This window comes from Chryseobacterium sp. C39-AII1, from assembly GCF_039672645.1.
Taxonomy (GTDB): domain Bacteria; phylum Bacteroidota; class Bacteroidia; order Flavobacteriales; family Weeksellaceae; genus Chryseobacterium.
The window spans coordinates 1-41447 of record NZ_JBDFPQ010000023.1 but is presented as its reverse complement, the minus strand read 5'-3'; the positions used below and the strand labels follow the sequence as shown (position 1 = coordinate 41447).

At 33.7% G+C, this 41447-nt stretch carries 49 protein-coding genes and 1 tRNA gene; 35 read left to right on the top strand and 15 right to left on the bottom strand.

All coding sequences use genetic code 11. From position 1 onward, the window contains the following. Positions 1-268: 268 nt before the first annotated feature. The 5 genes from bglX to ABEG63_RS20375 all read right to left on the bottom strand — a co-directional run bounded on the left by bglX (position 269) and on the right by ABEG63_RS20375 (position 6744). Complete coding sequence (gene bglX, locus ABEG63_RS20395; RefSeq protein WP_346587219.1) at positions 269-2563, bottom strand: beta-glucosidase BglX; 2295 nt, start codon at positions 2561-2563, stop codon at positions 269-271. A gap of 272 nt (positions 2564-2835) precedes the next feature. Continuing rightward, positions 2836-3321, bottom strand: a complete 486-nt coding sequence (locus ABEG63_RS20390; protein ID WP_346587217.1) for a RidA family protein — start codon at positions 3319-3321, stop codon at positions 2836-2838. A gap of 84 nt (positions 3322-3405) precedes the next feature. Further along, positions 3406-5034, bottom strand: a complete 1629-nt coding sequence (locus ABEG63_RS20385; RefSeq protein WP_346587215.1) for a DUF6377 domain-containing protein — start codon at positions 5032-5034, stop codon at positions 3406-3408. Positions 5035-5195: 161 nt separating this feature from the next. Next, positions 5196-5939, bottom strand: coding sequence for a dienelactone hydrolase family protein (locus tag ABEG63_RS20380; RefSeq protein ID WP_346587213.1), 744 nt, complete (start codon positions 5937-5939; stop codon positions 5196-5198). A gap of 373 nt (positions 5940-6312) precedes the next feature. Next, a complete protein-coding gene (locus ABEG63_RS20375; protein WP_267402775.1) occupies positions 6313-6744 on the bottom strand; it encodes a type I restriction enzyme HsdR N-terminal domain-containing protein in 432 nt (143 codons plus the stop codon). A 7-nt stretch (positions 6745-6751) separates the two neighbouring features. On the opposite strand from ABEG63_RS20375, the gene holA reads away from it, so the two are divergent. The 4 genes from holA to ABEG63_RS20355 all read left to right on the top strand — a co-directional run bounded on the left by holA (position 6752) and on the right by ABEG63_RS20355 (position 10510). Further along, on the top strand, positions 6752-7789 hold the full coding sequence (gene holA / locus ABEG63_RS20370) for a DNA polymerase III subunit delta (RefSeq protein ID WP_346587212.1): 1038 nt from the start codon (positions 6752-6754) through the stop codon (positions 7787-7789). A 184-nt stretch (positions 7790-7973) separates the two neighbouring features. After that, positions 7974-8915 carry a thioredoxin-disulfide reductase gene (trxB, locus tag ABEG63_RS20365; protein WP_267402777.1) on the top strand — a complete coding sequence of 314 codons (942 nt, stop codon included), beginning with the start codon at positions 7974-7976 and terminating at the stop codon, positions 8913-8915. A 231-nt stretch (positions 8916-9146) separates the two neighbouring features. Beyond that, positions 9147-9234: transfer RNA gene (locus ABEG63_RS20360), tRNA-Ser, on the top strand. A 304-nt stretch (positions 9235-9538) separates the two neighbouring features. Further along, entirely contained in the window at positions 9539-10510 is a 972-nt protein-coding gene (locus tag ABEG63_RS20355) for an IS1595 family transposase (protein ID WP_346587210.1), read from the top strand. Positions 10511-10538: 28 nt separating this feature from the next. On the opposite strand, the gene ABEG63_RS20350 is transcribed toward ABEG63_RS20355, so the two are convergent. The 3 genes from ABEG63_RS20350 to ABEG63_RS20340 all read right to left on the bottom strand — a co-directional run bounded on the left by ABEG63_RS20350 (position 10539) and on the right by ABEG63_RS20340 (position 13243). Continuing rightward, positions 10539-11222: a hypothetical protein gene (locus ABEG63_RS20350; RefSeq protein WP_307449421.1), complete on the bottom strand. Its 684-nt coding sequence runs from the start codon at positions 11220-11222 to the stop codon at positions 10539-10541. Between the two features lie 6 nt (positions 11223-11228). Beyond that, positions 11229-12173, bottom strand: coding sequence for a hypothetical protein (locus ABEG63_RS20345; protein ID WP_307449422.1), 945 nt, complete (start codon positions 12171-12173; stop codon positions 11229-11231). A gap of 158 nt (positions 12174-12331) precedes the next feature. Next, positions 12332-13243, bottom strand: coding sequence for a hypothetical protein (locus ABEG63_RS20340; RefSeq protein WP_346587207.1), 912 nt, complete (start codon positions 13241-13243; stop codon positions 12332-12334). Between the two features lie 410 nt (positions 13244-13653). Here ABEG63_RS20340 and ABEG63_RS20335 point away from each other — a divergent pair, with 410 nt between their 5' ends. Beyond that, complete coding sequence (locus ABEG63_RS20335) at positions 13654-13968, top strand: hypothetical protein (protein WP_346587205.1); 315 nt, start codon at positions 13654-13656, stop codon at positions 13966-13968. On the opposite strand, the gene ABEG63_RS20330 is transcribed toward ABEG63_RS20335, so the two are convergent. Next, a complete protein-coding gene (locus ABEG63_RS20330; protein WP_346587203.1) occupies positions 13946-14320 on the bottom strand; it encodes a hypothetical protein in 375 nt (124 codons plus the stop codon). The two genes, ABEG63_RS20335 and ABEG63_RS20330, sit on opposite strands and share 23 nt — an antisense overlap. A gap of 4 nt (positions 14321-14324) precedes the next feature. Further along, on the bottom strand, positions 14325-14480 hold the full coding sequence (locus ABEG63_RS20325; protein ID WP_307449429.1) for a hypothetical protein: 156 nt from the start codon (positions 14478-14480) through the stop codon (positions 14325-14327). 116 nt (positions 14481-14596) lie between these two features. Between ABEG63_RS20325 and ABEG63_RS20320 the strand changes: the two genes are divergently transcribed. After that, the gene (locus ABEG63_RS20320; protein ID WP_027379653.1) at positions 14597-14827 is read left to right on the top strand and encodes a hypothetical protein; all 231 of its coding nucleotides are present in this window, start codon (positions 14597-14599) and stop codon (positions 14825-14827) included. A gap of 60 nt (positions 14828-14887) precedes the next feature. On the opposite strand, the gene ABEG63_RS20315 is transcribed toward ABEG63_RS20320, so the two are convergent. The 3 genes from ABEG63_RS20315 to ABEG63_RS20305 form a co-directional block, all read right to left on the bottom strand. Beyond that, positions 14888-15472, bottom strand: a complete 585-nt coding sequence (locus ABEG63_RS20315; RefSeq protein WP_346587200.1) for a super-infection exclusion protein B — start codon at positions 15470-15472, stop codon at positions 14888-14890. A gap of 3 nt (positions 15473-15475) precedes the next feature. Further along, complete coding sequence (locus ABEG63_RS20310) at positions 15476-15853, bottom strand: hypothetical protein (RefSeq protein WP_346587198.1); 378 nt, start codon at positions 15851-15853, stop codon at positions 15476-15478. A 752-nt stretch (positions 15854-16605) separates the two neighbouring features. Beyond that, on the bottom strand, positions 16606-17397 hold the full coding sequence (locus tag ABEG63_RS20305; RefSeq protein ID WP_346587197.1) for a transcriptional regulator: 792 nt from the start codon (positions 17395-17397) through the stop codon (positions 16606-16608). 101 nt (positions 17398-17498) lie between these two features. Between ABEG63_RS20305 and ABEG63_RS20300 the strand changes: the two genes are divergently transcribed. From ABEG63_RS20300 to ABEG63_RS20260, 9 genes are all read left to right on the top strand, one after another. Then, on the top strand, positions 17499-17720 hold the full coding sequence (locus ABEG63_RS20300) for a hypothetical protein (RefSeq protein WP_267402779.1): 222 nt from the start codon (positions 17499-17501) through the stop codon (positions 17718-17720). Between the two features lie 170 nt (positions 17721-17890). Next, complete coding sequence (locus ABEG63_RS20295; RefSeq protein ID WP_346587194.1) at positions 17891-19945, top strand: hypothetical protein; 2055 nt, start codon at positions 17891-17893, stop codon at positions 19943-19945. 18 nt (positions 19946-19963) lie between these two features. Further along, on the top strand, positions 19964-20887 hold the full coding sequence (locus ABEG63_RS20290; RefSeq protein WP_346587192.1) for an AAA family ATPase: 924 nt from the start codon (positions 19964-19966) through the stop codon (positions 20885-20887). Beyond that, a complete protein-coding gene (locus ABEG63_RS20285; RefSeq protein ID WP_346587190.1) occupies positions 20884-21510 on the top strand; it encodes a hypothetical protein in 627 nt (208 codons plus the stop codon). The genes ABEG63_RS20290 and ABEG63_RS20285 overlap by 4 nt, the downstream gene beginning before the upstream one ends. A 2-nt stretch (positions 21511-21512) precedes the next feature. Next, positions 21513-21722: a hypothetical protein gene (locus tag ABEG63_RS20280; RefSeq protein WP_267402783.1), complete on the top strand. Its 210-nt coding sequence runs from the start codon at positions 21513-21515 to the stop codon at positions 21720-21722. A 40-nt stretch (positions 21723-21762) separates the two neighbouring features. Next, complete coding sequence (locus ABEG63_RS20275; protein ID WP_312398849.1) at positions 21763-22392, top strand: DUF3164 family protein; 630 nt, start codon at positions 21763-21765, stop codon at positions 22390-22392. Between the two features lie 2 nt (positions 22393-22394). Then, a complete protein-coding gene (locus ABEG63_RS20270; protein ID WP_346587188.1) occupies positions 22395-22724 on the top strand; it encodes a hypothetical protein in 330 nt (109 codons plus the stop codon). 24 nt (positions 22725-22748) lie between these two features. Further along, positions 22749-22967 (top strand): hypothetical protein, encoded by a 219-nt coding sequence (locus tag ABEG63_RS20265; protein ID WP_267402786.1) that lies wholly within the window; start codon positions 22749-22751, stop codon positions 22965-22967. Positions 22968-23055: 88 nt separating this feature from the next. After that, complete coding sequence (locus ABEG63_RS20260) at positions 23056-23259, top strand: hypothetical protein (RefSeq protein WP_103293146.1); 204 nt, start codon at positions 23056-23058, stop codon at positions 23257-23259. Here the strand turns inward: ABEG63_RS20260 and ABEG63_RS20255 are convergent. Further along, positions 23251-23805 carry a hypothetical protein gene (locus ABEG63_RS20255; protein ID WP_346587186.1) on the bottom strand — a complete coding sequence of 185 codons (555 nt, stop codon included), beginning with the start codon at positions 23803-23805 and terminating at the stop codon, positions 23251-23253. The genes ABEG63_RS20260 and ABEG63_RS20255 overlap by 9 nt on opposite strands. Before the next feature lie 218 nt (positions 23806-24023). On the opposite strand from ABEG63_RS20255, the gene ABEG63_RS20250 reads away from it, so the two are divergent. From ABEG63_RS20250 to ABEG63_RS20160, 19 genes are all read left to right on the top strand, one after another. Beyond that, the gene (locus tag ABEG63_RS20250; RefSeq protein WP_346587185.1) at positions 24024-24482 is read left to right on the top strand and encodes a CHAP domain-containing protein; all 459 of its coding nucleotides are present in this window, start codon (positions 24024-24026) and stop codon (positions 24480-24482) included. Between the two features lies 1 nt (position 24483). Beyond that, on the top strand, positions 24484-25005 hold the full coding sequence (locus tag ABEG63_RS20245; RefSeq protein WP_346587184.1) for a hypothetical protein: 522 nt from the start codon (positions 24484-24486) through the stop codon (positions 25003-25005). 84 nt (positions 25006-25089) lie between these two features. Beyond that, complete coding sequence (locus tag ABEG63_RS20240; protein ID WP_346587183.1) at positions 25090-26250, top strand: DUF2586 family protein; 1161 nt, start codon at positions 25090-25092, stop codon at positions 26248-26250. A gap of 8 nt (positions 26251-26258) precedes the next feature. Continuing rightward, positions 26259-26696 (top strand): hypothetical protein, encoded by a 438-nt coding sequence (locus tag ABEG63_RS20235; RefSeq protein ID WP_267402793.1) that lies wholly within the window; start codon positions 26259-26261, stop codon positions 26694-26696. 29 nt (positions 26697-26725) lie between these two features. Then, complete coding sequence (locus tag ABEG63_RS20230) at positions 26726-27133, top strand: hypothetical protein (RefSeq protein WP_312398821.1); 408 nt, start codon at positions 26726-26728, stop codon at positions 27131-27133. Further along, positions 27126-27311: a hypothetical protein gene (locus ABEG63_RS20225; protein WP_267402795.1), complete on the top strand. Its 186-nt coding sequence runs from the start codon at positions 27126-27128 to the stop codon at positions 27309-27311. Before ABEG63_RS20230 ends, ABEG63_RS20225 begins: the two co-directional genes overlap by 8 nt. Positions 27312-27314: 3 nt before the next feature. Beyond that, positions 27315-29282, top strand: coding sequence for a tape measure protein (locus tag ABEG63_RS20220; RefSeq protein ID WP_346587180.1), 1968 nt, complete (start codon positions 27315-27317; stop codon positions 29280-29282). Positions 29283-29286: 4 nt separating this feature from the next. Then, entirely contained in the window at positions 29287-29928 is a 642-nt protein-coding gene (locus tag ABEG63_RS20215; protein ID WP_267402797.1) for a DUF6046 domain-containing protein, read from the top strand. After that, positions 29909-30907: a hypothetical protein gene (locus ABEG63_RS20210; RefSeq protein WP_267402798.1), complete on the top strand. Its 999-nt coding sequence runs from the start codon at positions 29909-29911 to the stop codon at positions 30905-30907. The genes ABEG63_RS20215 and ABEG63_RS20210 overlap by 20 nt, the downstream gene beginning before the upstream one ends. After that, positions 30907-31398, top strand: a complete 492-nt coding sequence (locus ABEG63_RS20205) for a hypothetical protein (protein WP_346587178.1) — start codon at positions 30907-30909, stop codon at positions 31396-31398. Before ABEG63_RS20210 ends, ABEG63_RS20205 begins: the two co-directional genes overlap by 1 nt. Beyond that, positions 31395-31619 (top strand): hypothetical protein, encoded by a 225-nt coding sequence (locus ABEG63_RS20200; protein ID WP_312398806.1) that lies wholly within the window; start codon positions 31395-31397, stop codon positions 31617-31619. The genes ABEG63_RS20205 and ABEG63_RS20200 overlap by 4 nt, the downstream gene beginning before the upstream one ends. Before the next feature lies 1 nt (position 31620). Continuing rightward, on the top strand, positions 31621-31914 hold the full coding sequence (locus ABEG63_RS20195) for a hypothetical protein (protein WP_312398805.1): 294 nt from the start codon (positions 31621-31623) through the stop codon (positions 31912-31914). Continuing rightward, positions 31904-32203 carry a hypothetical protein gene (locus ABEG63_RS20190; RefSeq protein ID WP_267402802.1) on the top strand — a complete coding sequence of 100 codons (300 nt, stop codon included), beginning with the start codon at positions 31904-31906 and terminating at the stop codon, positions 32201-32203. The genes ABEG63_RS20195 and ABEG63_RS20190 overlap by 11 nt, the downstream gene beginning before the upstream one ends. 1 nt (position 32204) lies before the next feature. After that, positions 32205-33119, top strand: coding sequence for a nucleotidyltransferase (locus ABEG63_RS20185; protein ID WP_267402803.1), 915 nt, complete (start codon positions 32205-32207; stop codon positions 33117-33119). A gap of 2 nt (positions 33120-33121) precedes the next feature. After that, positions 33122-33667: a hypothetical protein gene (locus ABEG63_RS20180; protein ID WP_267402804.1), complete on the top strand. Its 546-nt coding sequence runs from the start codon at positions 33122-33124 to the stop codon at positions 33665-33667. A gap of 1 nt (position 33668) precedes the next feature. After that, on the top strand, positions 33669-34499 hold the full coding sequence (locus ABEG63_RS20175) for a hypothetical protein (protein WP_346587175.1): 831 nt from the start codon (positions 33669-33671) through the stop codon (positions 34497-34499). A 1-nt stretch (position 34500) separates the two neighbouring features. Further along, on the top strand, positions 34501-36519 hold the full coding sequence (locus ABEG63_RS20170) for a hypothetical protein (RefSeq protein WP_346587174.1): 2019 nt from the start codon (positions 34501-34503) through the stop codon (positions 36517-36519). A 43-nt stretch (positions 36520-36562) separates the two neighbouring features. Continuing rightward, complete coding sequence (locus ABEG63_RS20165; protein ID WP_346587172.1) at positions 36563-38809, top strand: hypothetical protein; 2247 nt, start codon at positions 36563-36565, stop codon at positions 38807-38809. 21 nt (positions 38810-38830) lie between these two features. Next, positions 38831-39172 (top strand): hypothetical protein, encoded by a 342-nt coding sequence (locus tag ABEG63_RS20160; protein WP_346587170.1) that lies wholly within the window; start codon positions 38831-38833, stop codon positions 39170-39172. Between the two features lie 134 nt (positions 39173-39306). On the opposite strand, the gene ABEG63_RS20155 is transcribed toward ABEG63_RS20160, so the two are convergent. Then, on the bottom strand, positions 39307-39813 hold the full coding sequence (locus ABEG63_RS20155; protein WP_346587169.1) for a hypothetical protein: 507 nt from the start codon (positions 39811-39813) through the stop codon (positions 39307-39309). A 113-nt stretch (positions 39814-39926) separates the two neighbouring features. On the opposite strand from ABEG63_RS20155, the gene ABEG63_RS20150 reads away from it, so the two are divergent. Further along, positions 39927-41345, top strand: coding sequence for a PLP-dependent aminotransferase family protein (locus ABEG63_RS20150; RefSeq protein WP_346587167.1), 1419 nt, complete (start codon positions 39927-39929; stop codon positions 41343-41345). Positions 41346-41447 lie beyond the last annotated feature (102 nt).

The following is a 41447-nucleotide window of genomic DNA, read 5'->3' as shown; positions in this document are numbered from 1 at the left end:
CCCCCCCCCCCCCCCCCCCCCCCCCCCCCCCCAAACCTGTAAGGAAATAGCGAGTGCTAAAAGCGGGAAAAAGCTTCAAATAAATTATACAAACAGGATAAATAAAAATTGAGACGCAAAATAAATCCAAGAGAAAAAATACCTAACTAACTGTATAAACTCAGATTTTGCGTCTCAAAAAAACAACTGTATAAAAACGATGCTTCGCAATAGCCAGACGATGAAACCAGCTATTTACAATGCAACTATATAATTGAAGAAATTATATCTATTGTAAAGTGAACTTTGCTTTTTTCACTTCCTGACTGTTCGTGCCGATCATCACGTCGAAATCTCCCGGTTCGGCTACAAATTCCAGATCATAATTGTAGAATTTCAACAGTTCTGGTGTGATTTTAAAGGTAACGGTTTTTGTTTCACCTGGTTTTAAAGCAATTTTTTCAAAACCTTTCAGTTCTTTTACAGGTCGCGTGATGCTTCCCACAATATCACGAATGTATAATTGTACCACTTCCTGACCTTGCAAAGAACCCTTGTTTGTGACATCAATGCTTGCCATGATCGTTCCATTCTGATCGATTTTATTGGAACTTAATTTAATATCACCATATTCAAATTTTGTATAGCTCAAACCATATCCGAAAGGGTAGAGCGGATCGTTGCTCACATCAATATAATTTGATCTGAACTTCTCAAACCATTTTCCTTCAGGTAAAGGTCTTCCTGTATTTTTATGATTGTAATAAATCGGAATTTGTCCTACATTTTGAGGAAAGGTCATTGGTAATTTTCCGCTTGGGTTTACGTCTCCAAACAGAACATCTGCAATTGCCGGAGCCGCTTCAGAACCTCCAAACCAAACATTAAGAATGGCGGGAACGTTTTTCTGTTCCCAAGTTAAAGTCAAAGGTCTCCCACCAAATACCACCAAAACAACCGGTTTGCCTGTTTTTAATAATTCAGCTAATAATTTCTGCTGAACATCAGGAATATTAAGATCCGTTCTGCTGCTTGATTCTCCACTAAACTCTGAAGATTCTCCCAAAGCAGCCACAATAACATCTGATTTTGAAGCCACATCAAGCGCTTCTTTAATCATTTCTTCGTCGCTGCGCTTTTCATTCTCTCTACCCAAACCACGTTCAAACATCGTTGCTCTTTTTTCAAGCTCGGCATCAGCAGTCAAATGACTTCCTTTTGCATAAAGAACTTTCACATTTTTCCCTGCAACCGACTGAATTCCTTCAACCAATGTGGATGGTTTCTTCAAATCAACGGAAACGCTCCATGTTCCGGGCATATTAGATCTTGTGTTGGCCAATGGACCGACAACTGCGATAGTTCCGTGCTTTTTTAATGGAAGAACATTGTCATTTTTCAGCAAAACGAAACTTTCTGCAGCAATTTTTCTCGCAAATTCTCTGTTTTCAGGAGTATAAATATCTTTTTCAGGTCTTTTTGTATCAATATATTTATAAGGATTGCTGAATAATCCCATTTTATATTTCGCTTCCAGAATATAGCGACATGATTTATCGATGTCGGCTGTGCTTACTTTTCCTTCATCAAAAGATTTTTTTAAAGTAGCTAAATAACTTTCACTTATCATATCCAAATCAACTCCGGCTTTCAGAGCTCTTGCGGAAACAGTTTGCAAATCTCCGATTCCGTGATCTACCATTTCACTCACTCCAGTATAATCGGTCATAATGAAACCTGTGAAGCCCCATTGCTTTCTCAATACATCATCCAAAAGCCATTTGTTGGCAGAAGCCGGAATTCCGTCAATATCATTAAATGATGTCATAACACTACCCACACCTGCATCTACAGCCGCTTTGTAAGGATACATATATTCATTGAACATTCTCTGGCGGCTCATGTCTACCGTATTATAATCTCTTCCCGCCTCACTCGCACCATATAAAGCGTAGTGCTTCACATTGGCCATGATTTGGGAATTGGTTTTATAAGTGTTGTCGCCCTGATAGCCTTTTACCAAAGCTTTGGCAATTTCACCGCCTAAAAACGGATCTTCACCATTTCCTTCAGAAACTCGCCCCCAACGCGGGTCTCTGGAAACATCGACCATCGGACTGAAAGTTAAGCTGATCCCGTCTGCGCTCACTTCTTTAGCTGCAATTCTAGCAGACTGTTCGATCGCTTTTGGGTTCCACGTTGCTGCCAATCCTAAAGGAATCGGAAAGCCTGTTTCGTAACCGTGAATAACATCCAGCGCAAAAAACAAAGGAATTTTCAAGCGGCTTTCTTCTACAGCCACTTTCTGGATTTCCTTTATTTTTTCAACGCCTTTCAGATTCAGAATAGCACCTACATTTCCTTTTCTTACCTTATCTGCAATATTGCTATTTTTAGCCTGCCCGGTTGTTACATCTCCGCCACCCGGAAAATTAAGCTGACCAATTTTTTCTTCAATCGTCATTTTACTCATCAGTTCGGTGATGAATTTATCCATCTTTACCTTTTCAGATTGAGCAATAGTTTGCGCATCTACTTTGAATATACTTGCCGCAATACAAGCCGCGATAACAACCCTTTTCATTATTAAAAAAATATAAATTAAATGTTAAGTGAACCGTTCAGGGCAAAACTAAAATTTATAACAAACGAAATCGGGATAGAAAGCTAAAAAGTAGTGGTTTTAAAATTTAAATATTTGAAAATTAATTAGTTATTTAAATTTTAAAGATTGAAAATGTAGCGATTTTATAAAAAAACAGACTGAATTAAAGTCATTTTTTTGATGATTTTATCTCTATTTTGAACCAATTTTTTGACTGAGTTCCTGAATTTTTATTGAAATGAAAAGTGCTGTTATTTTTTCAAAAAAGCGATAGCATCCACTTCAATCATCATTCCGTTCAAAGCCAATCTTGGAACAGGAACTAAAGTGCTTGCCGGAAAATTATTATGTTGCCAGATATTGTGCATCTCCTCAGACCAAATTTTTAGTTTTTCCTGATCGTGGTCAACAATCAAAATCGTGATCTTAAGAATGTCTTTTACGCCAAGTCCGTATTCTTTAAGAACAGCTTCGAGATTTTTTAATGAATATTTTACCTGCGTTCTGAAATCGGAAGAAAGATGATGATTCAGATCTTCACCGCCGCTTTGCCCGGAAATGAAAACATATTGACCTTCCGTATTGTTCGTAGTAGAATGTGAAAAAGCAAAAGGGGTAGGATCAAAAAGAGAGCTCGGATTTTTATGAGAAATTGAACTCGTTTTTGCAGTCTTGTTTTTTTGTGAAAAAGCAAGAATTCCCAAGCAGAAAAATGATAGTTGAAGTAGTTTGTTCATTGTCTTATGTAAATATAAGCGCAAATGTAGGTAGGTATTATTTTGAAAAAATATACATATGTTGATAGATTTAATATTTAAAATTTATTTTGAAGCAATTTCTCCAATATTTGAAACTTCATTTTCAAACTGATCTCTTGACACCGCCGCTTTATTTCTGGTTTTGGTTCTGTAATTATAAATCGTGCTTAATGAATATCTCAAGAAGGCAGCAATTTTTACACTGTCAGTAATTCCTAATCGGATAAGGGCGAAAATCCTGAGTTCGGTATTTAAAAGCTCACCTTTTTTCAGAATAATTTTTTCTTCAGGAACAAGCAAAGAATTAAAATCATTAACAAAACTCGGATAAAGATTCAGAAAAATCTGATCGAAATTTCTATACAATTCTTCCAGTTCGTTTTCGATAAGCGTATTTGATTTTAACGTTTTAAAAAGATCATCCAGCTGGTTTTCCTTTGCTTTTTTATTTAAATTTTTACGGTAATCTTCAATTTTATTGATGTAAGTAGAGCATGTATCGAAAAAGTAGGCGATATATTCTTCTTTAATATGGTTTGATTCAGATAATTGCTGATTCAATTGCTGCAACTGATTATTAGTATTGGTAATTTCAGCATTGGAAAGCGCGAGTTGATCGGTCGTTTCAGACAATTGTTCCTTAATCTTCGTTACTTTTTTCATCTGTCGGTAAATGTAAACGATCAAAAAAGCAAGAATGAGCGTCAATAAACTGATCAGAATAAGATAGAGTTTCAACTGACTTTTAGACTCTGTTTCTTTATCCACATACGCTTTATTGATGATCGAATACATTTCCGAAATATTCAGCGTTCTGAATTTTACATTACAGAAAATAGCATCCTCAATGGCAGATTTTGTGAGTCGATATGCGTTGTCGATATCTCCGTTATGGTAAAAAATAAGTGCCAGATTTTGATAAGAAGCATTGTCTTTTATCGCATTTTGAGTATCCGTTATGGCTGAAATAAGATAATATTTTAATTCCTCATCTTGTTTGTTTTTCAGTTTGTAAACGTCTCCCAAAAGATAAGCCGACATGGCGTAATCCAGATTTTTTTTCTTGGATTCATTGATTAAATTATGAAGAATTTTTTCAGCATTATCCAGTTTTCCTTCATGAATAAATTTTTGCGAAAGATTGATTTTATATTGAACAGAAGATTTTGGAAGCACCATTAAAAGCGAATCGCGATACAATTCAATATTTTTTATTCCGTTAATATCATGAATATTGGTTGTATAATGTTCGTAAAACTTGCTGTAAGTATCATAATAATTGGCTTCGGTGATTTTATCTAAAGTTTTTTTATTAATGCTTTTCAAAAGATTTTCAGACTCTTTAAACTTTCCTAAAGTCGAGTAGAGGTGAGCCAGTTGAAGACTCGATTCAGCTTTCATTTTAGGATTGTTAAGCTGTTCAGCAATCACCATATTTTTCTTTACATAATGCACCGCAGAATCAATCTGAAATTGCTTGTAAAGCTTGTAAATATTCTCATTATTAAGATATTGCTTATCCAAATTCTGAAAACTATTTTTCTTAAGCTGATCGATCGCTTCCTCTTTTTTCTTGCTGTAAATCTCTTTCTGATTGATTTCTTTGTCAAGAGTTTTTAATAATTCCTGATTGCTTTGAGAAAAAACAAAAGTAAAAGACATAAAACACAGAAAAACAGAAAGAAATTTCATGAAAAACAGTTTGACTTAGGAATAAGAAATTGTATCTTAAAAATTTAAAGTCTACAAAATTAGAAATAATTTTATAAATGTGTTTTTTATTTTTCTTCATCAGATATAAAAAAAAGTTGATGAAATTTTTCACCAACTTTTTATGATTCAAATAAATTTCATTATTTCAAAATCTCTTTCAAAAACATTAGCGTATGATTCCAGGCTCTTTTTGCCATCACAGCATTATAATCCGGTGATTTCGGATCGGTAAAAGTATGTTTGGAGTGAGCATACGTAATGATTTGCCAATCTGCATTTCCATCGTTCATTTCCTTGATCAGATTGTTGTAATCTTCAGGACTTACACTTTTGTCGTCCGCTGGATTTTCAACCAAAATTTTTGTAGAAATTGGTCCGTTAGCTCTTGTTTGATCTTTCCCGATACTTCCGTGAATTGAAACAACACCCGCTACAGGAAGGCTTCCCCGTGCAGATTCCAATGCACCGGTTCCTCCAAAGCAATAGCCAATGACAGCAATTTTATCTGCTATCGCTCCGTTTTTCTTCAACTGATCCAATGCCAAAGAAATTCTCTTTTGGTATAAATCATAATTTTTTTTGAAATATCCGGAGTTTTTTGCGGCAGTATCCATATTGGTTGGAATATTTCCCTCCCCATAAATATCTGCAACAAAAGCAACATAACCTTGTTTTTCCAGTTCGATGGCCGCATTTTTGGCTTCGTCATCAATTCCTTTCCAGGCGGGTAAAATCAAAACTCCGGGAAGTTTTTTTCCTGCATTTGAAGTCACCAAACCATTTAGTTTTTGCGAACCATCCTGATAAGAAACCGTTTTAAGATTTTGACTAAAAATAGTTCCTGAACTCATTAAAAATGCTGCGAATAATATTGAACGTATCATAATTTTAAATTAATTTTTTTCTTTGAAGCTTTATCCCGCTTTCCGCTGTATCTTTTGGGTTACGATCTCCGCTTCGCTCCGACCGCAATCCAAAAGGATGTCGCTTCAATCGGGGCTAGGTATTTTGTCGGATATTCAATGTTTTACACGAATTCAATACACTGTTTGACATCCCAGAGATAACCAAAACTCGAATCTTTCAATAGTTTTGTTTAGATTCTTTCAAGAATGACAAAAGCCTGTTAGAAACCGTAATAATTAAAAATCCTTCATCTAAATTACTAAAATAACTCAGAAAAAGGATGAATAGACCATTATTTAATTTTTAAAGTCAATTTTAATCTCAACCTTAGCCTCAACCTTATCCTTAGCCTTAACTAGGTTTGTAAAATTGATATTGTTCATTTTCATAATATGCATTAATATGCTGCAAACCATTCGTTAAAATAATTTCTTTTGCTCCGATGATAGAGTTATATCTTGCAGTTTGCTCAAATGTTTTTTCTGTCAATTTAATTTGTGGAGCTTTGCATTCAATCAAAATAATAGGTTCTGTTTTTTCTGTTATTAAGAGGTCTATTCTCTTTGTTAAACCGTTTAAAACAATCTTTTTTTCGGTAATTAAAGCAGATGTTGAATAAGATTTTACAGTCAGATAATAGTGAATCCAATGTTGGCGCACCCATTCTTCAGGAGTGAGCAAAAGGTAAGTTTTACGAACCAAGTCATAAATAAAAAACTTATCTTTGTCTTTCTTGAATTTAAAATCAAAAGTTTCCTGAAAATTCAGTTTTGGAAGTTCCATTTATAAGATGAAAGAATTAGATTTAATCCTCAAAAATATTAAAAATAAAGAAGTTTTACCTATTTATTTTTTCCACGGAGAAGAACCTTACTTTATAGATCTTGCTGTAAAAGCCCTCGAACACGACTTTTTAACCGAAGACGAAAAAGCTTTTAACCAAACAGTGGTTTACGGAAAAGACACAACGTATCAGGAAATTCTTTCGTTGGCGCGACAGTTTCCCATGATGGGCGACAAGCAGGTAATCATTGTAAAAGAAGCTCAGGATTTAAAGCTAAACGAACCCGAAACAAAAGCGTTGGAAACGTATGTTGACAATCCGGTTCCGTCGACGGTTTTGGTTTTCGCACATAAACACAAGAAATTAGACAGCCGAAAAAAGGTAACGAAATCTTTAGATAAAATCAATGCCTTATTTTTAAGTGAATCGATAAAGGAAAATAATCTTCCAAAATGGATTTCCGACGAATGTATTACACTTGGGATAAAAACCGCCCCGAATATTTCTCATTTATTGGCAGAATATCTTGGAAACGACCTTTCAAGAATCGCGAATGAATTAAATAAACTAAAAATAATCCTGAAGCCAGGAGAGATTTTAGACGGAAAAATCATCGAAGACCACATCGGCATCAGCAAAGAATACAACGTTTTCGAATTACAGAAAGCTTTAGGAACAAAAAATGCCAACGCAGCATTTAAAATTGCTCATTTTATGGGCAAAAATCCTAAAAACAATCCTTTTGTGATGATGTTGGCGAGTCTGTATAATTATTTTTCCAATGTCATTATCTATCATACGATGGCGGGACAACCACAGCCAACTATTGCTTCTCAAATGGGAGTACATCCTTACTTTCTTAAAGATTACGCAGAATCCGCAAGATTATATCCTTTAAAACATGCCACAAGAGTCATTTCTATTTTAAGGGAATTCGATATGAAAGGAAAAGGATTGGGCGCAGTCAACATGAGCGAAGCGGAATTGATTAAGGAATTGGTTTATAAAATTATCAATGTCGATAAGATTAAAATGAAAGTGTAATTTGGTTGATGGTTTATAGTTACTAGTTGATGGGGTAAAAGCTATCAACCAAAAACAATCAACTATCAACAATTGAAAATCGACATATTAGATATTGACAACTATCATTAAAATAAGTTTAAATAAATATTAAAAATTACGAACTTAGCGGACGTAAATTTTTAAATCTTTTGAAAAGCAAATTATGGAGCAAAACATTTTAGATTGTGTGATCGTTGGATCTGGGCCTTCTGGCTTTACAGCAGCTATTTATGCGGCAAGAGCAGACTTAAAACCTGAATTGTATACAGGTTTGGAGCCGGGCGGGCAATTAACGACAACTACGGAAGTGGATAACTTCCCTGGATATCCGGCGGGAATTACAGGTCCTGAAATGATGATGGATTTGCAAAAGCAGGCTGAAAGATTCGACACAAAAGTGCATTATGAAATGATCACAAAAGTTGAATTTTCTAAAGAAGTAGGCGGTGTTCACAAATTATATGCGGGAAACAAAGAAATTTTCGCTAAAACGGTAATTATTTCTACAGGTGCAACTGCAAAATATTTAGGTCTTGATGACGAGAAAAAATACAATGGCGGAGGTGTTTCTGCTTGTGCAACATGCGACGGTTTTTTCTATAGAGGAAAAGATGTTGTGGTTGTAGGAGCTGGTGATACGGCTGCAGAAGAGGCTACTTATCTTGCAAAATTGGTAAACAAAGTAACGATGTTGGTGAGAAAAGACGAGTTCCGCGCATCTAAAGCAATGATTCACAGAGTTCAGAATACACCGAATATTGAAGTGAAATTTCACCATGAATTGATTGGTATTGAAGGTGAGAATAACTTGGTAGAAAGAGCGGTTGTTATCAATAACCAGACTCAAGAAAAATCTACCGTTGATGTTCACGGAATCTTTATCGCAATCGGTCACAAACCAAATACAGATATTTTCAAGGGTCAGATCGACTTAGACGAAAACGGATATATTGATACTGAAAAAGGTTCTTCAAGAACAAATCTTCCTGGAGTTTTTGCGGCAGGTGATGTTCAGGATCATATCTACAGACAGGCGATTACAGCAGCAGGAAGCGGATGTATGGCGGCAATGGATGCTGAAAAATATCTGGCGGAATTGCATTAATTAGCAAAAATTAATCTTAAAATATAAAAACGTGTTTCTTTTTGAAACACGTTTTTTTTTATTTCTGATCCTAAAATTCCCTTTATTAATCAAGGTTTGTAAAAAATAATTCAACTGATTTATAGCTGATTATTAAGTTTTGTTAAAATTTATCAATAAAATGTTTTGACAGTATTAAAAATGTTTCTATATTTGCACCACTGAAAACAACGATACAATCGGAGTTTCAAAGGAGAGTTGGCAGAGTGGTCGATTGCGGCAGTCTTGAAAACTGTTGACTGTAACAGGTCCGGGGGTTCGAATCCCTCACTCTCCGCCAGTTGGGAAACCAAAATAAGCTAAAACGCTGTAAACATCAATGTTTACAGCGTTTTTTGTTTGAGCACAGTATCAAAAAAAAATAAGATAATAATATACTAGTTAATACCAAATTAATTAAACAACATTTCAAAACCTAAACAGCATCAATCTTTTGATGCTGTTTTTTATTCCTGAAATTGTCAAATAATAAGCAACAACCAACTGAAAATCAAATATAAAACAAGATAAAAATCATAAAAATTTGTCTCCCTGCATTGTTCTGCCTCGATCTTTTTTATTAAATTTATATATACTAATAAAATATGATAATTCATAACGTACAGAAGCTTTTCAATCTTGGATTTAATAATCCTACAGATTCTATAACGAATATGATGGAAGCATTTAATACAGAACAAAAATGTCGAGAATATTTGGAAGATTTACTTTGGTACAACGACCCAATATGTACCAATTGTTTAAGTGAACGACCTGGCCATTACAAATTAAAAAAGAATGGTGAATTCAATGGTATATATAAATGCAAGGACTGTAGAATAAATTTTAATGTGAAAATTGGAACAATGTTCGAAAATTCAGCAATTCCGCTTAGAAAATGGTTCTATGCAATCTATATTTTCACATCACATAAAAAAGGTATTAGTAGCCATCAACTTGCAAGAGATATTGGTGTAACCCAAAAAACCGCATGGTTTATGCTTTCAAGAATCAGACATTCATTACGTTCTGAAAAAGTTAAAAGTTTTGATGGTGACACTCAAGTGGATGAGACTTATATAGGTGGTAAAAATCATAAAAAATCATGGCAAAAAAGAGTAGAAAATACCCAGGGTCGAAGTACTAAAACAAAAGCCGTTGTATTTGGTTTACTTAGTAATGGAAAAGTATCTACAGAAATCGTTCCTAACACAAAAGGGAAAACTCTCACAACGATTATTAAAAACATGGTCAAAAGAGGCTCTATTGTGGTTAGTGATGGTTGGAAAGGTTATTCACAAGTACACAAACATTACGAACATAAAAGTATACCTCATACTAGAGGTCAATATGTCAAAGATAACTATCACACAAATAGTATTGAAGGATTCTGGAGTTTGCTAAAACGTGGAATTCTTGGTATTTATCATTCAGTCAGTCCAAAACATTTACAGCTTTATTGCGATGAATTTTCCTTTAGATATAACACTAAAGATTTTGATGAAGGCAATCGATTTAATTTTGCTTTATACTGTGCATTTGAGGAACGACTTACTTATGAAGAGTTGATAGGTTAAAGCATGGGGCTTTCACCCCATGTTAATCTTATGAAGCAAATTTTTGATCAATAACTTCTTGTACGGGAAGTATAATATCAGAAATTTCATCCTTTCGTATTGGGTAACTATGAAAAAATGATGAACATAAATATTCCATTGGCGTTATTCTTTTTCTAAAAAGCTTATATAAATTCAAATCCATATCTGGATATTTATCTTTATTTTGTTGCTGATATTTCTCATCACGATATTGGAGTAATTCCGAATCAGTCCAGTCATCTAATTCGAACATATTATCTTGAATATCAATGATTGCACCCGTAAGAGTATTTATACAAAATCCAACACAAGTTCCAATTTCTGGAAGTTCACTCTTATTTACAAATTTTCCACTTTGATCATATTTTGAACCATCGGTTATAAAGCCGTAGCTAATTTTGCTATTTTTACAGATTCTTCTACAATATTGAAGAAATGCACCAACTTCATACTCGTCTTCATTAATAAAGTCGGCTGATTTATAGATATACCAACCATCACCATTAAAATTTTCCTCAACCAAGGGAATTTGATTTCCACCAGGGTAATGATGTAGATAGTCTTTATTCTTATATCTGATTAAAATTCCAGCATGTACAGCTTTCTTATTATAAATTTGAGTTGCAATTGCAACAAAATTTTCGGAAAGGTTTTTAGTATTATATTTGGTTAAAAGTTTTTTAAAATCCATCGTCTGCTATATCTTTTGTGATTTACTACCATATCTAAATCTTTTAGCTACTTCATTATAGTAGTAAGAAATTTCATCATTTTCTTTTAAAATAGGTTTGATACTCATTAACAATGTTCGTAAAATACCTCTGTCTTTATCTGTATATTGATTATTATAAAGTCTTAATAGTTTAATTATGTTATTTGTGTGTATATTTTCATCTTCAAGTATTTCAACAACTTTATCATGTAAATAGTCGTACTTTTCTAAAGTATTTTTTTTCTTAAATTCTTCATGCAATTTTTTGAAATAATCATAATCTTTTTCTTTTGAATAGTTTTCTATTAATATGTATTCAATATTGGTTTCTGTTCTCCACTTTTTTAATACAGATAAATTCACTTTGTTATATACACCACCCATAGCAGTTGCCTGCGGTTTCGTACAGTCAATTTTAAAATCTTTATCTCCAACAGTAATATGAACATTTGTTTTAGATTTTCCACCAGCTTCAAATATTTCACCATGTAGAAAAACAATCTCAAATTTTAATTGAACTTTTTTTCCTCTTCTTAATGGAAAGTTTTTATCTTTAAAATTCTTGGTTAAATCTTTTTCGATGTTATTTTCCTTCAATAATACACTATACTCAAGACCATTCAATTTTATTTTGTCTTGAATATTTTTGAATAATTTTGTTCTGTGAGTTTCAAAAGATTTTCCAGTAATTATTTCATCAATATCTTCTGATATTTCTGTCTTATCTGCAGGATAAATTAGTATTGTTTCGATACATCCATCTTTCATAGACAACTTTACATCTGAATTATCATTATAACTCTTAGCAAAATCGCTCAATGATTCTATAAATACTTTTAATGCATCGGCAGCATCTATAGATATGTTATCGAGACTAACTTTTTCTCCATTACTATTTGAAAGAATTTTTATTTTTAATTCATTTTCCATGGTATGTTTATCGATTTGGTAAATATATAAAAAAGTTTGAAATTGAAATTACGGTTTCCAGTAATTAGAATCTAAATTAAAATTCGTTAACGTCATAACTTGACGTGTAAAAAATTATTGTATATATATTTATTAAACAATTGACTCTGTAAACGAAATTATATCCCTAAAATTCCTTTAGAAGCACTTAAATAGTTGATAAATTCATCGGCAGATTTATTATATCCATTTGTTGTGTCATATAATTCTATTAATCCCCATAACTTATGAGTTAACTCAACCTGTTTTTTATTTAAGCTATTAGCCGATTTTGTAAGTACCGCCCATGCAGAAATATCAGCCTTTGACATTCTATTTCTTTGTATTTTGTATAATCTTACGTAATGATCAAGTTTGGGAATAGTTGCTATAATTTGTTTTCGTATGGATTCTCGATGTTCATACCAATTATCAACCTTTTTTAAATAGTCCTTATCTTTTTGTAAGACTTCAAGTGTAGCCATAGTACACCAAATTCGATAATATTTTGTTTTCACATATAGATTTTCACCTATTGTATAAGGTTTATAGCCGAGTGATTGCATAAATCTATTTATAGTTTCTCGATCAGCTTCATATTTTTGTTTTTCTTCTTTTTCCTTATTGATATTTTTAAGAAAACTTGATTCCATCATATAAAGTTTCTTGGTATTTTCATTTTCTACCAACAATACATTACTTTCAGAAAGCTCATAATATTTCATTATCTCTTCTGATAATTCATATTTAAGAAAATGTCCCGAAACATCTTGATCGTGAAAGCCCATTTTATTTGAAACAACATTAAAAGAACCTTTTAATTCATCTGAGGAAATGGGAATTTGCTCATCAATTGAAATCATGTAAGCATTTCTTTTTTCTGAGCCATCGGTTATTTGTTTGTATTTAACAGGAGTTAAAGTCTGATAATCAAATTTTTTTAGTGTTTCATCATCAAAAGTAAATTTTGTTTGTCCTAATAAAGAGAGATTTGTTAGGATCAAAATAGAACATGATGCTACTGCTTTGAATGTAGAGAATTCAAATTTCATTGTGTGGTAGTTTTGGTTAATAATGCTTAAAAAATAAAGCGTGGACATTGTACCACGTTAACCAAGGGCTACCACACCCTTAAAAGCAATGATACAAGCCACGCCAAAATGGCGTACCTTATATACATTATTTGCTTTTAAAGATGAAGTTCGAAAACTTCGTTGTGGTAGTTTAGGTTAGCAATAATGCAATTAGCACGATTTATTTTACATTCCTTTTTCGGAATGGTTTTTATTTTTAATAATACAAATATATAAAAAAGATTTAAGGCTGAAAAACGCAAAACCCTCTAAAATAGAGGGTTTTGATATAATGTTAAATGAAAACTTACTGATGATTGTTAAAAGTAATGCTACTTATAGATAGTTATTATACGATTATTTGGTAAATTGTAACTTAAAATTTTTTGATGACAACATATCAACTATATAAAAAACTGCAAGGTATATTAAATGATTCTATCGCTAAAGGGCATACATATTTTGAAGATGATATAATAAAGTTTGTTCCATGGCCTTTAAATACAAATACACAAGATTATAGATTTGAAAGTATTCTTAATATTGAAACTGATGTTCAAACCAGTATTAATTTTAACAATGAAGATTTTGATATTTTAATACTTTACAATAATGGTAACATATTTAAAATAACAGACAGTGACTTAGAATTTCATAATTTTAATTATTATGAAAATTTGGTTAAAATTTATGGAATTTTCTGATTTGTTTATAAAAATCCAATGTTTCAGAATGTAATTTTTCATTATGCTCACCAATATATTGATGTGCTAACATATATGAACAATATTGTTGTTGATCAACATCAATAATAAAATCATTAAAATAGTCACCACATGTCTTATAACCATATTGGTCAAAATAGCATACTGATTTAAAGTCTGCAACTTTTTGTTTATCTGGCAAATTTAGCCATTCGTTAAAAGAAGTTTTAAAATTTCTTTCTAATTGACTAACTAATAATCTAGGGTGATTATTTTTGAAAATGAAAAAATCTAATTTGACATTATGTTCTTCAAAATAAAATTGATGCTTTTGGTTGATTTCTAAACCCATAGCATCAGTCTTTTTTGGTTATGTCTTCATTTGATTTAGCGCCCTCTTCAACAGTTTCTTGATTGCTATTTTCTTCAACCAGCTTTTCTGTATTTTCCTGAATAGTTGTAACAGTAGGATTTTCTAAATTTTCTGCGATGAATTCTTTTAATGATTTCATAATAATTGAATTTAGAATATATATGCTACTCAATGAATTATAAGCTTTATTGTTGAAAGAAATTACAATACTATCAATTTTATTTCTTAATTTTATGAAAACTAAAAATTACAACTATGGCAAAAACTCCTAAAAATCAAGGTAAGACTTGGACTGAATCTGATATTGAAAAATTACAAAAATTAGCAGATAAGAATACACCTACTGGATTAATAGCATATGAACTTGGTCGATCAGAAGGGTCCATTACTAATAAAGCTCATCAGGAAAATATCTCATTACAACCTACTAATAAATCTCCTTATGATAGGAAAGTTTCTGAAGCTAAAAAGAATAATTCAAAATAGTTTAATAACAAGCCCAGCCATTTAGCTGGGCTTATTGCAGATTATATACTACTAATAATATCATCTGAAACTATTATCTAATGACCAATTTGGTCTTTCGTTTTCAATTTTAGTTTTATTCTCATCATTAAATTCAATAGGAATTTTAAGTAAATCGTTATTTATGTAAGGCAATGCATATTCTGATATAGAATATGCCCAATATTGTCCTCTAACTGTCGAAATTCCATTACTAGAAGCTTTATAAATAATCATTTTATTTTCTAAGCTTATAATAGTTTCATCTAAAAATGGTAACTGAAGTGTTGATTTTCCATTTATGAAAAACTCTCTTAATGCAAATATTTCAGGATATGTCAATTGATGTATGTTTTTAATAATAGCAGCTTTAATTTTTGCAGTATTACGTCTATTAGATATATATGAAATGATATAAGATGTGAATGAAACTAATAAAAAACCAATAGTGCTTATAAAAGTTATACCAATATATTTACCATATTCTGAAATAAATTCTTCAAGTTTTAATCTATATAAATAATTGTCTGGTAAAAATAATAATATTCCCGTTGTTAAAAATAATAAGAAAATTAGTTTTGTTGATATTTTATCCCAATCAAACAGCCTATCAATAATCTTTTCCATGCTTTAATAGCCTAAATTTATTGGTTGATATTTAAAATTTATTCCTGATTTTTTCTCAAAATATCTTTTACCATATTCGGGGATGTCTAATATCATAATATTTTCATTATCATTAATTGGGTGTTTCCCATTTAAGAAAGTAGTATTTAAGTTATCATCATCAGTAAATGTAATTTTAAAATCATTATTAGATAATGGTTGAATTCTAACGTTTTTCAAAAATATACTTTCCCCACTGTCTTCGTCATTCTTATCAGATATACTAATAACTATCTTATCATCACCCCCAGTCATGATTGTTATTTCTATTTTTCCATCATGATTGTAAGGTTTGATATTTAAATCTTCCCAAATACTTTGCAAATCATCAAAAGTTTTCATAATTATTATTAATAGTAAATTTATGTAATCTATATCTGATAAGCAAATAGTAACACAAACAACATCAAAAGATTGATGTTGTCTAAGTTTTGAGATGTTGTTTAATTATTTGGTATTAACTAGTATATTATTATCAAAAATAAAATAGGTCACTATTTATATGTCCTATTTGGTGTCCTATTGGTAAAATTTGAAAATGGGACATGAAAAACTTGGAAAAATCTGACCAATAGGCAGTTTAAAGAATGGACATCTTGCAAAAAGTGGTAACAAAAAGTAAATTATTAAACAATTAAAGTTATTACATAATGAACAAAGCATTTTACGCATCCTAAAATCAAAAGACCAAATATAAAATACTATTGAGTATGTTTAATTAGCTTATTAACAATGTATATAGTTAGGGTTGGAATTTGGAAATAGCATTTACCAAATGTCTCAATTTTTAACTAATTCTAGTACTTTACATAATTTTATGAACAAGTATTGAGTTAATTTGTTGGGTTTTTAATATTGATTTTTAGCAACTTATTATTAAAAAATGATTTTTAGCTTCAATTTTGAATGTTAATACTTTGGTTAAAATTAGAATTGGATAGACGGTTGGGTGGACATTTAGATAGACAAAATATGCTTTAATCAATAATTTTGACTAAAGCTTAAGGCTTCCAGAGAGAATGAAATCAATCAATTTTTATTATTCAAATATATTTAGGGGCTTGCTATATATTGATATTTTCGCTGTAAATCAGTTATTTATAGTTTTTCCTGAGTTTTAAATGCTGTACTTCTGCCTCTAAGTCATTCAATCTGTCGTAGAAATCTGCCGGATCTGGTAAATTAAAGTTTAAATGAAGCTTTACTTCCCAAACTTCTTTAATCGTGCTTGGACTAATGTTTTGTGTAGGAAAATTTCTTCTGTTGTCTGATTTGCAGATCAAATTGTCATACTTTTTAATCCTGTTTAAACATCTTTTAATCAATCCGTCTTCAACTTCATTCGAGATAATTGCGTAAAGCATATTATCTTTTATTCCGTGAATCCAATCGTCTACAAATTGCGCAATTACGTGTGTTCTATCCGGAAGGGTTGGAAACATTGAATTTCCTTCAATTTCAAACATTCTGAAAACACCATTATTTAAATTTGGAAGTCGAAAAGTTGGTAGGGTTTTTATAAAATTTGGATCATTGTACCCTTGCAGATATCCGGCCTTCAGCTTATTGGGAACTAATGCAATATTGTCTTTATTGTGGGCATCAACAGTGATTACCTGAGGAACTCGATGATAGAAATCAGATTGCAAAGCGATTTGCTCGGTTCTGTTTTCACTAAGCATTTCTCCTTTATCCAAAATCAACCATTCGAAATTTATTGCGAGTGCTGAACAAATTTTTTCGATTACGTTAAATTTTGGCTCTGTGCCGTTGATATAGCTTCTTATATTGGCTTCGTTCACGCCTATCATATTGGCAAACACAGAATTGTTGCCATTTGCAAAGTAATCAACAAGTTGTTTTATACGAAAATTTATTCCATTCATAATCAAATAATTAAACTTTGATTCGATAAATATTTCGAATTTTCTTTTGGTTATTCGTAAAACTTTACGACATTTGTCCCATACAAAAGACAAACACGGTAATGAACAAAACTACTAAAAAAAGAACGTATTACAATGCAGAGATTCTAAATATTCTTAAAGAAAGACACAACTGTTCTTTAGATTTTATTCGAAAATCTTTACGAGGAGATAGATTGGGTGAAAAATCGGATATGTTGAAAAAAGAATATAGAATTTTTTTAAAGAAAACAGAAGAAGCAATTAAAAATGAAGCACAACAACTAAACAGCAAAATACCATGAAAAAAATGTTACAAATGATTTTCTGTCATAAAAAAATAGAGGTCATAGATGCCGAAACAGGCCGGAAAGAGATTGCAACTTATAAGATTATACTGGGAATATTTTTTAAAATAAGTTATAAATCGTATTAAAATATACTCCAATCACAAATAAAAATAGCGAAAAAAATTATGCCATTTCAATGGGGCAACATATTAACAGTAACCAAAGATGAGCTTGTTCCTGAATATTTTAACACATTAAATGCTTTACAAAAGAAAATTCAAAGATATAAGGATTTACCCTTCGGGATAAAGCAGGTAAGAAAGGGAGGAAATGGCCGCCAGATGTTAATTGATTTTGATTCTTTACCAAAAGAAATACAAGATAGCATAGGAGATCCTCGAAAAATGAATCATCCATTAATTTCTTTTTTTCAATTTGATCCTTTTGCTGTAAGATATTTTACAGATTTCAGATTTGAAGACGGAACGCCGTTAAAGGAAAGCTTTAAACAAGAATATATTACGAATGCTAGTGTTCTTTTAGCCGCAGAACGATTGAAAATTGCTCGACTTGAGGAGTGGAAAAAATTAAAGAAAACATCCGGAAGAGGTTTACTGCCTTCAATATGTACTGATATTGTGACTTTTAATGAATATCTGCCAAAGCTTTTTCATGTAAAACATACGATACCCTCTTCTTACAGAGCATTTGATCGAATCTGGAAACCTTTTTTTAACACTTTTGAGCAAGGGTGTAATTATAATAGTCTTATTTCCGGGAAGTTAAAGAATCAAAATAGAAAATTAATGACTGATGAAATGCTTGAATTACTGAATGATCTATTTGCCGGGCAAGAATATAAGCCTTCTAGAACACAAGTTGCTAATCAATATAAAGCTTTTTTAGATGGTGAATTAGAAATTATTTCACACGAAACCGGAGAATTATATAATGCTGCTGACAATACAAAATTTAAAGAAATATCAGACAGTTCCATTATTGCATGGCTGGGAAAATGGGAAAATAGAATAGGAACGCACGCAAAAAGGTCGGGAGACAGGCAAAAGTTGATGCAGGAATTTATTCCTTGGCACAAGCTCACGAAAATTAAAGAAGCAGGAACATTGATTTCGATTGACGACAGGCAACCGCCATTCATGTATGATAAAAACAGAAATCGTGTCTGGTTTTATATGGGAATCGATTTAGGTTCTGAAGCATGGACGTGTTGGGTACACGGAAAAACAAAAGAAGGAATTATCATTGAGTTTTATCGTCAAATGGTAAGGAATTATTCTGAATGGGGTTTTAACCTTCCTTTAGGAATAGAATGTGAAAGTTCTTTAAACAGCAGTTTTAAAGATACTTTTCTTAGAAATGGAGCGATGTTCGACAATGTAAATATTTATGCAAACCGAGCAAGATCTAAAGCAATTGAAAGAAAATTTGAAGAACTGAGATACAGACATGAAAAAAGCAGACTCGGATGGATGGCAAGGCCACATGCTAGAAAAGAAGATAACCAAAAGAGCGCGCAGGATGAAGTTTTTATTCCTTACGAGGATATTGTAGACCACTCGCTGAATGATATTGAGATCTGGAACAATTCTCCACATTCTGTACATACAGACAAAACACGTTGGGAGGTTTTTTGCGAAATGCAAAATAAGAATACCCAGCCAACCAATTGGAGTGCATTTTTACCTTATCTCGGAAAAGAAACAATATCGAGCTGCAATGCAGGCATCATCAATTTTAGAAATACAACCTATGTTTTGGCTTTGGATAATGAAATTGTTTTAGGCGAAGAATTGATAAGACTGATGAAATATGTAGAAGGAAAAGAATTCAGGATTTTTTGGCTTGATGGAAACAATGGAGAAACCTTAAAAGCAATGATTTATTATGATGATATGATGCTTTGTGACTTAATTCCGCATCCAGAATATTCAAAATCAAAACATGAAAGAAGCGAACAGGGAGAAATGAACAGAAAGCTGATGTCGGCTTATGAAAACACAGTCAACTCTTATATGGCTCATAAAAAAAGAGAAATAGACCAAATTACAATTATAGATAACCGCAAGAAAACACTAAACAACAAATTTCAAATTTCCGGCAGAAAGCGATACAGCCAAACAGAATCTATTCCACAAGAAATTCTTTTCGAAGAAAAAGCTGAATATAATTATGAAAACTCTGAAGGAACTGCAAGAAGCTGGAAATCGAATTTTAGATAAACAAATACAAGAGAAAATATGGAGATCAATAAAGAGTTAAAACAACAAATTCGCGAAGCGATGCTGAATGGACGGAAAAATTTCGGAGGTTCAGACGCCGCTTTTGCAAAAACTTTAAATATTAGCAGTTCAATATACAGTAGAATAAAAAAAGGAGAAACAGAAAAGGTTTTATCGAATGGAGAATGGCTTAATATAGGACGCAAGTTTCAAGTAAACATCAATAAAAATGACTGGAAGTTTGCAAGAACAGAGGTATATGAGCAAATGTATGAAAGCTTCATTTTCTGTCAGAAAACTAAAAGTTCTATGATTTTGGTAGACGATTGTGGAATAGGAAAAACCGAATGTGCAAAAGCCATTATTTCACAAATGAAAAATGCATTTTATGTAGATGCTTCTCAGACCCATACGAAAATGAGATTTATCAGGCAGTTGGCTTTGGTTTTAGGCTGCGATTCTAAAGGGAAATATCACGAGATCCTTGAAAATGTAAAGTACAGTCTGAATATTTTAGAAAATCCTTTTATCTGTATTGATGAAGCCGGAGATTTAGAATACAGTGCTTATTTGGAACTAAAAGGAATCATGAATGATACAGTAGATAATTGTGCATGGTTTATGATTGGCGCCGACGGTTTAAGAGCTAAAATTACTAAAGGAATTAACAATCACAAAGTCGGTTTTGCAGAGATTTTCAGTAGGTTTTCCGATGATTTTGTTACACTGGTTCCGCGAGGTTCTGAAGATCGAAAAAAGTTTTATACAAAGCTTATTGGCGATGTAGCTTATGTAAATATTGAGGATAAAAATTCCATCAATGAAGTCATCAGAAGCTGTATGATAAAAGTAGATTCTCCATACAAAAAGAAAGGCCAAGAAGATGGAAAGATCAAATCGTTAAGATATTTAAAAACCCTTGTCAACATCAATAAAGTATGAAATCAATATCAGTAAAACAGGCGCTATCAATTGTCTTTAAACAGTTTGAATTTAAAGATTTATGGCTAAAAACTTTCGGACAACCCGAAACTACAGGATTTTGGTATTTGGGAGGAGCCGAAAAACACGGAAAAACCACTTTTGCCATGATGTTGGCCAAATATCTGGCAGGTTTTGGGAAAGTACTGTATGTATCTGCAGAAGAAGGTTTTTCAAAGGATATTATTTCAGCAATGGTTTTTGCCGGTCTTTCAGATACGGAAAAAAATTTCAAACTATTAGAGTATATGCCTTGGGAAGAATTGGTTCAGAAATTTGAATCACGAAAATGTCCGAAAATTATTTTTATTGATAATACAACGGTTTACCGTGATGAAATTACAAGAAAAATGGTATTGGAACTCAAAGAAAAACACAAAAATAAGCTCATCATTTTTGTGAGCCATGAAGAAAAAGGACTTCCGGACAGTGCACTAGGAACTGTTTGGAGAAAATTATCAAAAATCATCATTCAGGCAGAAGGTTTAAGAGCCATTATCTCCGGAAGATGTCCCGGCGGAACACTAAATATTAACGAAGAAAAAGCAAACCTTTATTGGGGAACAACCACAGAAAATTATTAATCATGAATACAAGAGAAAATATATTAACAATTGCATTACAATACGACAGCTACGGAGAAAAATACCTTACAGATTTCGACAGAATGTTTATCCATAAAGAACTAAGCTCTATTTGGAATGAAGCGAGCTATGTAATTCCGGAAGATGTGGAAAGTAAAATCCAAGTGAAGTTGAGGATTATCAATCAGCTTCAATGGGAATCACCTTATTAATATTAAACTAAAACTTACAATAACACCAAAAACAAAAAATATGATCACAGAAACATTAAAAATTTTATCGATAGAAGAATTGGAGGCAGAACTCAATGCCAGAAAGCAAAGCGAAGCAAAACAACGGGAAGCAAAACGCAGTCAATATGAAAGTCTTAAAAAATCGGTTATCAATGATTTGGTTCCCGTTGCCGAAAAACTTTCAGATGAAATTCAGGATTTTAAAACCAAAGCTTTTTCAGAATTAGGATCACTTTTCGACCTTCTTAAGGATTACAGCAAAAGACATCAGGATGGAAAAGGGAATTTTAAAATTGAAGATGAAAATTATAGAATTCAGTTTAAAAGACAAGGCAAAGGTACGTTTGATGAACGATCTCACCAGGCCGAAAGACATATTATCGATTTTTTAACTTCAAAATATGAAGGAGATCGCGATACAAAAGATCTTATCATGTCACTTTTAGAACGTAAAAACGGTGCGTTGGATATTCTTTTGGTGCAAAAACTTTACAGTATGGAAGATCGTTTTGATGATGAAAACTGGAAAGAAGGAATTAAATTATTAAAGGAAAGTTATAAGTTTTCATTAAGTAAAGACTATGTTTCTTTTTTTAAAAAGGATGAAAATAATGAATGGAGCGGAATTAATTTAAATTTTTCTTATTAGTCATGAAAATACTGTTACCGCTCGATAATGGTAAACTAACAGTTCTTAATAACAGTATGCAGATTTTGGATATGTTGAATTTGCATACGCAACCAAGATCATTGAAAAGCAGTGTTTCTATTTGCATGGAACTCAGAACACAATTTCTGCAAAAAGCGATTAAAACAAGGCAAAAAGATAAATCTTTCATTTTAAAATTGCCTTACTATAAAGCAGATGCCTTGTGGCATTTTCTAAAGGAGTTTGAGATTTATTTTCCTGATGATTTCGGAAGTTATGAAACCAATGCCATTCTTTTGATGAAAAATGAACTCCATAAACAACTCATTTAAATAATAATTAAATAAGCTTTAAACATGATTAAAATAAATGCTCATTGGTACAGCAATGATGAGGTAAAAGAAGCTTTAGAGAAAAAAGGATACGTAATTCTTACTTTGGAGGTAAGTACCGAGCCACGAGATTATCCTTTATATGAAACCTACGCATTGAAAAATTCAGAAGAGCCGAATGTTCTGAATCTTTTAAAAACGGTAGCGCTCAAAGAATTTCAAAGAAAACCTCAACTTCTATAAAACTAAAAGCTACGGATTTTTTCCGTAGCTTTTTTCCTGCCTGAAAATCGCCTTGACTTGTACAAAAAGACATGGTAATTTTGCCTTAATGTCTTACAACAATAAAAATTATATCAAACGTGCGCGCTACATTATAAGTATTTATAATGCACACAAGCATGCAGACGTTCCGGATACAAAAATCGTGAGACATACGTTCCCAAAATACAATATTCACCTTTCTTACAGACAATGGATGAATATTAAAGGTATGGTAATTCCCAAAGAGGAAACCCAGCTTACGTTATTCTAAAGTATCTTCTTTTCTTACAAATTTATAGTTAGTTACAGGTTGTGCGATTTCCTCTACACTTGCTGAAAAATCTTCATATTGAGTGATAAAAGTGATTTCTCTTACCTTAAATCCTACATACTTTTTGCTTGTACTTTTTGATATAATTCTTGAAAATGGCGAAAAATACTCCTTGCTCCAGCCTTGAAGGGTTTTATAAAGCTTTTGTTCGATTCTGAAAAAATCTAACCCTAATTTTCTTTCTTCGAGTGAAGCCAAATGCGATGTAGCATGTTGATCATTGGCAACCAACTGAAACGTTACCGGGATATTTCCTAATTGAGAATTGGCAGATAAATCCGAATAACGCGCTTCAGGAAAATCTGCATCATATACAGCTTCAGGAAAATCAATAAATAAAGCAGGATAAACCACATTGTTTTGTGTCTCTGAGGTATTGTTTTCAAGCTGACCCAATTGCTGATCAATATATTGAATTTCTGGAATCTCCTGAGCAATTCTTTCCTGAAGATCTAATAATAATTGTACGTAAAAATATTCTTCCATAAGTATTTAAATATAGTTTCTCATTACTTCTGTTATCAATAGCTTTTCTAAAACAGACTTTATATTTATTTACTGTTTACACTATTTCACGATACAAATTTGAGGGTAAATGAGGGCATTTTAAAAAAGGTGTGCAATCCTTGCGCTGTTATTTTCAAACCGTTGCGAGATTCTGGAAATTTGTACTCACAAAACAACCACAACACTTAAATATTAATATGGATTCATTATCTACAGCAGCATTACAAGTCGCTATTAGCCAAATAGGACAAGAGGAAAAACCTCATGGCTCAAACTGGGGAATTCCTGTTAAAAATTATTTAGCATCTGTAAATATCAACTTTCCGGCAAGCTGGTGTATGGCATTTGTGTATTGGTGTTTTAGTGAAGCATCAAAGCAGAATAAAACGGCTAATACAGCCATTAAAACAGGCGGCGTTTTATATGCTTGGAATAATGCTCCGAAGGAAAAAAAATCTTTAAAACCTTCTGTTGGTTCTGTATTCATTATGGATTTTGGAAAAGGGCTGGGGCATACAGGTTTTGTTGAAAAATTCGACGGACAGTATATCTACACCGTAGAAGGGAATACGAATGATAACGGAAGCCGAGAAGGTATCAAGGTTTGCCGTAGAAAACGAGCTTCAACATCAATTAAGGGTTATATAAAATATTAAAATGAAACAATTTATTTTCTTCATATCGCTATTTTTTGTTTCGCTGGTTCAGGTTTCCTGTTTACATAGGAAGCCTTCGGAACCGGTGATTATAGAAAACACGAAAGAAGTTCTGACAATTGTTAAAGACACGATTTTCAGAACGGAAGCAGACAGCACCTATTACAATGCTTTTATAGAATGTATAAATGGAAAACCTGTTTTTAGATCATCTGAAATAAGTGAAAACGAAAGCATTCAACATGATAAGTCTTACAAAGGTTTATTGGCGCCGAAAGTTTCTTTAGTAAACGGAAATCTATCGGTACAATGCTACAACCAAGCACAAGAGTTTTTTAAAACATGGCGGGAAACGTACACCAAAGAACACGAGCAAACACCAATTTACATTGAAAAGCCGATATACAAAGCACAGCCTTTGTCATGGTTTCAGCAAACACAATTATGGCTCGGAAGAATCTTTCTCGCATTACTCGCCCTGTTCGCTCTTGTTCTTATTATAAGATGGAAAAGGATTGTTTAAATAAGATTTAAATACAATAAAAAAAGAGCAGAAAATAGATTTCTGATCAAAAAAATACAACAACTTTTTAAAAAATAATTAAAAATGTCACAAGGAAATGGAACACCGAAAGTAAAAGCAAATGTGGCTTCAGGCAACTTACTTCGTCAGGTTCAAGTAATGGACGGCGTTGCAGGAATCGTGGGAACTGCTTACTTAGAAGCCAATATTGGTAAAGTACAGACAGTTTATTCACCAGCAGATGCTCAAACAAAAGGATACACAGAACAAGACGAACCGTTTTTGTTTCAGGCAATTAACGAATTTTATCAGGAGCTAGGTGGTAGCCAAGAATTATGGATCTTAGGAACAGAAGATACCGTAACCATGGAAGATGCCGTTAAAAGTACGAACGAAGAAGGGGTGAAAAAACTTCTTAAAGTTTCTAACGGTAGAGTAAATTTAGTAGGGGTTTGCAGAAAACCTAATGCAGCTTACGTTCCGGCAGCTGGCTTTTTAGATGAAGATTCTAAAGATGCATTGGTTGCTTCGAAAGCGTTGGCTCAGTACCAACAGTCGATTAATAAACCGGTAAGGCTTTTCATCGAAGGTAGAGTATTAGACGAGACTGTATTGTCTTCTTTCGAGCCAAAATCTGTTGAAAATACTTTCGCAGGGATTGTGCTTGGAGGTTCAAAGAAAGATGGTTCTGCATCTGTAGCGTTGGTTTTGGCGAGAGCTTGTAAATATCCTGCTCATGTAAAAATCGGAGACGGACAAAACGGTGCATTAAGCATTACCGAGGCCTACGTTGGAAAGGAAAAAGTAGACGAAATTATCGTTGAAAAACTAGACAAATTTACAGACGCAGGTTACATTACATTCCATACAAGAGAGGGAGCTGCAGGTTACTATTTCAGCGTAGATAAAATGGCTGGTACAGACGATTTCAGAACTTTAGTTCATGGAAGATTGATCGACAAGGCGCAAAGAATTTCTACAGCTACAGATACTCCGTTCTTAGAATCTTCTGTAAGAATGACTGCTGAAGGAAAACTAAACGATGCAGATGCTGCTTACCTAGAAGAAGTTACAAGATCTCAGCTTTTAGCAAATATGGCAGGGCAAATCAGTGGAGCACAGGTAGTAGTTCCTGTAGAACAAGACTTAATCAACACAAGTACCCTTGAAAAGCAAATTCAAATCCAACCTTTAGGTTATATGACTTGGATTGTATTGAATATGGGATTAACACAAACACTTTAATTTAAAACATGGCTAATATTAATATTACATCATCAGAATGTGCATGGTCTAATTTTGAGGTTAAATTACTAGCAAAGACTATCAAGGGGCTTAGAGGCTTCTCTGTAAAGAAAACTGTTGAATCTGAACATATCTATGGCGCTGGAGATCAGCCTATCGATATCATGAGAGGAAACAAAAAGTACGAAGGAAGCATCAAAGTCTTAGGTTTTGAAGCAGATGCATTAAACAGAGCCGCTAAAGCAGCCGGTTATGATGACATTACAGAGGTTCCTCACGAGCTTATTACAATTCTTATTTCATACAGAAGAAACTCTTCAGATCCTTTAACAACGATTACTATGTCTGGAGTTCAGTTCACCGAAGATGGTTTCGAAATGGAACAAGGTGCGAAAAATAGAGAAGTTTCTCTTCCTTATATCGCAATGAACAGAGAATTTAAATAATCAAACAAAAACAATAAACAAAAAATAAAATGGCAAACGAAAAGTTACAAGAGATTTTCAATAACAGAAAGTCTAAAGAAGAAAAGAAAACCAAAGAATCTAAAAAATCTGTAGTAAAAGATCTTACACCTTTCGAGGAAAGATATACTGCAAAAAAATTAGATGAGTGGAAGAAAGAGTACGGCAACAGAGACCTTATTTATTTAAAGGTGGATGACTTCCTTGCCGTGCTCCGTCCACCAAAAGCAGATGATTTGGGAGATTATCTTACAGCCATTGGCTCCAACGGGATGAGTAAAGCCGTTGCCATGATTGTAGAACAACTTTGGATTGAAGGAGATTATCAGTTGATCGAAGACGAAGATTGCTTCATCGCTGTATTCTTACAGATGAATAACATTTTAGAGAGTAAGAAGGCCGACTTTTTTCGTGCTTAGCGAAAGAGGAAGCCAGTCTTTCTCTGATAAACAGACCGAAGGAATAGAGTTCTTGATTGTTTTTGGAAGTATGCAGTTTGGAGCCGATGCGTTAAAGAATTGGGGTGATGAAAAATTTTTCTATCGCACCGGAATAGCCTTGGAAATTTGGAAAAAACAGGGCGAAAGAAAATTTTAAAATATGGATGATAATGCAGCATTAATTCAAAGAATTAATCAAATGACTAATCTCTTTACGAGCCCACTGGAAGCAATTAAATTAGCTTCTGCAGTAGCAAAGAGAGATATAATTGCTTCTTGGAGTGAAGTTGTAGGTGATATAAAGCAAGGAGGAACACAGCTACGTCAAAATATAAAAAAGAGCTTTGATAGTGCAATACTATCTCTTAAAGATTTACCTTCAAATATAACTTCTGGAATTAAAAATATCTATGGAGATTTTAAAAATTCAATAACAACGGGCTATAGTAATGTTAAGAATTTTGCAAAAATGGCGTTGGGAGTAATTCCTCGTCCTGCTGCTAGAATAAGAAGCTTCAACGATATCCAAGCTAATATTAGTGATCACCAAGAACGTTTAAACCGTGCGACAAATCCAGCTGAGATTTCCGAATTAAGGGCTCGACTATCAAGATTTCAAGCCCGTGCAGACAATCATCCTTCTCAAGGAGGGAGAGGAGGTGAGGGCGGAGGTTTCTCTCTAGCAGGAATGCTTGCTCCACTTGCAGGAGTAGGTGCGGCAATCGGAGGTATTCTTAAAGATGGAGCTATCGCTGCTATTTCAGGAGGTATTCAAAAAGAGCAGGATGTTTTAGGGATATCCAATGTAGTAGGTAAAGGGCAGGATGCTAATGCAATCTATAAAAACATTGCAACGGATGCAGGAAATTCACCTTTCCAACTTCCAGAATTACTGGAGGCAAATAAAGCTTTACTTTCTGTAGGCGGAGATGCTCAAAAAGCCAGAGAAGAAGTGATGAATTTGGCAAATGCAGTTACTGCTACCGGCGGCGGAGCATCTGAGCTTACAAAGCTTTCTGATCAAATGAAAGATATTAAAAGCAGTGGTAAGGCGTCTAGTGATCAGCTTAAACAACTAGAAGCATCAGGGATTGATGTTTACGGAATGTTATCTGCTTCTACAGGAAAAGGCGCAGACCAATTCAAAGGAGGTGTAGACTACGCTACTTTGTCAAAATCATTTGAAGATGCCAAAGGAAAAGGCGGATTATACGAAGGTGCAACCGAAAAAGCAAACAATACAGTTACCGGCAAATGGGATAATATTAAAGAAAGGGGAATGATTGCTCTCACGGAGATTGGTTCAGCTTTCACCCCTATTATTTCGCAGGTTTTGGATATTGGTTTAAAATTTACTGAAGGTTTTGCTCCTGCATTAACTGCCGTACAACCTTATATTGATATTGTTGCAAATGCACTTGGGCAAGCTGTAGAATTTATTACAGGTCTGGGAGATGGTACAGATACTTGGTCGGGATACGTAGAAATTGCTCAAGGTTTTCTTTCAACGGTTTGGGAGACATTGGGAGGAGTTTTTGATGCGGTATGGAGTATTGTTTCTGGACTTATTACTTGGATTGCAAATAGTGAATTGATAAAAGATGTTTTTGCTGCTGTTTATGGAATTTTAGGAGTTGTATTTCAGGTGATAGGCTGGGTTGCAGATAAGCTTAAATGGGTTTGGAATAATATTTTACGGCCTATTTTGGATGGAATCGAAAGTGCATACCGATGGGCAAAAGAGCTGATAACTGGTGAAGAAATAAAAGTCACTAAGACAACGGAAATTAAAGCCAATGCAGATCTTTTAAACGGAATGAAAGATCAGGATGCGAAGGTAAAAGGTTTTCAAAAAGCGGCAGGGCCAGCAAAAGCGGACTTAACGGGAGGAGGAAAACCAACCATTAACAGGTCTGAAGATACCAGAAGAAGTAACGCTGCAAAATCTCAGGAAACGGGAAGTACAGTTTCGGGTGGCGGACAAAAAACAATCAATATCACCTTAGGAAAATTCTTCGAAACCATTCAGTTTAATACCTTGAATTCCGGAGAAACTTCCGATCAGTTAGAAAGTATAGTAATGGAATGCCTAGGACGTGTTCTATATAACGGAGCAAAAGTAATGTAATAGTATGTACACACAATTTGATTTAGCAGAATTATATAAAACTTATTTTTCGAAGACACCTTATCATATTCCAGATTCAGGCTTTAAAGATAATGAAATTACAGTGGGCTCCGGAGAATCAGCAAATAAACACAGGGGAAAGATTCGTAATAATAAAGCAGGAATTGCATTTAACAGGGTTACAACTAAAGGTCAGGATATTTGGTTTCCTGCAGAGTTTAGAATTAATGGTAATGCTAATGATCCTTTGATAATTGATGCTTGCACAATTGCTGTTAACCTTAGCAAAACAATTGTAAGAACAGCTGTAAGTGAAAGAAAAGGAACCGTAAAGGAAATGTTCAACATTGATGATTACAAATTTACTATCCGTGGTTTTTTAATTGGTAAAGGAAGAACAGTTCCGGAAGATGATATTTCAAAACTCAAAACTATCTTCGAAACAGGAGAACCGGTTTCTCTTAACGGAGGATATCCTGAATTGTTTTTAGAAAAGAGCAATAGAGTGGCAATCACATCATTAGAGTTTCCGGAAGTACAAGGCAAAGCGCACTGGATAAGACCCTTTACGCTTACCTGTGAAAGTGATTTTATTGCAGATGTTAAAGATTTAGAAGTACCAAATAATGCTAATACTAACAAGTGATATCTCGATTAAAGATACAAAAAACATAAAAGCCAGTAAAGTCACCTGGAAAAGCGAAGTTGGCTCTTTCATTGATTCTTGTACCATTGAGCTGCCAAGAATTAGTTATCTGAAAACAGATAAATTAGAAACTCAGGATCTTAATAGAGAGCGTGAAAGTAGTGAAAGAAAAGGCTATGCTTTTAAAGAAGGTGATAAGGTAAGTGTTTCTTTGGGATATAATAATGATAATAAACCACGTTTCGAAGGTTTTATAAAAAGAGTCAATATGGGAATTCCCGTAAAGATTGAATGTGAAGGCTATGGATATAAGCTTTACGATGTTATTTTCGATAAAAGTTATTCATCTGTTACAGTAAAGAAGCTTTTGGATGATCTTGTTGTAGGAACGGGAATTTTAGTTTCTAAAAAAGTTCCGGAAATCCCTTTAAAAAATGTAAGGTTTAAAAACGTAAGCGGAATTAAAGTATTGGAATGGCTGAAAGATGAATGTAAGCTGGCGGTCTATTTTAATATGAATGAAATTTATGTAGGAACCGTTTTTGGGAAAGTACAAGATAGAGTAAAGGTAAAAATAGGCTGGAATACAGTAAAAGATGATGAATTTAATCAGAAATCTGTAGATAAAAGTACCCAAATTGTCATTAAAGAAAAAGATGATAAAGGCGTGGTAAACAAAACAAAATCAGATCAACAAAAATCATCTGCTCAGAAAAGTTTGAAAGTAAAAGCCGGAATTCCTGCTGAGTTTTTAAAACAAATTGCCAATCGCTTACAAACCAAAGAAAACTACAAAGGTTATGAAGGGAATATTACATTGTTTTTAGAACCTTATGCCGTGAAAGGAATGGTTTTAGAGCTTGACGGCGGAATGTATCCCGACAAATCCGGGCAATATTTCATCGAAAGCGTAAGCGGAGAATTTGGAGCTTCAGGAGGAAGACAAACCGTAACACTAGGATTTTTAATGCAAACATAATGGCAACACCAGAATATATAAGAGAAGGATTAAAACAGATTGCAAGTTCACATGCGCCCGCAGTAAGCAATATTGCAAAAGTGAAGTCTGTGGATGAAAATAAAGCCATCTGTATTTTAATTGATGAAGATGATCAGGAGTACTTCGATGTAAGACTAAGACCTGTTCTTACTGGGAATAAAAGTTTTATTCAGATTCCGAAAGTAGGAAGCTATGTTTTAGCCATTCGGGTTGAAGATGATGAAGATTGGATGGTGATTGCTTGTGATGAGGTAGAAAAATTCTATTGGAAGGTAGGAAATACCAATCTTGAGCTGAGTGATAAAGTTCACCTTGAGGCCAATGGAAAAAATTTTGCTGAATTAGTTGATAAATTATTCGATGCCATTTTGCAAATGAAATTTACCACCAATTATGGTCCTACAATCAATCTGATCAACAGTGTAGATTTTAGCAATCTTAAAAATGAATTTAAATCGCTTTTAAAATGAGTTTAGATATAGCAGAACCAATACTTGTAAATGCGTTGCTTAAAATAATGAGCGATGAGGCAAATGAAGAGCAAAGTGCAGCATCTTCAAGAACCAGAATTGCTGAAAAAATGGCAAGTGCAATAAAAGATTTTGTAAAAGCGGGACAGGTAAACGTAACCGTAGCCACCACAGGTACCGCAGCTGCACAAACGGGAACAGGAACAGGAAAAATGACATAATATGCCAGTAGATATTCTTTTAAATGAAAATTTTGAACTGCAGTTTGCAAATGGAGACTTTGTATTCGGAGAAAGCACTTACGAACATCAGAGAACGTTGCTTTTGGCGGATAAAGGTGAAATAAAACTTTTCCCTAAAAACGGAGTAGGCGTAAGGAGATATTTGGAGCATGATGGCCCCGAAGAGCTGGCAAGAGAAATTCGTCAGGAATTTTATGCAGACGGAATGACGGTAAACGGGATTAAAATTGGTGAAGACCTTGAAATAAACATAGACGCAGATTATGGAGATTAAAGTATTAAACAGGCAATCAATTTTAGATATCGCGATACAGTATACAGGAGACGTTCAGAAATGCTTTGATATTGCCATTGCAAACGGAATGTCGGTTTCCGATTTTCTTACATCAGGAGTAACATTAACAATACCTGATGAAATGGAAAAAAATAACGATGTCATTAATTATTATGCATCAAAAAAAATAAAGCCCGCCACGGGTACAACATTAGAACAAGAAAGCCAATTGCCAACATTGAAGGGTATTGGGTTTATGCAATTAGGAAATACTTTTAAAGTAAGTTAAGATGAATAAAACGCTTCAGGAAATAATTAATCAGATCCTTGATTTAAAAAATGAAAATCCGGATCTGCAAAGTCTCAATACATCATCCAAAACCTCATTCTGGAAAAAGATATTCGAGACCGTAGCTTTTGTAATCTGGAATTTTCAGGAAGCTTGTAAACTTCATTTAAAGGAAATAGAAACCATGATTCAGGAGCAAAAAGTACCTACTTTAAGATGGTACAGAAATCAGGCTCTTAGATTTCAATATGGTTTCAGCTTACTTCCGGAAAGTGATCAGTTTTCGCCACAATATGAAAATGAAGATGGCGAAATGGTAGATGCTACGTTGGAAGATATCGAAAAATCGAAAGTAATTAAATATGTTGCAGTTACAAAAGCTGCCACTACCTCCAAAATCTCTATGAAAATTTCAACAGAAGAAAATGATGAGATTGTTCCGGTGAGTGATGATGTAGGGCAGGCATTTAGAGCTTATATAGAAGAAATTCAGGCTGCTGGAGATAATATTACGATTGTAAACTACAGACCAGATATTTTAAGATTAAGATTTAAAGTCTGCTATAATCCGGGAGTTCTTTTCGGTGATGGTAGAAGCATCAGAACAATGAGGTATCCTGTACAAGATGCTATCAAAAGATTTTTAAAGAATCTTCCTTTTAACGGAGAATTAAGCGTTCAGAAACTCGAAGCTGCCATCTTGGCGGTAGAAGGAGTTACAGACTTATTAAATATCGAAGTTTCTACTAAATGGATTGAAGCGGGATCTACAGGATATGGGCAATTTCAACCCATCGAAATCAGCAGAATTCCGAGTTCCGGAAGCTTTACATTAAGACAATCAAGCGATCCCAATGCTCCGGAATATCAGGAGGATTGGAGTGGGATTACGTACATCAACTATCAGGCACAGTAATTATGAATGATAAATTATTTTTAATCGATTTTAAAAAACTTGCCAACTGGTGGTTGTTTACATTCTGGAGAACAAGATCGGTGATGAATTTAATTTCTGTTTTGATTTTTTGTATAGAAGATCTCTATAAAAACTTCATGGAAGAAAGAAAATTTAACCTTCTGAAAATGAATTATAATTATCAGAAGTTTTCTCTTGAAAAGATTCTAAACTACAAATATGATCGAGTAGATAAAAGAATCAAAATTATAAAAGCTGTTTTGTATGATGGTGTTTATCTGTATACAGAAGCTGAAAATGATCCATCAAATCCTGCGAATTCAGGTGGGCAATATACCCCAAAAACGAGATGGCTTTTTGGAGATTCAAATCCGCTGTATCTAAGAACAGAGGCAGAGCTTTTTAGTGAATATGATTTTATTGTGCAAATACCAGTAGATGCCAACAATCCGAATAATTCATTAATCAATATAGACCAGCTAAAAGCCGATATCGATTTTTATAAACTGCCTTCAAAAAGGTATCAAATACAAACAAAAGAATATTAATATGAAATATAACTTCAAATTTTTACAGACAGGCGGTGTGCCGCTTACCAATGATTTGATGGCTTTAATTGAGGAAGCTTATGAGATCTTTGAAGTGCTTGGAGATCTTGCTGGTAACAAAACCATTTTAATGGGCTGTGAAACCGTAGGCTCGCAGGTGAACCCAGGAATTGTAGCCATAGACGGAAAACTATATAATTTCGAAGGAGGAACAGTTTTTTCGACTGTGTATATCCATCAAACCGATGTTCCTAAAACTTTCGAAGATCAACAATCTAAGATTTTGATTGAAAAAAGAGAGGTGAAATTTGGACAAGGAACGGGTACCAATAATTATTTGTGGTCTGAGTTTGTAAAATTAGATACTTTAAGAGATTTGCAGGCAAAAGTTAATAATATGGCATCTCAACCAGATGTAAGCGCTTTGGCACAAAGAGTGGCTATGTTGGAATTGAAGACAGCTCCAATTATTAACGGAGGTATTGTAATGCCGTGGAGAAAACCCGTGTCGGAAATTCCTGCTGGTTGGAAAGAGTGCCTTGATTTTAGAGGTAAAACTATTGTTGGATGGAATCCTAATGAATTAGAATTTAGTGTGTTGGGTGGTGATGTTGGATCTAAAACCCATACTTTGTCAAGAGCGGAGTTACCTAATTTCAGTATGTCTTTTCAGCTCGGTTTAGAAAAAGTAGGAACCGGAAATAGAAACGGATTAAGCAAACAAGGAGGTAATGAATATACTCAATATATTGGTTCTGGAGGGGCGAATCAGCCTCATAACAATATTCAGCCTTCAAGAATAGCATTATATATCGAACCAAATTTCCAGTAAAATGTCAATACCATTAAACACCATATACAGCTATTTCGAAACCGGAGATTTTCCCACCCAGGAACAATTTCAGGCATCCTGGTCTTCGTTCTGGCATAAAGACGAATCTATCCCTACAACTAAAATTGCGGGACTAGATAATCTACTTCAGAATAAGGCGGATAAAGCTATTTTTGAAACCCATGTTTCCAACCCTGATTCTCATGCCAATTATTTGGCTAAAAGAGATGCATCTAATTTAAACAATGAAAATATTCAGTCTTGGAAAACGACTTTAGGAGTTGGAGATCTTCCGACTAATATCGCGACAGTAGACGCTTACGATGAGGCTGGAAGTATTTCTGAATTCGGAAATGTTTATACCAAAGGTCAAAGCAATGACATGTTTATGTCTTATGATGATTACACCGATGACGATGGAAATATTTTAGCCGAAAAGATTGAAGCATTAGGTATTACAACGCTTGTTGAATCTTCAGAGACAAGTATTTTAGACTTTGCCGCAAATTCAGCGGCGTATGTATTTGAAGATAATGATTTTATAGCCATTCCGGTAAGTAGTGAAAATTATTCTCTTTACATGTTCAAAGGAGGCGAAAAAACAGATAAAAATAATTATCTGCCCACAGGGATTTCTAATGTAACCATTGGAATGGTGGAAGGGCTGCAGGCTTCTTTGAATGAAAAAATGGATAAACCTTCAGGAAATGGTAGTTTTTTTATTCGTAGCTTAGGGTCTGTTCCTGTTTATGCTTCAATATCTCCAGCTTCTAATTATCTACTTCAATGGAATGGTGGTGATTTTAGAGAGTCTAATGTGTATAACAATGCTGGAAAATTAGGTATTGGTACAACAGCACCCTCTGAACAACTTCATTTAACAGGAAAATTACGTTCGAAAGGAGTTATTCTGGATGAAAATAATGAGATTGTAACAAACCAAATTACATATTATAACAAAGGTTTTTATGCTACTGATAGTGGAAGTGTGAGGAAGAAAATCTTAATGAAAGAAGATTTAGCCTCTGAGTTTTTACAAATCCCTGATCAGCTTTCTGATGCTGATAAAGCATTATGGAAAACCAAAATGAATGGAGGGTGGACAACCGGAACCATGAGTGTGGCAGTAATTACACCTCCTATTGTAGATGCAAAAGATAAAAACTATTGGATTAATCTCAAAGGTGCAAATCTAAATTTGCCACCCACCAATTTTAAAGTAGAACTTTGTACACAGAATAGTATCTCAGCAGCAACAGCAACAGTTATTGCCGAGATTCCTGCATCACAGGTTCAGTTATATACTAATGGAATAGATTTAACTTTTTACTACAATTTTAAAGATATACCGCTCGGATCTTATAAAATTAGATTATGGAATGGGGTTGCATATTATTTAACTAACTTTTTAATAAATGTTGTTGATAATATTCAAAGGGTTGATTTGAACAGCATTGTTTGGTCAAAGAAAATTTATAACGATGCTTCTTCCCCTGGGATTACGGAATCTGGTTCGTCCGTTACTTATAGTAGTGATTTTAATGTTAAACAAGGAAGTGATGATTCTTCTTTTATTGCGGCTCGAAAAACAAATGAGCTTGTAGGAGCAGACGAAGATTTTTATATGACCGTGGAGATTACAGGGCAAACAGCAATTATAAATTCTGCAAATGGAAGTATGACACATTTTGTAGGATTGGTTAATACAGAAAATCAGGTAGATCTTTTAAATCAGACAATAGTGAATGTAAGATTAGTACAAAGCTATTGGTATCCTATGGCTAAAATTTATCCAGACACTTCCTCCTCAATGATTGGAACTACTGATACAACATTTTCAGTAACTGCAATATTTATACGTCGTGGTGGCAACTGGACAACTATTATCTCTTCTAATAATCAGGTTTTTATATCTACTAAAATAGGATATACAGGGGCCGTTGCTTTTGGAATGTATAATCAAAACACGGCAGGTCGTACAGGTGCTAGTGCTAATATCGTTGAGTTATATAAAATTTAGAGCAAAGTCTAAGTAAATTAATTAGTAATAATATAAAATTAAAATGTCAATACCATTAAACATCATATACAGCTATTTCGAAACCGGAGATTTTCCCACCCAGGAGCAATTTCAGGCATCCTGGTCTTCGTTCTGGCATAAAGACGAATCTATCCCTACAACTAAAATTGCGGGACTAGATAATCTACTACAGAATAAGGCCGATAAAGCTATTTTTGAAACGCATGTTTCCAATCCAGATTCTCATGCCAATTATTTGGCTAAAAGAGATGCATCCAATTTAAACAACGAAAATATTCAGTCTTGGAAAACGACTCTAGGAGTTGGAGATCTTCCCACTAATATCGCGACAGTAGACGCTTACGATGAGTCTGGAAGTATTTCTGAATTCGGAAATGTTTATACCAAAGGTCAAAGCAATGACATGTTTATGTCTTATGATGATTACACCGATGACGATGGAAATATTTTAGCCGAAAAGATTGAAGCATTAGGTATTACAACGCTTGTTGAATCTTCAGAGACAAGTATTTCAGACTTTGCCGCAAATTCGGCGGCATATGTATTCGAAGATAATGATTTTATAGCCATCCCAGTAAATAATGAAAATTATTCTCTTTATATGTTCAAAGGGGGCGAAAAAACAGATAAAAATAATTATCTGCCCACAGGAATTTCTAATGTCACCATTGGGATGGTGGAAGGTCTGCAGGCTTCTTTGAATAATAAAGTTGACAAACCATCGATAGATGGGAAATTTTACATCAAAAGGGAAGCTGGAGTTACTACTACAGACCTTTTACAGGATGAGACTTTGGCAACAGTAGTTAACCGAAATAATTATTCTCCTAAGGGCATTGCTTTTATCGAATCAGGTTCGGAAAAAGGAAAACCAGGAACAAATGGTGTTTTAGGGGTTAATCAAAGCACGTATTCATTTTCTTTTGGAAACATGAATCCAAAGCATACCGGAACATACAACATAGCCGTAGGATATAACTGCTTACCATCAATAACTACAGGAGAATCTAATACTATTGTAGGGCATTACGCGGGTAAAGATGTAACCACTGGGATAGCGAATGTTGCGATGGGGCTTGAAGCTGCAACAGGGCTTACAGGAGGAAATGATAACACCTTAATAGGAGTTTCATCGGGTTACGGAATTAAAGAAGGAAGCGGAAACGCAATGCTGGGAAAATGGACAGGGTGCTTTATCGCAGGTAGCAACAATACATTTTTAGGCTATCAGGCGGGACAATACTGGGGAAAAGGTGGATCTGGGATTTGGTCGTCAAATGTTGTTATTGGAGGTGGAACATCTGGTCATCCTAGTGGCATTTGGGGAGAGAATAACCTGATACTTGGTTCTAATATTGAGTTAATTGGTCTTCAGAGTAATAAATTTATTATCAATAACTTCTTAAGAAAAGATAATAATTATTATAAAACACATTTTATTGAAGGAAACTTCGCAGACAGATGGTTAAGATTTGATACAAGTTTACAGGTTCTGAGACTTCCCACTGCAGATGCTTCATTTACAAAAGATGTTGTGGCTAAACCAGATGGAACATTTGGTCTTGAAAATAAGAAAGAATATATTCCCTTAGCTGGCACAGAAATAGGAAAGCCAATTACAGGAAATATTGAATTATCAGCAGATCAAGGTCATAAAATATTTAGCGGTGATGCCGAGTTTTCTATTTCTTCCGAAGGTTATTTAGAATTGAACTCTAAAAATAATATTAGTGTAAGTGTAAATCCGACTCAAGTTTTTATTAATAACGGCTTATATGACGATCGAAAGTACATTAATCTATCAAATGAATTTCCATATATTGCAATAAAAGCAGATTCAAAAGGAGCTGGTTTAGTTGGGGCAGATTATTATGGAGATAACTATCAAGAAAACTCATTTGTGCAAAAAAGATGGGTTGAGGAGAGGTTGAATAAACCTGCTTACAAAATCTATAAAGCATTAATGTATGCGGATAGATATTTAGATCCTCAATTCAAGGTGTTAGAAAATACGCTTGGAGACATCACATGGAAACGTACCGATATTGGAGTATATTCTGGAGAGCTTAAAGCAGCCTTTCCTAGTGATAAAGTTTGGATCAATAGTAAAATCAACATTCAATCAGGAAGAAAATATCCGTACGGTTGCCTTACGAATGTATTGTCAGACGATGCAATATCTCTCATTCTTTTTAATAATGATGAAACGAGTAGCTCGACAGACATTGTAGGACAATTCGGAGTAATTGAAATTTACGTCTATGATTAGATAAATTAAACTTAAAAAAACATGATTGAATTATTCAAAGAAAATATAGGAACTTTTCTCAGCTTAATAGTTACAGGCTCGGCAGGATGGTTTTTCGGAAGACGAAAAATTGATGCCGAAGTAGAGGGAATGGATGCGGATAACGAAGGTAAAAAGCTGGAGAATGACGATAAACTCGTAAATCTCTATAAAGATGCTTTGGATGACCTTGGGAATCGTTATGAGGCAAAATTTAAAGAATTTTCGGAGATTTCAGAAAGAAAAATTCGTCTTTTAGAAGAAGAAATAAATATTCAAAAGCGTATTAACGAACAGTTGAAAGCAGAAAATACCTTACTTAAAGAAAAACTGAAAGAAAAGTAATTTCCCATACATATTAAAAATTAAAAAGCATCTTGAAATAGATGCTTTTTTGCTTTATAACCAGAACCATATTTTTTATTCAGACGTTTGGAAATCCAGTTTTGGCATTTCGTATTGTCGTTTATATACTGATTTTATTTTTCTAAACTTAAAACATAAGAATCCAACAAAAAAGGTTCTCCTTGAGATTCTCTTACAGTTTCAAAACCTAAATCTTTAAAAAAATTAAGTAAATAATGATGTTGAAAAATATTAATCCAAATAATATCTGTAAACGAAGCCGCACTTAATGTTTTCTTCCAAAGCGATTGCTGTACTTCAACCGAATTATATTCAGGAAGAATGGCAAAAAGAATTTCCGTTACCCTTTTATCTTCGGGCATTTCAGGATATTCAGAACCGCTCTTTAAAATGCTGTATCCAACCGGTTTTTCATCTTGATAGGTGATGATAAGTTGTATCGATAAGTCATTCAGGTCGTTGATTTTTTGGCGATGATCAAAATGTTCATCAATATATTCTTCAATTTTTTGTTCTTCCACAAAATCTTTATGCAGAGCGATAAAGAATGGTTCTTCCACTGCAAAAAAATCATTCACTCCCTGATCCGAGCCTACCGTAAATTTTGAAACTATTTCCATGAATCTTTTTATCAAATGTAAGTCGATTTTCAGGGAAAATATAGATACAGTTTTAGGAAAAATAATCGATACAGATTTCGATTTTGTAAATTTGTTCAATACAGTTAGAGAAAATGCAGCAATATAAATATGAAATTTTTACTTCTGTTATTGAAGAACAAATTAAAACCGGAATATTTCATCACGGTGATCGATTGCCGTCGGTTCGGGAAATTAAAGCAAAATATGGTTTGAGCATGAGCTCTGTTCAAAGTGGATTTGAATATTTAATCATTAAAGGTTTGGTGAAAAGCAACCCTCGATCGGGATATGTTGTGGCGTATCAACATAACAATTTTCTTCAATCACAAAATCAGTTGAAGATTTCTAAAGATAGTAATTTCAATAAAAATATACTTTTAACATCGGCGAGAAATAAGCCATTAACTGTTAATTCCTTTAATAATGCCGCTCCGGGAGATATTTTAATTCCTCAAAAGTTAATTCTTCGAACGATGCAGGAAGTTATTAGGGAAAAAGGTTCTGCGTTGCTTCGATATTATCCGCCAAATGGTTCTTTGGAATTGATAAATTTAATTGCATACCGAATGAACAAGCTGAATTGCCACATGAATTCAGACGAAATTATTATTACAGATGGTGCACTTCAGGCTTTGTTTATTGCTTTGCATTCGGTGACCCATGAAGGCGATATGGTGGCTGTTGAAAGCCCGTGTGTGTTTTCTGTGCTTGAAGTTATGGCTAATTTAAAACTTAAAGTTGTTGAAATTCCTATTAATGAGCAGCATGGATTTGATGTTGAATATTTGAAGGAAGCTTGTAAAACTGAACCTATAAAAGCGGTGATTATAACGCCCAATTTTCATAATCCGACAGGTATTTTGATGAGAGATGAGGTTAAAGAATATTTGGTTGATTTTGCTGGAGAGTTTCAGATTCCGATTATTGAAAATGATATTTATGGCGATGTCTACTTTTCGGAAAAAAGACCGACTTGCATTAAAAGTTTTGATAAAAAAGGTTTTGTAATGACTGTTTCTTCTTTTTCAAAAACCTTGAGCCCAGGAATCCGTTTAGGCTGGCTGAATGCAGGAAAGTTTTATGCTCAGGCAGAGAAATCAAAGTTTTCATTGGGACGAACGGTTTCTCCGATCTATCAAGAATTAATGATAAAATTGTTGATGAAAAATAGTTATGACCGTCATTTACGATTGTTCAGGAAAAGGCTTAATCAGCAGGCAATGATTTTATTGAATGCTTTGAGAACATATTTTCCAGAAGGTTCTTGTTTTCATGAGCCTGAAGGCGGTTACAGTATTTGGGGGAAATTACCAAAAGAAATTGATATGGAACAATTTTATGAGTATTGCGAGAAGAATAGAATTTTGTTCACTCCCGGAACTACATTTTCTGTACATAATGATTATAAAAATTGTTTTAGAATTGTTTTTGCTGAATATATGACTTTTGAAAGTTTTGATTTGATTAAAAAAGCAGGTGAAAAAGCTCGTGAATTGCTTCAGAAAATATAATTTTCAGACAGATTATAATTGAATGTTGAGTTTCCTAGCCGTGATTGCAGCATTTGTTTGAGCTCATTTTTTTGTGTATGGGCGGCGCGGCGAAGCCGCGCC

Bases quoted from the DNA above. Each gene is read 5' to 3' on its own strand.
- ABEG63_RS20155 (WP_346587169.1), bottom strand. From the start codon at position 39,813: ATGGAAATAGTTTCAAAATTTACGGTAGGCTCGGATCAGGGAGTGAAT.
- ABEG63_RS20340 (WP_346587207.1), bottom strand. From the start codon at position 13,243: ATGAAATTTGAATTCTCTACATTCAAAGCAGTAGCATCATGTTCTATT.
- ABEG63_RS20330 (WP_346587203.1), bottom strand. From the start codon at position 14,320: ATGGGTTTAGAAATCAACCAAAAGCATCAATTTTATTTTGAAGAACAT.
- ABEG63_RS20205 (WP_346587178.1), top strand. From the start codon at position 30,907: ATGGCAACACCAGAATATATAAGAGAAGGATTAAAACAGATTGCAAGT.
- ABEG63_RS20250 (WP_346587185.1), top strand. From the start codon at position 24,024: ATGGATTCATTATCTACAGCAGCATTACAAGTCGCTATTAGCCAAATA.
- ABEG63_RS20295 (WP_346587194.1), top strand. From the start codon at position 17,891: ATGCCATTTCAATGGGGCAACATATTAACAGTAACCAAAGATGAGCTT.
- ABEG63_RS20385 (WP_346587215.1), bottom strand. From the start codon at position 5,034: ATGAAATTTCTTTCTGTTTTTCTGTGTTTTATGTCTTTTACTTTTGTT.
- ABEG63_RS20265 (WP_267402786.1), top strand. From the start codon at position 22,749: ATGATTAAAATAAATGCTCATTGGTACAGCAATGATGAGGTAAAAGAA.
- ABEG63_RS20220 (WP_346587180.1), top strand. From the start codon at position 27,315: ATGGATGATAATGCAGCATTAATTCAAAGAATTAATCAAATGACTAAT.
- ABEG63_RS20260 (WP_103293146.1), top strand. From the start codon at position 23,056: ATGTCTTACAACAATAAAAATTATATCAAACGTGCGCGCTACATTATA.
- ABEG63_RS20180 (WP_267402804.1), top strand. From the start codon at position 33,122: ATGAATGATAAATTATTTTTAATCGATTTTAAAAAACTTGCCAACTGG.
- holA (WP_346587212.1), top strand. From the start codon at position 6,752: ATGAAAGAATTAGATTTAATCCTCAAAAATATTAAAAATAAAGAAGTT.
- ABEG63_RS20210 (WP_267402798.1), top strand. From the start codon at position 29,909: ATGCTAATACTAACAAGTGATATCTCGATTAAAGATACAAAAAACATA.
- ABEG63_RS20355 (WP_346587210.1), top strand. From the start codon at position 9,539: ATGATAATTCATAACGTACAGAAGCTTTTCAATCTTGGATTTAATAAT.
- ABEG63_RS20280 (WP_267402783.1), top strand. From the start codon at position 21,513: ATGAATACAAGAGAAAATATATTAACAATTGCATTACAATACGACAGC.
- ABEG63_RS20195 (WP_312398805.1), top strand. From the start codon at position 31,621: ATGCCAGTAGATATTCTTTTAAATGAAAATTTTGAACTGCAGTTTGCA.
- ABEG63_RS20230 (WP_312398821.1), top strand. From the start codon at position 26,726: ATGGCAAACGAAAAGTTACAAGAGATTTTCAATAACAGAAAGTCTAAA.
- ABEG63_RS20185 (WP_267402803.1), top strand. From the start codon at position 32,205: ATGAATAAAACGCTTCAGGAAATAATTAATCAGATCCTTGATTTAAAA.
- ABEG63_RS20320 (WP_027379653.1), top strand. From the start codon at position 14,597: ATGGCAAAAACTCCTAAAAATCAAGGTAAGACTTGGACTGAATCTGAT.
- ABEG63_RS20190 (WP_267402802.1), top strand. From the start codon at position 31,904: ATGGAGATTAAAGTATTAAACAGGCAATCAATTTTAGATATCGCGATA.
- ABEG63_RS20215 (WP_267402797.1), top strand. From the start codon at position 29,287: ATGTACACACAATTTGATTTAGCAGAATTATATAAAACTTATTTTTCG.
- ABEG63_RS20200 (WP_312398806.1), top strand. From the start codon at position 31,395: ATGAGTTTAGATATAGCAGAACCAATACTTGTAAATGCGTTGCTTAAA.
- ABEG63_RS20160 (WP_346587170.1), top strand. From the start codon at position 38,831: ATGATTGAATTATTCAAAGAAAATATAGGAACTTTTCTCAGCTTAATA.
- ABEG63_RS20390 (WP_346587217.1), bottom strand. From the start codon at position 3,321: ATGAACAAACTACTTCAACTATCATTTTTCTGCTTGGGAATTCTTGCT.
- ABEG63_RS20175 (WP_346587175.1), top strand. From the start codon at position 33,669: ATGAAATATAACTTCAAATTTTTACAGACAGGCGGTGTGCCGCTTACC.
- ABEG63_RS20240 (WP_346587183.1), top strand. From the start codon at position 25,090: ATGTCACAAGGAAATGGAACACCGAAAGTAAAAGCAAATGTGGCTTCA.
- ABEG63_RS20310 (WP_346587198.1), bottom strand. From the start codon at position 15,853: ATGAAAACTTTTGATGATTTGCAAAGTATTTGGGAAGATTTAAATATC.
- ABEG63_RS20315 (WP_346587200.1), bottom strand. From the start codon at position 15,472: ATGGAAAAGATTATTGATAGGCTGTTTGATTGGGATAAAATATCAACA.
- ABEG63_RS20245 (WP_346587184.1), top strand. From the start codon at position 24,484: ATGAAACAATTTATTTTCTTCATATCGCTATTTTTTGTTTCGCTGGTT.
- ABEG63_RS20375 (WP_267402775.1), bottom strand. From the start codon at position 6,744: ATGGAACTTCCAAAACTGAATTTTCAGGAAACTTTTGATTTTAAATTC.
- bglX (WP_346587219.1), bottom strand. From the start codon at position 2,563: ATGAAAAGGGTTGTTATCGCGGCTTGTATTGCGGCAAGTATATTCAAA.
- trxB (WP_267402777.1), top strand. From the start codon at position 7,974: ATGGAGCAAAACATTTTAGATTGTGTGATCGTTGGATCTGGGCCTTCT.
- ABEG63_RS20235 (WP_267402793.1), top strand. From the start codon at position 26,259: ATGGCTAATATTAATATTACATCATCAGAATGTGCATGGTCTAATTTT.
- ABEG63_RS20165 (WP_346587172.1), top strand. From the start codon at position 36,563: ATGTCAATACCATTAAACATCATATACAGCTATTTCGAAACCGGAGAT.
- ABEG63_RS20345 (WP_307449422.1), bottom strand. From the start codon at position 12,173: ATGGAAAATGAATTAAAAATAAAAATTCTTTCAAATAGTAATGGAGAA.
- ABEG63_RS20255 (WP_346587186.1), bottom strand. From the start codon at position 23,805: ATGGAAGAATATTTTTACGTACAATTATTATTAGATCTTCAGGAAAGA.
- ABEG63_RS20335 (WP_346587205.1), top strand. From the start codon at position 13,654: ATGACAACATATCAACTATATAAAAAACTGCAAGGTATATTAAATGAT.
- ABEG63_RS20275 (WP_312398849.1), top strand. From the start codon at position 21,763: ATGATCACAGAAACATTAAAAATTTTATCGATAGAAGAATTGGAGGCA.
- ABEG63_RS20290 (WP_346587192.1), top strand. From the start codon at position 19,964: ATGGAGATCAATAAAGAGTTAAAACAACAAATTCGCGAAGCGATGCTG.
- ABEG63_RS20285 (WP_346587190.1), top strand. From the start codon at position 20,884: ATGAAATCAATATCAGTAAAACAGGCGCTATCAATTGTCTTTAAACAG.
- ABEG63_RS20300 (WP_267402779.1), top strand. From the start codon at position 17,499: ATGAACAAAACTACTAAAAAAAGAACGTATTACAATGCAGAGATTCTA.
- ABEG63_RS20150 (WP_346587167.1), top strand. From the start codon at position 39,927: ATGCAGCAATATAAATATGAAATTTTTACTTCTGTTATTGAAGAACAA.
- ABEG63_RS20380 (WP_346587213.1), bottom strand. From the start codon at position 5,939: ATGATACGTTCAATATTATTCGCAGCATTTTTAATGAGTTCAGGAACT.
- ABEG63_RS20305 (WP_346587197.1), bottom strand. From the start codon at position 17,397: ATGAATGGAATAAATTTTCGTATAAAACAACTTGTTGATTACTTTGCA.
- ABEG63_RS20350 (WP_307449421.1), bottom strand. From the start codon at position 11,222: ATGGATTTTAAAAAACTTTTAACCAAATATAATACTAAAAACCTTTCC.
- ABEG63_RS20270 (WP_346587188.1), top strand. From the start codon at position 22,395: ATGAAAATACTGTTACCGCTCGATAATGGTAAACTAACAGTTCTTAAT.
- ABEG63_RS20325 (WP_307449429.1), bottom strand. From the start codon at position 14,480: ATGAAATCATTAAAAGAATTCATCGCAGAAAATTTAGAAAATCCTACT.
- ABEG63_RS20170 (WP_346587174.1), top strand. From the start codon at position 34,501: ATGTCAATACCATTAAACACCATATACAGCTATTTCGAAACCGGAGAT.